Source organism: Rhodococcus sp. 14-2496-1d, from assembly GCF_002259365.1.
Taxonomy (GTDB): domain Bacteria; phylum Actinomycetota; class Actinomycetes; order Mycobacteriales; family Mycobacteriaceae; genus Rhodococcoides.
The window spans coordinates 1-48442 of sequence record NZ_NPFV01000019.1 but is presented as its reverse complement, the minus strand read 5'-3'; the positions used below and the strand labels follow the sequence as shown (position 1 = coordinate 48442).

The 48442-nt window shown below is 65.2% G+C and carries 53 protein-coding genes; 22 read left to right on the top strand and 31 right to left on the bottom strand.

The annotated features are described in order from the left end of the window. Positions 1–16: 16 nt before the first annotated feature. Positions 17–676: a TetR/AcrR family transcriptional regulator gene (locus tag CH296_RS16720; RefSeq protein ID WP_094685263.1), complete on the bottom strand. Its 660-nt coding sequence runs from the start codon at positions 674–676 to the stop codon at positions 17–19. 69 nt (positions 677–745) lie between these two features. Here CH296_RS16720 and CH296_RS16715 point away from each other — a divergent pair, with 69 nt between their 5' ends. From CH296_RS16715 to CH296_RS16705, 3 genes are read left to right on the top strand one after another with little or no spacing between them, the layout of a single operon-like run. Next, positions 746–2317 carry an NAD(P)/FAD-dependent oxidoreductase gene (locus tag CH296_RS16715; RefSeq protein ID WP_045199242.1) on the top strand — a complete coding sequence of 524 codons (1572 nt, stop codon included), beginning with the start codon at positions 746–748 and terminating at the stop codon, positions 2315–2317. Next, positions 2314–3147 (top strand): SDR family oxidoreductase, encoded by an 834-nt coding sequence (locus tag CH296_RS16710; RefSeq protein WP_094685262.1) that lies wholly within the window; start codon positions 2314–2316, stop codon positions 3145–3147. Before CH296_RS16715 ends, CH296_RS16710 begins: the two co-directional genes overlap by 4 nt. Before the next feature lie 12 nt (positions 3148–3159). Beyond that, a complete protein-coding gene (locus CH296_RS16705; protein ID WP_094685261.1) occupies positions 3160–4116 on the top strand; it encodes an alpha/beta hydrolase in 957 nt (318 codons plus the stop codon). Here the strand turns inward: CH296_RS16705 and CH296_RS16700 are convergent. Then, positions 4072–4962 (bottom strand): glycine betaine ABC transporter substrate-binding protein, encoded by an 891-nt coding sequence (locus tag CH296_RS16700; RefSeq protein WP_094685260.1) that lies wholly within the window; start codon positions 4960–4962, stop codon positions 4072–4074. The two genes, CH296_RS16705 and CH296_RS16700, sit on opposite strands and share 45 nt — an antisense overlap. A 204-nt stretch (positions 4963–5166) precedes the next feature. On the opposite strand from CH296_RS16700, the gene CH296_RS16695 reads away from it, so the two are divergent. Genes CH296_RS16695 through CH296_RS16680 form a run of 4 tightly spaced genes read left to right on the top strand, consistent with a single transcriptional unit; the run spans position 5167 to position 8643 of the window. Beyond that, positions 5167–6141 (top strand): ABC transporter substrate-binding protein, encoded by a 975-nt coding sequence (locus CH296_RS16695; protein WP_045199238.1) that lies wholly within the window; start codon positions 5167–5169, stop codon positions 6139–6141. Beyond that, positions 6141–7292 carry an ABC transporter ATP-binding protein gene (locus tag CH296_RS16690; RefSeq protein WP_094685259.1) on the top strand — a complete coding sequence of 384 codons (1152 nt, stop codon included), beginning with the start codon at positions 6141–6143 and terminating at the stop codon, positions 7290–7292. The genes CH296_RS16695 and CH296_RS16690 overlap by 1 nt, the downstream gene beginning before the upstream one ends. Then, positions 7289–7954 (top strand): ABC transporter permease, encoded by a 666-nt coding sequence (locus CH296_RS16685; protein ID WP_032394115.1) that lies wholly within the window; start codon positions 7289–7291, stop codon positions 7952–7954. Before CH296_RS16690 ends, CH296_RS16685 begins: the two co-directional genes overlap by 4 nt. Beyond that, positions 7951–8643 (top strand): ABC transporter permease, encoded by a 693-nt coding sequence (locus CH296_RS16680; RefSeq protein WP_032394114.1) that lies wholly within the window; start codon positions 7951–7953, stop codon positions 8641–8643. The genes CH296_RS16685 and CH296_RS16680 overlap by 4 nt, the downstream gene beginning before the upstream one ends. Positions 8644–8719: 76 nt before the next feature. On the opposite strand, the gene CH296_RS16675 is transcribed toward CH296_RS16680, so the two are convergent. The 4 genes from CH296_RS16675 to CH296_RS16660 all read right to left on the bottom strand — a co-directional run bounded on the left by CH296_RS16675 (position 8720) and on the right by CH296_RS16660 (position 11900). Next, the gene (locus CH296_RS16675) at positions 8720–9925 is read right to left on the bottom strand and encodes an NADP-dependent malic enzyme (protein WP_094685258.1); all 1206 of its coding nucleotides are present in this window, start codon (positions 9923–9925) and stop codon (positions 8720–8722) included. A 243-nt stretch (positions 9926–10168) separates the two neighbouring features. Next, positions 10169–10456, bottom strand: coding sequence for a hypothetical protein (locus tag CH296_RS16670; protein ID WP_094629606.1), 288 nt, complete (start codon positions 10454–10456; stop codon positions 10169–10171). Continuing rightward, on the bottom strand, positions 10453–11067 hold the full coding sequence (locus CH296_RS16665) for a MarC family protein (RefSeq protein ID WP_032394112.1): 615 nt from the start codon (positions 11065–11067) through the stop codon (positions 10453–10455). The genes CH296_RS16670 and CH296_RS16665 overlap by 4 nt, the downstream gene beginning before the upstream one ends. Then, a complete protein-coding gene (locus CH296_RS16660; protein ID WP_094685267.1) occupies positions 11064–11900 on the bottom strand; it encodes a PHP domain-containing protein in 837 nt (278 codons plus the stop codon). Before CH296_RS16660 ends, CH296_RS16665 begins: the two co-directional genes overlap by 4 nt. Before the next feature lie 57 nt (positions 11901–11957). Here CH296_RS16660 and CH296_RS16655 point away from each other — a divergent pair, with 57 nt between their 5' ends. Next, a complete protein-coding gene (locus tag CH296_RS16655) occupies positions 11958–13046 on the top strand; it encodes a magnesium and cobalt transport protein CorA (RefSeq protein ID WP_179277747.1) in 1089 nt (362 codons plus the stop codon). 140 nt (positions 13047–13186) lie between these two features. Further along, a complete protein-coding gene (locus CH296_RS16650; protein WP_094685265.1) occupies positions 13187–14149 on the top strand; it encodes a lipase in 963 nt (320 codons plus the stop codon). Positions 14150–14156: 7 nt separating this feature from the next. Here CH296_RS16650 and CH296_RS16645 read toward each other — a convergent pair whose 3' ends face one another. Beyond that, positions 14157–14750 carry a suppressor of fused domain protein gene (locus CH296_RS16645; protein WP_082073932.1) on the bottom strand — a complete coding sequence of 198 codons (594 nt, stop codon included), beginning with the start codon at positions 14748–14750 and terminating at the stop codon, positions 14157–14159. 70 nt (positions 14751–14820) lie between these two features. On the opposite strand from CH296_RS16645, the gene CH296_RS16640 reads away from it, so the two are divergent. From CH296_RS16640 to CH296_RS16625, 4 genes are all read left to right on the top strand, one after another. After that, entirely contained in the window at positions 14821–15537 is a 717-nt protein-coding gene (locus CH296_RS16640) for a metallophosphoesterase (protein ID WP_032394235.1), read from the top strand. Continuing rightward, on the top strand, positions 15527–16381 hold the full coding sequence (locus tag CH296_RS16635; protein WP_094647009.1) for a chromosome partitioning protein ParB: 855 nt from the start codon (positions 15527–15529) through the stop codon (positions 16379–16381). Before CH296_RS16640 ends, CH296_RS16635 begins: the two co-directional genes overlap by 11 nt. A gap of 141 nt (positions 16382–16522) precedes the next feature. Continuing rightward, positions 16523–17959 (top strand): MFS transporter, encoded by a 1437-nt coding sequence (locus CH296_RS16630; protein ID WP_094685257.1) that lies wholly within the window; start codon positions 16523–16525, stop codon positions 17957–17959. Between the two features lie 191 nt (positions 17960–18150). After that, a complete protein-coding gene (locus tag CH296_RS16625) occupies positions 18151–18438 on the top strand; it encodes a hypothetical protein (RefSeq protein WP_094685256.1) in 288 nt (95 codons plus the stop codon). A 59-nt stretch (positions 18439–18497) separates the two neighbouring features. Here the strand turns inward: CH296_RS16625 and CH296_RS16620 are convergent, their stop codons facing one another. From CH296_RS16620 to CH296_RS16595, 6 genes are all read right to left on the bottom strand, one after another. Next, on the bottom strand, positions 18498–19667 hold the full coding sequence (locus CH296_RS16620) for an ABC transporter ATP-binding protein (RefSeq protein WP_032394108.1): 1170 nt from the start codon (positions 19665–19667) through the stop codon (positions 18498–18500). A gap of 5 nt (positions 19668–19672) precedes the next feature. Beyond that, on the bottom strand, positions 19673–20506 hold the full coding sequence (locus CH296_RS16615) for a carbohydrate ABC transporter permease (RefSeq protein WP_032394107.1): 834 nt from the start codon (positions 20504–20506) through the stop codon (positions 19673–19675). After that, entirely contained in the window at positions 20506–21456 is a 951-nt protein-coding gene (locus CH296_RS16610; protein WP_032394106.1) for a carbohydrate ABC transporter permease, read from the bottom strand. Before CH296_RS16610 ends, CH296_RS16615 begins: the two co-directional genes overlap by 1 nt. Further along, the gene (locus CH296_RS16605) at positions 21453–22775 is read right to left on the bottom strand and encodes an ABC transporter substrate-binding protein (RefSeq protein WP_094629602.1); all 1323 of its coding nucleotides are present in this window, start codon (positions 22773–22775) and stop codon (positions 21453–21455) included. The genes CH296_RS16610 and CH296_RS16605 overlap by 4 nt, the downstream gene beginning before the upstream one ends. A gap of 195 nt (positions 22776–22970) precedes the next feature. Beyond that, the gene (locus CH296_RS16600) at positions 22971–23459 is read right to left on the bottom strand and encodes a general stress protein (RefSeq protein WP_032394104.1); all 489 of its coding nucleotides are present in this window, start codon (positions 23457–23459) and stop codon (positions 22971–22973) included. An 85-nt stretch (positions 23460–23544) separates the two neighbouring features. After that, entirely contained in the window at positions 23545–24486 is a 942-nt protein-coding gene (locus CH296_RS16595; RefSeq protein WP_094685255.1) for a CoA ester lyase, read from the bottom strand. Between the two features lie 74 nt (positions 24487–24560). Between CH296_RS16595 and CH296_RS16590 the strand changes: the two genes are divergently transcribed. From CH296_RS16590 to CH296_RS16565, 6 genes are all read left to right on the top strand, one after another. Then, entirely contained in the window at positions 24561–25835 is a 1275-nt protein-coding gene (locus CH296_RS16590) for a magnesium transporter MgtE N-terminal domain-containing protein (RefSeq protein ID WP_032394102.1), read from the top strand. A gap of 20 nt (positions 25836–25855) precedes the next feature. Next, positions 25856–26398: a DUF1003 domain-containing protein gene (locus CH296_RS16585; RefSeq protein WP_045199222.1), complete on the top strand. Its 543-nt coding sequence runs from the start codon at positions 25856–25858 to the stop codon at positions 26396–26398. A gap of 112 nt (positions 26399–26510) precedes the next feature. Then, on the top strand, positions 26511–27383 hold the full coding sequence (locus CH296_RS16580; protein WP_032394100.1) for a lytic transglycosylase domain-containing protein: 873 nt from the start codon (positions 26511–26513) through the stop codon (positions 27381–27383). Between the two features lie 61 nt (positions 27384–27444). After that, the gene (locus tag CH296_RS16575; protein WP_032394099.1) at positions 27445–28581 is read left to right on the top strand and encodes an Mrp/NBP35 family ATP-binding protein; all 1137 of its coding nucleotides are present in this window, start codon (positions 27445–27447) and stop codon (positions 28579–28581) included. Between the two features lie 90 nt (positions 28582–28671). Next, positions 28672–30129 (top strand): amino acid ABC transporter substrate-binding protein/permease, encoded by a 1458-nt coding sequence (locus CH296_RS16570; RefSeq protein ID WP_032394098.1) that lies wholly within the window; start codon positions 28672–28674, stop codon positions 30127–30129. Further along, on the top strand, positions 30126–30899 hold the full coding sequence (locus tag CH296_RS16565; protein ID WP_045199220.1) for an amino acid ABC transporter ATP-binding protein: 774 nt from the start codon (positions 30126–30128) through the stop codon (positions 30897–30899). The genes CH296_RS16570 and CH296_RS16565 overlap by 4 nt, the downstream gene beginning before the upstream one ends. Before the next feature lie 160 nt (positions 30900–31059). Here CH296_RS16565 and tatB read toward each other — a convergent pair whose 3' ends face one another. The 4 genes from tatB to sigE all read right to left on the bottom strand — a co-directional run bounded on the left by tatB (position 31060) and on the right by sigE (position 34123). Further along, entirely contained in the window at positions 31060–31509 is a 450-nt protein-coding gene (gene tatB, locus CH296_RS16560) for a Sec-independent protein translocase protein TatB (RefSeq protein WP_032394097.1), read from the bottom strand. 18 nt (positions 31510–31527) lie between these two features. Beyond that, entirely contained in the window at positions 31528–33069 is a 1542-nt protein-coding gene (locus CH296_RS16555) for a trypsin-like peptidase domain-containing protein (protein WP_373453973.1), read from the bottom strand. 84 nt (positions 33070–33153) lie between these two features. Then, complete coding sequence (locus CH296_RS16550; RefSeq protein WP_032394231.1) at positions 33154–33480, bottom strand: anti-sigma factor; 327 nt, start codon at positions 33478–33480, stop codon at positions 33154–33156. Between the two features lie 16 nt (positions 33481–33496). Next, positions 33497–34123 (bottom strand): RNA polymerase sigma factor SigE, encoded by a 627-nt coding sequence (sigE, locus tag CH296_RS16545; RefSeq protein ID WP_045201066.1) that lies wholly within the window; start codon positions 34121–34123, stop codon positions 33497–33499. Positions 34124–34362: 239 nt separating this feature from the next. Between sigE and CH296_RS16540 the strand changes: the two genes are divergently transcribed. Next, entirely contained in the window at positions 34363–34974 is a 612-nt protein-coding gene (locus CH296_RS16540; protein WP_032394230.1) for an O-methyltransferase, read from the top strand. Between the two features lie 56 nt (positions 34975–35030). On the opposite strand, the gene glgC is transcribed toward CH296_RS16540, so the two are convergent. Then, on the bottom strand, positions 35031–36245 hold the full coding sequence (gene glgC, locus CH296_RS16535) for a glucose-1-phosphate adenylyltransferase (RefSeq protein WP_032394095.1): 1215 nt from the start codon (positions 36243–36245) through the stop codon (positions 35031–35033). A 76-nt stretch (positions 36246–36321) separates the two neighbouring features. Between glgC and glgA the strand changes: the two genes are divergently transcribed. Beyond that, positions 36322–37485 carry a glycogen synthase gene (gene glgA, locus CH296_RS16530; protein ID WP_032394094.1) on the top strand — a complete coding sequence of 388 codons (1164 nt, stop codon included), beginning with the start codon at positions 36322–36324 and terminating at the stop codon, positions 37483–37485. A 10-nt stretch (positions 37486–37495) separates the two neighbouring features. On the opposite strand, the gene CH296_RS16525 is transcribed toward glgA, so the two are convergent. The 12 genes from CH296_RS16525 to CH296_RS28980 form a co-directional block, all read right to left on the bottom strand. Next, the gene (locus tag CH296_RS16525; protein WP_094685254.1) at positions 37496–38350 is read right to left on the bottom strand and encodes a methyltransferase domain-containing protein; all 855 of its coding nucleotides are present in this window, start codon (positions 38348–38350) and stop codon (positions 37496–37498) included. Positions 38351–38462: 112 nt separating this feature from the next. Further along, on the bottom strand, positions 38463–38630 hold the full coding sequence (locus CH296_RS16520) for a DUF3117 domain-containing protein (RefSeq protein WP_008714277.1): 168 nt from the start codon (positions 38628–38630) through the stop codon (positions 38463–38465). A 95-nt stretch (positions 38631–38725) separates the two neighbouring features. Next, on the bottom strand, positions 38726–39334 hold the full coding sequence (locus CH296_RS16515; RefSeq protein ID WP_094685253.1) for a DNA-3-methyladenine glycosylase I: 609 nt from the start codon (positions 39332–39334) through the stop codon (positions 38726–38728). Then, the gene (locus CH296_RS16510) at positions 39331–39660 is read right to left on the bottom strand and encodes a DivIVA domain-containing protein (RefSeq protein WP_094685252.1); all 330 of its coding nucleotides are present in this window, start codon (positions 39658–39660) and stop codon (positions 39331–39333) included. The genes CH296_RS16515 and CH296_RS16510 overlap by 4 nt, the downstream gene beginning before the upstream one ends. A 30-nt stretch (positions 39661–39690) precedes the next feature. Next, entirely contained in the window at positions 39691–40620 is a 930-nt protein-coding gene (locus CH296_RS16505) for a glucosyl-3-phosphoglycerate synthase (RefSeq protein WP_032394090.1), read from the bottom strand. Continuing rightward, positions 40617–41477 carry a dihydropteroate synthase gene (folP, locus tag CH296_RS16500; protein WP_032394089.1) on the bottom strand — a complete coding sequence of 287 codons (861 nt, stop codon included), beginning with the start codon at positions 41475–41477 and terminating at the stop codon, positions 40617–40619. Before folP ends, CH296_RS16505 begins: the two co-directional genes overlap by 4 nt. A gap of 36 nt (positions 41478–41513) precedes the next feature. Beyond that, positions 41514–43289: a long-chain-acyl-CoA synthetase gene (locus CH296_RS16495; protein ID WP_094682138.1), complete on the bottom strand. Its 1776-nt coding sequence runs from the start codon at positions 43287–43289 to the stop codon at positions 41514–41516. 92 nt (positions 43290–43381) lie between these two features. After that, complete coding sequence (locus CH296_RS16490; protein WP_032394087.1) at positions 43382–43945, bottom strand: TIGR00730 family Rossman fold protein; 564 nt, start codon at positions 43943–43945, stop codon at positions 43382–43384. Next, entirely contained in the window at positions 43942–44748 is an 807-nt protein-coding gene (locus CH296_RS16485; protein WP_032394086.1) for a TIGR00730 family Rossman fold protein, read from the bottom strand. Before CH296_RS16485 ends, CH296_RS16490 begins: the two co-directional genes overlap by 4 nt. 10 nt (positions 44749–44758) lie before the next feature. Then, the gene (gene dapE / locus CH296_RS16480; protein ID WP_179277746.1) at positions 44759–45844 is read right to left on the bottom strand and encodes a succinyl-diaminopimelate desuccinylase; all 1086 of its coding nucleotides are present in this window, start codon (positions 45842–45844) and stop codon (positions 44759–44761) included. Positions 45845–45855: 11 nt separating this feature from the next. After that, entirely contained in the window at positions 45856–46800 is a 945-nt protein-coding gene (locus tag CH296_RS16475; protein WP_094647002.1) for an SMP-30/gluconolactonase/LRE family protein, read from the bottom strand. 46 nt (positions 46801–46846) lie between these two features. Next, complete coding sequence (locus CH296_RS28980) at positions 46847–46990, bottom strand: hypothetical protein (RefSeq protein ID WP_158462611.1); 144 nt, start codon at positions 46988–46990, stop codon at positions 46847–46849. 180 nt (positions 46991–47170) lie between these two features. Between CH296_RS28980 and dapD the strand changes: the two genes are divergently transcribed. Beyond that, a complete protein-coding gene (gene dapD / locus CH296_RS16470) occupies positions 47171–48124 on the top strand; it encodes a 2,3,4,5-tetrahydropyridine-2,6-dicarboxylate N-succinyltransferase (RefSeq protein ID WP_032394083.1) in 954 nt (317 codons plus the stop codon). Between the two features lie 92 nt (positions 48125–48216). On the opposite strand, the gene CH296_RS16465 is transcribed toward dapD, so the two are convergent. Next, a partial coding sequence (locus CH296_RS16465; protein ID WP_143546372.1) for an HNH endonuclease signature motif containing protein occupies positions 48217–48442 on the bottom strand: 226 nt, incomplete at its 5' end.

Here is a 48442-nt window from a genome sequence, read left to right as displayed (position 1 = left end):
ACACGGCGGGGCGGGATCAGGCGTCTGCGGCGGCGTCTCGGTCGGCACCCAGGAGTGCGGAGATCATGTCCGGTGCCAGCGCGACGGCAGGCAGAGCATTGACGTTGAGGTCGATCAGTTCGTCGCGGCCGAGCTCCGGTGCGGTGAGCCAGTTGATGGTCGTTTCCTCGACGAATGCGATCCAGCCGCGAACGGCCAGCACGATGGTGGGGGTCACCTCGATGTCGAGTCCCCCGAGTTGCGCGAGGGTTCGCTCGGCCATGGCGGAGCGAGTCTCCTCGAACACCGCGCGCATCTGCGGATCGCCACTGGGGGTGCCGCGCAGGAGTGAGACGTACATCTGTCGCTTGTCGGTGACGTAATCGACGTAGTTGGCGATGGAGTCGCGCAGAATCTCGTACGGTGGCAGCGACGGATCGGGTGCGGTGCGCTCGAGCATGACGCGCGAGGATTCACGCACGATTTCGAGGTGGAAGTCCTGCTTGGAGGCGAAGTAGTGGAACAGCAGACCTCGGGAGACGCCGGCTTGATCGGCGATGTCCTCGACTGAGATCTGCTCGAGGGGGCGGCCGGCGAGCATTTCGGTACCGAGCTCGATCAGTTGGGCTCGTCGTTGTTGCGGACTGAGTCTCGTCCTCTTCGTGGTCGGTGCGCCGGGACTGTTCACGAACGCCATGCAACCACCCTACTGAATGTTAGTCAATAACTATTGACTCACACTCAATAAGCTTCTACGCTCCCCTACATGAGTCTTCCCGTAACAGATACTTCGGACCGTGCAACGACGCCGCGTCACGTCGATACGCTGATCATCGGCAGCGGGTTCGCCGGCCTCGGTGCCGCGATCAAGCTGACGAAGGCAGGCAAGAAGGACTTCGTCGTCATCGAACGTGGCCACGACGTCGGCGGCACCTGGCGCGACAACACCTACCCCGGTGCTGCCTGCGACGTGCCGTCGCACCTGTACTCGTACTCGTTCGCCCTGAACCCGAACTGGACTCGGTCGTTCTCCACACAGCCCGAGATCCAGAAGTACATCGCCGGGGTGGCGCGCAAGTACGGCGTCATGGACAAGCACGTGTTCGGCACGGATGTGACCTCGGCCCGCTGGAACGCCGAGACCAACCGCTGGGATGTTCAGACCACCTCCGGCAACTACACCGCGAAGATCGTCGTCTCGGCCGTCGGCGCACTGTGTGAGCCGAATCTGCCCGACATCAAGGGCATTCACGACTTCGAGGGCGACGTCTTCCACTCCGCTCAGTGGAACCACGACGTCTCGTTGGCGGGCAAGCGCGTCGCCGTCATCGGCACCGGCGCCTCCGCCATCCAGATCGTGCCCGCCATCGCAGGCCAGGTGGAACATCTGGACGTGTACCAGCGCACCGCGCCGTGGATCCTTCCCCGCGCCGATCGCCCGTACACCAAGCTCGAGCGCTTCGCCTTCAAGCACGTTCCCGGGTTCCAGCGCCTGTCGCGGGCCGGCATCTACGCGATGCGCGAGACCCAGGTCGTCGGTCTGGCCAAGGCTCCGGCCTTCATGAAGCCGCTGCAGTGGGCGTCGGAGAACCACCTGCGCACCCAGATCAAGGACAAGGCACTGCGCGCCAAGGTGACGCCGAACTTCCGCATCGGCTGCAAGCGCATGTTGATCTCCAACGCGTACTACCCGGCTCTCGCACAGAGCAACGTCGACCTCGTGACCGACGGCATCGCCGAGATCCGCAAAGGATCGATCGTCACCAAGGACGGCACCGAGCGGCCGATCGATGCGCTCGTCGTCGCCACCGGCTTCCACGTCACCGACTCCCCCGCCTACCAGGGCATCATCGGCAAGGACGGCCGCACGTTGGCCGAAACCTTCGACGACGGCGGCCAGCAGGGCTACAAGGGGGCAGCGGTCGCGAACTTCCCCAACATGTTCTTCCTGGTGGGACCGAATACGGGCCTCGGCCACACCTCGATGGTCTTCATGATCGAATCGCAGATCAACTACCTCGTCGACGCGTTGGACACCATCGACAAGCACGACATCGGCACCATCGAGGTGCGCAAGGACGTGCAGGACGAGTACAACGTGACGTTGCAGGATCAGCTCGCCAAGAGCGTATGGATGAACGGCGGATGCGCCAGCTGGTACCTCGACAAGCACGGCAACAACACCACGCTGTGGCCGGGCTTCACGTTCGAGTTCCGCAGAATCACCAAGCAGTTCGATCTCGATGCGTACCGTAGCGTCGCTACCGCAGACCTGCCCTCCGGATCGTCGGCGAACAACTCCGCCGGCAACAACACAGACAAGGTGTCCGCACGATGAGCACATTCACAGGCAAGGTGGCCGTCGTCACCGGCGCGGGTTCGGGAATCGGCCGCGCACTGGCCCTCGAGCTGGCCGGCCGTGGAGCGAAACTGGCGCTGTCCGACGTCGACACCGCCGGACTCGACGAGACGGTCCGACGAGTCGAAGCACTCGGCGCGGAGGTGAAGTCGGATTTCCTCGACGTCTCCCAGCGCGAGACCGTCCTGGATTACGCCGACGCCGTCGTCGCGCATTTCGGCAAGGTCAACCAGATCTACAACAACGCAGGCATTGCCTACCACGGTGACGTCGACAAGTCCTCGTTCAAGGACATCGAGCGCATCGTCGACGTCGATTTCTGGGGAGTCGTCAACGGCACCAAGGCTTTTCTGCCGCACATCCAGGCCTCCGGTGACGGCCACATCATCAACATCTCCAGCCTCTTCGGACTGTTGGCGATTCCGTCGCAGTCCGCGTACAACGCGGCCAAGTTCGCCGTACGCGGGTTCAGCGAATCGCTCCGCATCGAGATGTTGATCTCGAAGGCTCCGGTGAAGGTGACAGTGGTTCACCCCGGTGGCATCAAGACCGCCATCGCTCGCAACGCCACCGTGGCCGAGAACTACGACCAGGCCGATTTCGCGAAGTTCTTCGACACCAAGCTCGCCAAGACCACCCCGATCGACGCGGCCAAGACCATCCTGAAGGGTGTCGAGAAGGGCAAGGGACGCGTTCTCATCGGTTCCGACGCCATTGCACTCGACCTGCTCCAGCGCATCACCGGATCGCGTTACCAGGGCCTGATCGCCGCAGTGTCCAAGCGCGCGCTGCCGCGCACGAAGAAGTAGGCGGGTCACGTCGTGGAGTCCTTCTACGTTCCCCTGCCGATCGTCGCGGCTGCGCTGAAGCCGTTCTATCGCCTCGCGCTGAATGCGCGATTCTCGTTTCGGACGCAGCGGCTGATCCTCGAGGCCGCAGCTCCCGTGCAAACGCTTCCGCACGGAACGGTCTCGCAGAAGATGACACTCGCGGGCCGTCGAGCCGAGCGCGTCACCGTCGGGGCAACCGAACGCGACACCGCGATCCTGTACCTGCACGGCGGCGCGTACACGATCGGATCCATCAACACGCACCGGTCACTGGCCGCACATCTGGCCCGGGAATCGGCCAGTGCTGTCTACGTGCTCGATTACCGGTTGGCACCGGAGAACCCGTACCCGGCAGGTCTGGACGACGCCGTGGCGGCGTTCCGCGAGCTGGTTCGTGTCCACGGATTCACTGCGGACCGCATCGCGATTGCCGGCGATTCGGCCGGTGGCGGTCTCTCGGTCGCCGCTGCCCGGCGCCTGGTGGACGACGGCACCAGCCCGGCTGCCCTCGGCCTGATCTCGCCCTGGGTCGATCCCGGAGCTCGCGACGCCGCCAAGGACCGCGACATGGTGGTCAACACCGGGTGGTCCTACAGCTCGGCCGATGCGTATCTGGGTGCGGGCGATCCGCTGGACCAGGGTTTCGCCCCACTGCTGGGCAACCTGGACGGTTTGCCGCCGATCGTCATGCACGTCGGTACCGACGAGGTGCTGTACGCGCAGATCACTGCGTTCGCGGACAAGCTGCGCCTGTCGGGTGTCGAGCTCGAACACGTGGAGTACAAGAAGCTCTGGCACGTGGCCCATCTGCAGGCGTCGATTCTGCGTGAGGCGGCCCAGGCCGTCCAGCACATGGGCTCGTACCTCGGCCGCAAGCTCCGAGCCGCGCAGCCGACCGGACCGTCAGAGGTTGCGCTCGCCGAGCCAACGGCCGGCGACATCGCCTGACGGAACTCCGTTGCGGACCTCGCCGATCATCTCGGCGAGGTCCGCAGTCGTCAGCTCACCCGCCACCACCGAGAACGACCTCACAGCACTCTCGTCGAGCACTCCGTCGGCATAGAGCGGCACCACGTTCTGCGCCGGATACACGTGGTCGTCGTCGGGCAGCGTTGTCAGGTCCTTCGCCAGCGGGCCGAACGACGTGGTGCGAATCGCCAGCACGTCGACTTCTCCGGCGTTCAAGCCGTCGACGGCGGACTGCGCATCGGCATACGGGGTGACATCGGTGAGCGACGCCCCTGTGAACGTGGGACTCCTCGTACCCTGCGCAAGGACGTCCATCGGATCGACCTGGCCGTCGACGATTCCCACCGATCTTTCCTCACGACCCAGGAAATCCGTCACCGTCTCGTCGCCCGATTCACTGCCCGACGCCACCGCGATGGCCAGTCGATCCTCGGCGGTGGCGTAATCCCCCACCGACAACCCGGCCGGCAGTGATCGGTTCAGTTCCGTGTACACGTCCTCGGCCTCGGTTGCCTCGGAAAGACCGTCGAAGGTGCGCAACAGCTCGCCCGTGAGGTCGGGAACCATCGTCACCTCACCGCGGTCCAGCGCCGCGAGGTAGTCGGCCCGATCGCCCAGCTCCTCCTTCACCTCGACCTCCGCTCCTGTCGACCGCAGTCCCCCGGCGTAGATCTGCGCGAGCAGACGCGACAGCTCCGAATTGCCCGCTCCGACGACGACGGGCACCGCAGCAGGGTCGGTCGATGCACTCGCACTGCAACCGCCGACCAGACCGGCGATCGACATCACCAGGGCTGCTGCCAGAACCGACGATCGCACTGTCATTTTCTCCTGTTCACTGCCCATGTGGTTTACCGATCCCGACCGCGGGGCACTAGTGCGAACGAGACGGTAGTCGAACCAACCTTATGGGCACGCCGAATTCGACTACCATCCCGAGCAGCCCGAGTCCTGGTTCTTCCGTTGCCCCCCCCGGGGGCAGATCGGCGGAAATGGGTAGGACTGTGCCCGAACCGATGGAAGGACACCATGACCACCTCCCGCATCACGCGTGCGTTCTCCGCTCCGAGGGCAGTGGCAGCTGTTGCCGCACTCGCTCTCTCGGTCACCGCCCTGACCGCCTGCGGCGGCAATTCGGATCCACTCTCGAGCGGTGGCGGCGAGACCAACAGCGACACGAACTCCATCATCATCGGCTCCGCCAACTTCCCCGAGTCCGAGACCGTGGCGAACATCTACGCCGAGGCGTTGCGCGCCAATGGTTTCGAGGTGAGCACCAAGCTCAACATCGGCAGCCGTGAGGCCTACATTCCCGCAGTGCGAGACGGGTCGATCGACCTGATCCCGGACTACACCGGAAACCTGCTGCAGTACTTGGACGAATCCGCGACCGCCACCTCGTCCGAGGACGTCCTGGCCGCACTTCCTGCCGCCCTGGGCGACGATCTCACCGTGACGGCGCAGGCACCGGGCGAGGACAAGGACGCAGTCGTCGTCACTCGCCAGACCGCCACCGAACGCAACCTCACCACCATCGGCGACCTCGCACCGTTCTCCTCCGAGGTGACCTTCGCCGGTACCCCGGAGTTCCAGGAGCGCGTCGGCGGCCTGCCCGGTCTGCGAGACAAGTACGGCCTGGACATCTCGCCCGGCAACTACATCCCGATCTCCGACGGCGGCGGCCCGGCCACGGTCGAGGCACTCGTCTCCGGGCAGGTCGTCGCGGCGGACATCTTCACCACCGCGCCCTCGATCGCACAGAACGATCTCGTGGTCCTCGAAGACCCGGAGAACAATTTCGCGGCCCAGAACATCATTCCGGTGCTGCGTACGGCCAAGCAGTCCGACAAGCTCACTCAGGTGCTCGACGCCGTGTCGGCGCAGATCACCACCGAAGAGCTGATCGCACTGAACACCTCGGTCTCGGGTGACGAGAAGGTCGAGCCGGCGGCAGCAGCAGCGGCGTGGGTCAAGGACAAGGGCCTGGACCAGCCGGTCAGCTGATGATCACCTTCGAGCACGTCAACAAGACCTATCCGGATGGCACCACAGCGGTCGACTCCTTGGACCTGGTGATCGAGCCACACTCGTTCACCGTGTTCGTGGGGCCGTCCGGCTGCGGCAAGACCACCTCGATGCGAATGATCAATCGCATGATCACTCCCACCTCGGGTGTGATCACGGTCGACGGGCGCAACATCGCCGACATCGACGCGGTGAAGCTGCGCCGCGGCATCGGTTACGTGATTCAGAGTGCCGGCTTGTTGCCGCACCGTACCGTCGTCGACAACGTCGCCACGGTGCCGGTACTGAACGGCGAACCGCGTCGCGCCGCACGCAAGGCTGCACTCGACGTCCTCGAGCGAGTCGGCCTGGACCCGGCGTTCGCCTCGCGCTACCCGGCGCAACTGTCCGGTGGGCAGCAACAGCGGGTGGGCGTGGCCCGGGCGCTGGCCGCCGACCCACCGATCCTGCTGATGGACGAGCCCTTCAGCGCGGTCGACCCGGTGGTGCGTGAAGAACTGCAGATCGAGATGCTGCGCCTGCAGGCCGACCTGAAGAAGACGATCGTCTTCGTCACCCACGACATCGACGAGGCCGTCCGGCTCGGCGATCGCATCGCGGTCTTCGGGCCGCAGGGCCGACTGCAGCAGTACGACAAGCCCGAGACCGTACTCGCCGCACCGGCAACGTCTTTCGTGGCGTCGTTCGTCGGCCGCGATCGCGGCTACCGCGGGCTGTCGTTCAGATCGGCGCAGGCTGTGACCATGCACCCGATCCACACGGCGACGCAGGACGAGATCGAGGGCCTCCGACTGGACCAGGGGCAGTGGGTGCTCGTCGTCGACGAACAGCGCCGACCGCTCGGGTGGATCGACGCGACCGGGGTCGAGAAGGTGCGGGGCGGCAGCAGCATCGACGAGAGCACGGCAGCGGGCGGCTCGCTGTTCCTCGAGGGCGGCGATCTGCGTCAGGCACTCGACGCCGCGATCTCCTCGCCGTCGGGAATCGGCGTCGCGGTCGATGGTGCCGGGGCTGCCGTGGGCAGCGTCGACGGTGCGGAGATCCTCGAACACCTTGCTGCGCAACGTAAGTCGGAGGACTCGGAACGCAACCGGCATCACTTCCTCGCCAGCGGGGACGCCGAACAGTGACCTGGCTGCTGGACAACTTCGGTGTGGTCCTCGGCTACACGAAGACGCACCTCTATCTCTCGCTCGTCCCGCTGTTCGTCGGGTTGCTCATCGCCATCCCGCTGGGCACCGTCATTCGCAACACTCGCTGGGTTCGTCGAATCACGTTGACGGTGGCCAGTATCGCGTTCACCCTGCCCTCGCTCGCCCTGTTCGTCACCATCCCCGCAGTGGTCGGTCTACCGGTACTCGATCCACTGAACGTGGTGATCGCCCTGTCGGTGTACTCGACCGCACTGCTGGTGCGCGCGGTCCCCGAGGCCCTCGACTCGGTGCCGTTCGCCGTGGTCGATTCTGCCGAGGCGATGGGCTACTCGTCGCTGCGGCGAGCGGTGACCGTCGAACTGCCCCTGGCGCTTCCGGTGCTGATCGCGAACATCAGAGTCGTTGCGGTCACCAACATCTCACTGGTCTCGGTGGGCTCGGTGATCGGCATCGGCGGTCTCGGCCAGCTCTTCACCCAGGGCTACCAGCGTGACTATCCCGACCAGATCTTCGCAGGCATCATCTCGATCGTGTTCCTGGCGTTGATCTTCGACGCGGCCCTGTTCCTGCTGGGGCGTCGACTCACTCCGTGGACGCGACTGAACACGGGCTCGTCGAAGAAGAAGGCACGCGCATGAATCTCTTCTCCGAGGCGTTCTCGTACATTCTCGACGGCGGAAACTGGGCCGGGCCGACGGGAATCGGCGCACGACTGATCGAGCACATGTGGTACAGCCTGCTGGCAGTGTTGCTCTCGGCTGCCGTCGCGGTTCCGGTGGGTCTGCTCATCGGTCACCTGCGCCGCGGTGAGGCCGTCGTCGTCGGCCTCGTCAACGCGTTGCGGTCGCTGCCGACCCTCGGCATTCTCGTGTTTCTGGTTCTGGTGATCGGACTCGGACTGGTTCCGCCGATCATCGCGTTGGTGCTGCTCGGTATTCCTCCGCTGTTGGCAGGCACGTACTCCGGCATCGCCAACGTGGACGCCAACGTGGTCGACGCCGCCCGCGCGATGGGGATGACCGAAACGCAAGTGCTGTTTCGGGTCGAGATCCCCAACGCGCTGCCGCTGATCCTCGGTGGATTGCGCAACACCACACTGCAGATCATCGCCACCGCGACCATCGCGGCCTACGTCAACCTCGGTGGGCTCGGCCGCTACATCTTCGACGGGCTCGCGCTCTACGACTACGGCCGCGTTCTCGTCGGCGCGATTCTGGTGGCTCTGCTGACCCTGATCGTCGACGGCCTGCTCGCCCTCGCGGTGTGGACGTCGGTGCCGGGAACCGGTCGCCTGCGGCGGATGCCGACCGGACTCGCGAAAGTCTGACTCGTCCCACCACGAAAGACACCGGCGAACCGCTGGCCCGGGTGGGGCCGGGTTCGCCGGTGTTTCTTCCGTTTTCCTACGCGACGCCCTCGGCTCGCGCTGCTGCCGCAACTGCGTCCGCAACGGCCGGGGCGACACGAGGATCGAGTGGGCTGGGCACGATCTTGTCCGCAGCCAACTCGTCGCCGAGAACCGAGAGGATTGCCTCGGCAGCGGCGAGCTTCATGCCTTCGGTGATACGGCGGGCACCGGCGTCGAGTGCGCCCTTGAACACACCGGGAAAGGCGAGAACGTTGTTGATCTGGTTCGGGAAGTCGCTTCGTCCGGTGGCCACGATGGCGGCGTACTTCCTCGCCACCTCCGGATGGATCTCCGGATCCGGATTGGACAGTGCGAACACGATGGAGTCCGGGGCCATCGACGCGATGTAGTTCTCGTCGACCTTGCCTGCGGACAGACCGAGGAACACGTCGGCTCCGGCGAGGGCGTCGACCGCACCGCCCGACAGTGCACGGGGGTTGGTACGCGCGGCGAGATCGGTCTTGACGCTGTTGAGGTCCGAGCGGTCGGCGGACACGATGCCCTTCGAGTCCAGCACCACCACGTCCCCGATGCCGGCCAGAAGCAGCATGTTCGCGCACGCGACTCCCGCTGCCCCGGCTCCGGATACGACGACCTTCAGTTCGGACGTACTGCGGCCCTGAACCTTCGCAGCCCCGTTGAGAGCAGCGAGTACGACGATGGCGGTGCCGTGTTGGTCGTCGTGCATGACGGGGCATTCGAGCGCCTCGATGACGCGCTTCTCGATCTCGAAACAGCGCGGTGCCGAGATGTCTTCGAGGTTGACGGCACCGAAGCTGTGCCGCATCCGCACGATGGTCTCGACGATCTCGTCGACGTCGTTGGTGTCGAGCACGATCGGAATGGAGTCGAGGCCCGCGAACTTCTTGAACAGCGCGGCCTTGCCCTCCATCACCGGCAACGACGCGCGCGGACCGATGTCGCCCAAGCCGAGCACTGCGGAACCGTCGGAGATGACGGCCACGAGGCGATCGGTCCAGGTGTATCGCTTGGCCAGCGAGGCGTCGGCGGCGATGGCGCGGCTGACCTGCGCCACTCCGGGGGTGTAGGCGATCGAGAGATCGCGCTGCGTGTCGAGCGGCGCTGCCAACTCGACCGACAGCTTGCCGCCGAGATGCCCGGCGAAGATCTCCTCGTCGGTGATCGCCGCCGGTCCTGCCGGTGCGGTGTGTGTTGCTGCGGTGTCTTCGACTGCCGTCACGGTGAAAGCTCCTCGCACTGTCGACCTCGACCAGCAAGGCGACGAAGTGTCAACGAAGTGAGTGGTGGAAATGAGGGCCCGTCGGAGTGCGCCAGTGCTGGCTGCAAACTGCCGAGAGCGTGTCTCGCATGTGAGGCGGGTACGCCTGCACGATCAGCGATGGGCTGTAGCCCTGTCGGTGCCCCAGTGTGCCATATCGCCGCCCCACCTGACCACAGCGTCAGGAACCACCGGCACCGGTTCTCACTGCCACCATTGTGTCCACAGGACGAGGCCTGCGGCGACGAAGACCACGAGAGCGCCGAGAACGGCCGAGAATCCGCGACGGTGATCGGTGATGCGCTGCGCGACCACGGCAACGATCGCGGCGACGATATGGGCGGCAACCGAGAGAGCGCCAGGACCGGGAAAGCCGCGGGAGTGGCCCAGATACTGCGTGACGGCGACGCCGAGGGCCAGCACCACCAGTCCCCCGGTGACGATACCGCTGAGCCCGCGCAGGAATCGGAGCCCGGCACCTGCCCCGGTCATCCGCCTGCCACGAATCCGCGAACCGAGTCCGCGATCAACTGCACCGCGATAGCGGCCAGCAACAGACCGGCGATGCGTGCCAACAGCGAGATACCGCCCTCCCCGAGGAGCCGGATCAGCGCGGTCGAGAATCGAAGCACCAGGAAGAACAGAATGTGAATGGTGATGATGCCCAACGCAATTGCCAAGAACGAACCGGCGTCACCGTCGGCCTGGCTGACGTAGACGATCACCGCGGCAATGGCACCGGGGCCTGCCATGAGCGGAGTCCCGAGCGGCACGAGTGCCACGTTGACGTCCTCCGCGGCGGTGTCCCCGCCCGCACCCTTTCCGGTGAGCAGCGACAACGCGATGAGCAGCAACAGCAACCCGCCCGCACCCTGCAATGCCGGAATGCCGATGTGCAGGTAGCTCAGGATCGCCTGGCCGCCGATCGCGAACACCGAGATGACGGTCAGCGAAACCGCGGGGGCCTGCCATGCGGCCTTGTTGCGGGCTTCTTTGCTCTTGCGCCCGACCAGAGACAGGAACACCGGGATCGCGCCCGGCGGGTCCATGATGACGAACAGGGTGATCAACACCGTCAAGTAGAGCGTCACATCGAAAGTCATGGCCGCGCCGCCGCAACCAGACGGTCGTATTGCTCTGGGGCAGTGGAGTATTCGCCCAGCTTCACCGTCTTGTTGGTGCCGTGGTAATCCGAGGATCCCGTGACGATCAGGTCCAGTTCCGCGGCGAGGTCGGCCATCACCGCGGTGTCCGCCGGCGAGTGATCCATGTGATGAACCTCCACACCACCGAGACCGCGCGCTGCGACTTCGCGAATGTGATCGAGGTCGAGGATGCGGCCGCGGGTACGAGCTCTGGCGTGCGCGAGCACACTGACACCGCCTGCCGCAGCGATCATGTCCACCGCTACTTCGAGGGGAGTGTCGACCTTCTCGACGTAGTACTTGCCGTCGGTCGCCAACGGACCGGCGAACGCGGCGTTCATGTCCGGGACGTACCCGGCGTCGATCAGGGCTCGACCCAGATGGGGTCGCCCGGCCGCCGCACCGGCCGAGGCCAGCACCGCGTCGGGGTCGATGGGCAGACCGTCTGCCGCCATCTTCTCGGCGATGGCACGCAATCTCGTGACCCGCTCGCTGCGCAACCGCGCGCGCTCGGTTGCGAACACCTCGTTCGCGGGGTCGAACAGGTACGCCAGTAGGTGCACGGGAACCGGCCGGCCGTCCTCGCCTCGCCCGGTGCAGGAAAGTTCCATGCCGCGCACGAGCGTGAGACCGGACGGCAGTGCGGAGGCCGCCTCGTCCCATCCCGAGGTGGTGTCGTGGTCGGTCAGAGCCACCACCGACAGTCCCGCCTCGGCTGCGGCCCGGACCAGCTCGGCCGGGCTGTCGGTGCCGTCGGACGCCGTCGAGTGGGTGTGGAGGTCGATGAGCACCTGCACAGTGTTCCAGGCCCACTCTCTCGTCGTTTTGCTGGCGTACGATTGCCCGCCATGCCGTCCCTTCCACCACGCCCGTCGCTGCCGTCCCTGCATCGACGATCGGCCAAGGCCGGTCCGGTGCACACACCGCGAATTCCGGTGCCCACGGCTCGCGCAATCGTCGACTGTGCGGTCTACGTCGAGGGCGCTCGACTGCCCGGCAGATTCACTCACACCTCGGCCATCGCGGAGGTGCGTGCACGCGGCGAAGGATTCGTGTGGGTGGGTCTGCACGCACCCGACGACCAACAGATGAACGCGATCGCCCAGTGTTACGGCCTGCACGAGCTGATGGTCGAAGACACCGTGCACGCCCACCAGAGACCCAAACTCGAGCGCTACGACGACGTCGCGTTCCTGGTACTGCGCACGGTGAAGTACGTCGAGCACGAGTCGGTGACGACCGCCAACGAGATCGTCGAGAGCGGCGAGATCATGGTGATGGTCGGCCGTGACTTCGTCATCACCGTCCGGCACGGGGAGCATTCGGGACTGGCCGGCGTGCGTCAACGCCTCGAGGGCAACCCTGAACAGCTCGCGCTCGGCCCGTCGGCAGTTCTCCATGCGGTGGCCGATCACGTGGTCGACGAGTATCTCGCGGTGACCGACTCGATCGAGCGGGACGTCGACGGTATGGAGGAGGAAGTGTTCTCGCCGCACCACCACGTGCCCATCGAGAACATCTATCTCCTCAAGCGGGAGGTCGTCGAACTTCGGCGGTCGGTGACACCACTGTCGACGCCGTTGGCGCGTCTGGTGCAGGAGCCGAGCGTCCCCAAAGCGGTGAGACGCTACCTGCGCGACGTGCAGGACCATCACACGACGGTCGCCGAACGCATCTCCGAGTACGACGAGGTGCTCAGCTCACTCGTCGACGCTGCGCTGGCGCGAGTGACGATGCAGCAGAACCTGGACATGCGCAAGATCTCGTCGTGGGTGGCGATCGCCGCCGTGCCGACGATGGTCGCGGGGATCTACGGGATGAATTTCGACAACATGCCCGAGTTGCACTGGACGTACGGCTACCACCTGATGGTCGCAGTGGTGTTGTGCGTGTGCATCGGACTGTGGAGGACGTTCCACAAGAACAACTGGCTCTAGGGGCCGACGATTCGATTGGACGATGCCCAACCGAATCGTCCGATCGTTGGTGATTGCCCCGACTGCCGACAGGTGACGAGCCCACCGGTTCGGGCCGGATGAGACTGCAGAAGCCCTGCATTGTCGTCCGGAAGGGATCGATGAGAATCCGCTCACTCGTACTGGCGTCGACCGTCGCGTTGCTGTCCACGGTGGTACCGGGAACCGCAACGGCAGGGTCGAACCTCGATCCGGGTCCCGCACTGACCGTCGATCCGGCCGCCCTCGACCACGCTCTGACGTGCACCCCCGATCTGCACGACGCCACCCGCGATCCGGTCCTGCTCACCCCGGCTTTCGCCACCGACCAGCAGTCGTTCGGGTGGAACTATCTGCAGTCGCTGCCCGCCGCCGGAATACCGGTGTGCAGCCTCTCCCTGCCGGACGAGGGGTACGGCGACCTGCAGATCGCCGCCCAGTACGTGGTGCACGCGGTTCGGACGATGGCCGCCGACAGCGGTCGCCAGGTCGTCATGATGGGCCACCAGCACGGCCCGCTCGACGAGCTGTGGGCGTTGACGTTCTGGCCGGATCTGCCTGCTCTGGTGTCGGATCTCATCTCGCTCGCCACCCCGTACAACGGCACCGACTCGGCGCGTTCGGGATGCGACGACTCGCAGGAGTGCCCGCCTGCGAACTGGCAGATCGCCACCGGATCGAAGTTCCTCACCGCGCTGGCGGCGCGTCCGTTGCCGGAGGGACCCGGTTACACCTCGATCTACACCAATTTCGACGAGCTGATCTATCCGCAACCGCACGCCAGCACTCTTGCCGGAGCCGCGAACATCGCCGTTCAGGACGTCTGCCCGCTGCGGCCCGTCGAACACTTCGACATCATCGGCGACAACGTCGCCTTCCGTATCGTCCTCGATGCACTCGAACACGACGGACCTGCTGTCCGCGAGCGGATTCCGGACGATCTGTGTTTCACCACCAGCATGCCGAACCTGCGCTACGACGCGCATGCCGCGATCACCGGCCTGAAGTACCTGGCCCAGGTACCTCGGCACCTGATCGACGACTCCGTCACCGCAGAACCGGAATTGGCGTCCTACGCTCGGTGACTCCGGGTCAGAGACTGGCCGCGGACCGATTCGGATCGCGCACGTCGATCCCGGCCTCGGCCCAGGCCTCACGCAGGGCCGCGGCACCGCGCAGACGCACCCAGGCGGCCTCGGTACCGGTCAACGGCACGGCAGCGAGAAAGCGAACCGGATCGTAGGGCTCGGGCAGCGTCAGATCGGCGATGTCGCTGTCGCCGAGCAGCACCGCGGTGAACGGCGCGTTGGTCCAGAGCGGCTCGCCCAGATCGAGCAGCGCGTCCTCGACGAGCACGACCCCCTCCACCGCGGGCGAGGCAGCGAGCACAGCCAGTGACTTGTGCACGCCCGACGCCACGCCTGCCCCACCGCGAAGAGTCAGCACCAGTTCTGCTCGGGGGCCGCGCGAGGGATCGGCGACGAGTTCGTTGGGATCGGCCATGGGGTGACGAGAACAGCCGAGACTGACGTACCGGACCACGTCGGAGTCCGCGCCGAATCTCAGCACGTCCAGCGACTCGAGGCCGAGGAACGTCACCGACGCCGACGACGGATTCTCGTCGCCGATCTCGGTCACCAGATGTGCGCGTACCGCTGCAATGACACTGTCGCTCACCTGACCCATCCAACACCACCGATGCCCGAGAAGTCCGTTCGGAGGTATCACCGCACCGGAGGTGGGTACCGTCGTACCCGTGGTCTCCGTTCTCGCAGTTGCCGACGAAACGATCGAATCCCTGTGGAGTCCGCAGGTGAAGTCGCTCGGAGTCGACCTGATTCTCGGCGCGGGCGACCTCCCGTTCGACTACCTCGAGTACCTCACCGACGCGTTGAACGCTCCGTGTGTGTTCGTTCCAGGCAATCACGACGCGGACCTCACCGGATACTCGGCCGGACGCGCAGGGTGGATGCGCGCCGGGTTGCCCGCCACCTGGCCCGGACCGGTCGGTGCCGTCAACGTCGACCGTCGAATAGTCTCCGCCGCAGGCCTACGGATAGCCGGCCTCGGTGGGTCCATCCGCTACAACGGTGGCCCCAATCAGTGGACCCAACGGCAGCAACGACGGCGATCGCGCACCCTGACTCGAACGTTCGCGTGGCATCGCAACGTGCGCAAGGATCTTCGCCCCGTCGACATTCTGCTCACCCACAGTCCCCCGCTCGGCGTCGGTGACGACACCGACCCCGCGCACATCGGCTTCGACTGCCTGGACGAGGTGACGCGTCGACTGTCGCCACAGTTGTTGTTGCACGGGCATATTCATCCACACGGTCACACCCCGGACGATCTGACCCTGCACGGCGCGACGGTGATCAACACCGTCGGATACACCCTTCTCGAGATCGAACCGGGCAGCGAGAGAACGGATTTCGAGACACCGAAGATCGTGAGGCGCAGACATGGCACGTGACACCGGATTCCCGGCCGCCGACGCGGAGAACGACTTCACCCGCCAGCGCCGACGCGCCGACGTCGCACGTCTGGTCGGGTGGCTGCGTCGCCAACCCGACGACGTCAACACCATCCTGCCGTTCGACGAGGTGGTCGCCGCCCTCGGCAAGGTGGGCGAGCGGCACCTGGGTCTGCAGGTCATCCGCGTCGAGACCATCGTCGGAAGCGTCGACCGCACTCGCGATTTCGACCGCTTCTTCCGCCCGACGTCGGCGCGCATCCGCGAACGCTGGCAGCGACTTGCAGCCGCCCAACGCCGCGGCGAGGCGATGCCCCCGATCCAGGTGTACCGCATCGGTGGCATGCACTTCGTCGTCGACGGCCATCATCGAGTGTCGATCGCCTTCGCCATGCACCGAACGACGATCGACGCGGTGGTCACCGAGATCATCACGCGCATCTCCCCCGAGGGCATCACCCGACGCGGCGACCTGCTGATCAAGGATCACCGACGCATCTTCCTCAGTCGAGTTCCGTTGGTGGGCCGGGCCCGCGAGGCCGTCCAGGTCACCGATCCCTTCGACTACGCGCAGCTGAGCGAATCGGTGGAAGCGTGGGGATTCCGGTTGATGCAGGAGGTCGGTGAATTCGTCGACCGCGGTACCGTCGCGCGGCGTTGGTTCGGTGAGGAGTACCTACCGGTGGTGCGCATGGTGCGCGCAGCGGAGATCCTCGAGGACCGCACCGACGCAGAGGCGTACCTCTGGATGAGCCGGGAGCGCTACCGCCTGGTGCGCGAACACGTCTGGAACGACGAGATCGTCAGCGAACTGCGTCAGAAAGCTCTGGGAAAGCATCAGTAGGCCTGCGTCGATGCTGGGCCGTGGTAACAGCCCCGGCTCGCTTCCCTGGTGCACCGATCTCTGATAGTTACTTAGATGCGTTCATCATTCTAATTTTTTCGGTTCCATCGCTTGGTCGATACGTAACGAGGTAGTTCTTTCATGTCCTCCCGCCGCATACTGCTGCCCGGACTCTGTTTCATCGTCATGACTCTCGCCGTTCTGCAAACGATGGTGGTCCCCATCGTCTTGACCATCGGCACCCAACTCGGGGTCAGCGCGACCGCAGCCGGATGGGTGCTGACGGCCAACCTCCTCGCGGCGGTGATCGCCACCCCGGTCATCGGTAGGCTCGCCGACCTGCACGGTAAGCGTCCGGTGCTGATCGGTGTGCTCACCGTCGTCCTCGCCGGATCTCTGCTCGCAGCCCTGACCCACTCGTTGCTGTGGCTGATCGTCGGCCGGGTCCTGCAGGGAGTGTCCTACGCACTGTTCCCCATCGCCCTCGCCGTCCTCCGAGACGAGATGCCTCCTCGTAAGCTCGTCGGCTCGATGGCCGTCCTGTCCGGCACACTGGGCGTCGGCGGCGGATTCGGACTGGTGTTGACCGGGCTACTGACGGCCAACGGTGCCGACTACCACCGCGTGTTCTGGCTCACTGTTGCGTTCGTGGTACTCGCGCTCGCAATCGCCTGGTTCGGCGTACCGGCGCGCCCGAGAACCAGCGGCGGCACCGTCGACTGGTGGGGAGCTGCACTGCTCGCGGTGACTCTGCTGCTGCTGTTCCTCGCCCTGACCCAGGGACGCACCTGGGGGTGGGGTTCGCTTGCCACCATCGGCTGCGCGGTCGGCGGTGTGGTCGCGGGGGCCATCTGGTGGACCTTCGAGAAGCGCGCCGACGAGCCATTGGTCGCACCCCGAATGCTCACCCACGGACCGTTGCTCGCCACCAACGTCGCCACCCTCTTCGTCGGTATCGGGATGTTCGTCAATTTCCTCGCCTGCTCGTACTTCGTGCAGACACCACGAGCTGTGGCCGGCTACGGTTTCACCGCGAACGTTCTCGAGGCGAGTGTCGTCTATCTGCTGCCCGGCGCAGCGGTCGGAGTGGTCGCGGCCGTCGTCAGTGGCCGCCTCATCCGGTCGTTCGGGCCGCGCCGAGTACTGATCGCAGGAGCCGTGATCGGGATGGTCGGATTCGTCTTCGTCGCACTCGCCCACGATCACACCTGGCAGCTGATCACCGCAGGCATCGTCATCAACATGTTCGTCAGTCTTGCGTTCGCTGCCCTGCCGAACCTGCTCATGGCCGAGGTCAGCGCAGCGGACACCGGGGTGGCGAACAGCGTCAATTCGATCGTCCGGACAGTCGGCCCCTCGATCGCCAGTGCCACGCTGTCCACCGTCCTCGCCATGTTCACCATCGACGGGACAGCCGTCGCCCGCGAGAGCGTGTACACCGCAGCGTTCGTCGCAGGTGCGGTGGCCTGCCTCGTCGTCGTACTCGCGGCCCTGGCCATCAGGAGTACCCCCGCCGCGCGGGAATCGGTGCGAGTGGCGGGGTCCGAACCGACCAGCACGTCGAACATGGCGGCGTGACGCCCTGCCGACCGCTACACAGCGACCTGACAGCCGACACCCTCGTCCGACCAGGACGAAGACCGTCCATCCGCTGGTCGGGGCCCCTGGCAGGAAACTCGTAATCTACTGGGAGTCAACGAATCTGCCTTTCGGGCGTACTCACGAATACCTACTGTCGTGGAGGTACGAACCACGACGAAAGGGAACACATGAACACCCGAAAGATCCTCACCCGCGCAGCAGTCACCGGAGCATTGGTGGCCATCCCTCTGGTGGCGGTCACCGGCACAGCGTCGGCCGATCCGCTGTGGTCCGGCAGCGACGATCGTGACCACAGCGCGCCGCAGTATCAGCAGAACCAGCAGCCCGATCAGTTCCGCCTGCCCGAACTGTTCCCACAGGCACCGGCACCGCAGCTGCAGAACCCGGCACCGAATGTGGTGCCCTACGACTTCTTCCAGGGCTACCAGCTGCCGAGCACGGGCTCTGCCTTCTGACCCATGTGCGCGGAACTTCGTAGCCCACTACGAAGTTCCGTGCACATGCGCGCAGCGCTCTACAGCGTCAGGTTGGCACCCGAGGCCTGGTCGAACACCGAGATCTTCGCCGGGTCGAACCACAGTTCCACCTGACCACCCTCGGCGGCCTTGGATTCGGCGGCCAGACGCGCAACCACCTGTGCGCCACCGAGATCGGCGATGCCGGCATCGGCCGCGAGCTCCTGCAGCTCGCTGGACTCGACCTTGGCACCCTTGAGCGTGAAGTAGACGTACTTGTCGCTGCCCATGGACTCGAGCACGTCGACGGTGGCGGTGAAGGTGGCACCGCTCATCTTCTGGTAGCCGTCGATCAGAGCCGCGTCCTCGAAATGCTCGGGACGGATGCCGACGACCACCTCGCGGCCCGGGTTCTTGGCCTTGATCGCATCCATCCGCTCGAGTGGGATGTCGATCTCACCGAGCGCGGTGGACACGCCGTTCGAGGTGAGCTGTCCGGGAACGAAGTTCATCGAGGGCGATCCGATGAAGCCGCCCACGAACAGGTTTCGCGGCTTGTCGTAGAGCTCCTGCGGAGAACCGATCTGCTGCACCAACCCGCCGCGCAGCACCACGACGCGATCGCCGAGGGTCATGGCCTCGGTCTGGTCGTGCGTGACGTACACCGTGGTGGTGCCGAGCCGCTTCTGCAGCCGCGAGATCTCGGCGCGCGTCTGCACGCGCAGCTTGGCGTCGAGATTGGACAGCGGCTCGTCCATCAGGAAGGCCTTGGGGGTACGAACGATGGCACGGCCCATGGCAACTCGCTGTCGCTGACCACCGGACAGGTTCGCCGGCTTGCGGTCGAGGTGCTGACTGAGGTCGAGGATCTTGGCTGCCTCTTCGACCTTGGTGTTGATCTCCGACTTCGACAGCTTCGCGAGCGTCAGCGGGAAGGCGATGTTCTGACGCACCGTCATGTGCGGGTACAGCGCGTACGACTGGAACACCATCGCGATGTCGCGATCCTTGGGTGCCTTCTCGTTGACGCGCTCCCCCGCGATGCGCAGTTCTCCGGACGAGATGTCCTCCAGACCGGCGATCATGTTGAGCGTCGTGGACTTTCCGCAACCGGAGGGCCCGACGAGGATGATGAATTCGCCATCGGCGATGGTGATGTCGACGTCGCTGACCGCGGCGGCGCCGTCGGGGTAGAGCTTGGTGACTTTGTCGAGAACGATTTCGGCCATGACGGTTATCCCTTCACTGCGCCGGACGTCAAGCCCGCCACGATACGTCGTTGGAAGAAGAGCACGAAAATGATGATCGGGATCGTGATGACGACTGCTGCCGCCGCGATCGACCCCGTGGGCTCCTCGAACTGAGAGCTACCGGTGAACTGCGAGATGGCCGCCGGGACGGTGACCGAACGTTCCGTCGCCGTCAACGAGATGGCGAGCAGAAGGTCGTTCCAGGCGAAGATGAACACCAGAATTGCGGCGGTGACGATGCCGGGGGCGGCCAGCGGAGCGATGACCTTGCGGAACGCCTGTGCGGGCGTCGCGCCGTCCATCTTCGCTGCCTTTTCGAGCTCCCACGGAATCTCGCGGAAGAACGCCGAGAGGGTGTAGATCGCCAACGGCAACGCGAAGGTGATGTACGGAATGATCAGTCCCGGCCAGGTGTCGAACAGCCCCAGCGAGCGGGAGATGTCGAACAGCGGTGTCACCAGCGAGATCTGGGGGAACATCGCGATGAGCAGTGCCGCACCCACGAGCGCCTTCTTGCCCGGAAAGTCAAGGCGAGCAACGGCATACGCGGCCATCGTGCCGATCACCACGGCGATCACCGTGGTGATCAGTCCGATGCCGATCGAGTTCACCAGTGCCGAGGTGAACTGGTTCGTCTGGAAGATGCCCTTGTAGTTCTCGAGGGTGAACGACTGCGGAATGAACCTGCCGTCGGCGATGGTCGCCGTCGACTTGAACGAGAGACTGATGATCCACAGCAGCGGAACGAGTGCGTAGAGCAGGACGAGGACGTTGACGACCGTCCAACCGACCTTCTTGCGAGGCGTAACAGTGGTCATTACTTGCGGCCTCCGTCGTCGGATCCCGGTGCCGATGCACCGAACAACTTGATGAACACGAACGCGATGATCGCGACGCAGAAGAAGATCAGGATGCTGATCGCCGACCCGAGTCCGAGGTTGAACGCACCGAAGAGGTTGTTGTAACCCAGAATCGAGACCGATCCGGTTTCGTTGCTGCCTCGGGTCAGGACGTAGATGTTGTCGAAGATGCGGAACGCGTCGAGGGTGCGGAAGAGCACCGCGACGAGGATCGCCGGCTTCATCAACGGAATGGTGATCCGCATCAGCCTGGTCCAGCCACCCGCCCCGTCGACCTCGGCGGCCTTGAGCAGGTCGTCGGGCACCAACGCCAGGCCTGCGAGCAGCAGCAGCGCCATGAACGGCGTCGTCTTCCACACTTCGGCCAATACGACGATCGCCAGTGACGGGAACTGCTCGGTGAGCGGGGCACTGCCGTCGGGCAGCAGATTGGCGAGGTAGCCCGTGCCGGGGGTCCACGCGTAGTACCAGCTGTACGCGGCGGCGACGGTCACGATGCCGTACGGAATGAGCACCACGGTGCGCACCAGTCCACGGCCGAAGATGGTGCGGTGCATGACCAGAGCCACCGCCAGGCCGAGGATGAACTCGATGATCACCGAGATGATCGTGATGCCCGCCGTCACACCGAACGCGGTCCACCAGTAGCCGTCGGAGAGCACGGTCACGTAGTTGGAGATGCCGACGAATTCCCGATCCTCGGGGAATGCGAGGTTGTATTTCTGCAGGCTGAGCCAGAACGCGTAGATGATCGGGTACCCGGTGACCGCGATCATCAGCAGGGCTGCGGGTGCGATGAGCAGCAGACCCAACCGTCGTTCGGCCTTCTTGCCGTCGGAGACGTTCTTCAGAGCCGCCTGCTTGTCGACAGGCTGCGATGCGGGCTGTGACTCGGTGGTGGCGCTCATGGAATCAACCCTTCGGAATTGACGGCCTTGGTGACCAGATCAGCGAGCTTGTCCACGTCGGCCACCGGATCGATGTTCTGCGGCGGGTTGAGCGCATCGGTCAACAGAATCGAGATGCTTTGGTACGCAGGTGAAACGGGCCGGACGGCCGCCGACTCGATGGAACCGAGCACCCCTTCCCACGCGGGATAGACGGCCTGGAACTCCGGATCGTCGTACAGGCGTGCAAGCACCGGCGGCACACCACCGTTGACGGCGTTGTTGCGCTGGTTCTCCTGGTTGGTGAGGCACTCGACGGCTTCCCACGCGAGGTCCTCGTGCTGGGTGGTCTTGGCGACGCCGATGTTGAACCCACCGATGGTGACCTTGGCGGGCTCGCCCGCATCGACCTCCGGATACGGGGCGCTGCGGAAGACCTCGGCGATCCGCGCGTCCTGCTGGTCGGCAGGCACGTTCGACAGGTCGAGGAACGAGACGGCACCGGCGACAGCGTTCTCCTTCAGACCGGGCAGCACGAACGGGTAGTTGACCTGGAAGGCCATCCGTCCCGCTTCCATCCCGAGCCGGGAGGTTCCCTCGTCGCTCTGCGAGACCGACGGGTCGCGGCCATCGGCGGTGGCGACCCGCTTGATGATCTCGAGGGCCTTCTCGGTGGCGGCGCGGTGCTCGGGAGTGTCGTTCAGTGTCACCGTCGTTCCGTCTTCGCCGACGACCGATCCTCCTGCGCTCTCGAGCAGCGAGTTGAACCAGACCATGAAGCCCTCGTACTGCTTGGCCTGGACGCCGATCTCCGAGGGCCTACCGGCGGCCGCATTGGCCTCGGCCACGTCGATCAGCTGATCCCACGTCTGCGGCGGCACCCCGTCCGGCACCTCGTCGGGCCGGTACCAGAGCAACTGGGTGTTGGAGTTGAGCGGAACCGCGTAGAGCTGGTCCTGCCATTCGGCCGTGGCGAGCGGACCTTCGAGGGTGGAGCCGTCGCGCAGCTTTTCGGACAGGTCGTCGGGCACGGGCAATGCCCATCCGGCTTCGGCGAATTCGGCCGTCCACACCACGTCGAGTGTCATCAGATCGAGCGTCCGGTCGTTGCCCGCGAGGCGCCGCGCGAGCTGGAGACGCTGATCATTTGCGCTCTTGGGCAGCGTTCGCTGCTCCACGCGGTAGCGACCGTTCGAGGCATCCGAACACACCTGTGCCGCAGCGGCGTACTGCTCTGCGCCGTCTGCGGCAGTGTAGAAACTCAGAACCGGAACCGAACTGTCGGACGAACCACACGCTGCGAGCAACGGACTCGTCACCAGAGCCGCTGCCGCCAACACCCCTATCCTCGTTGCTTTTCCACGCCTACGACCACGATGTCTCGGCACTTTCCGCCTCCGTACGTTCAGTTACTCGCGCAGCACACTGTGTGGGACTGCCGTGCACGAAAGAAACGTAACCGAACTCACTGGCATTGAGGGGAGATTGGGGCTATTCCGTTACCTGTCGGTTGCCTGGTCGTCCACCAGGTGTGATCAGATCGACAGTTTCGCGAGCAGGTCGCGCGCTTTCTCCGCGGTACGGGGTTCGCAGAGGACGTCGTAACGACCGGCGACCAACTGCATGCTCGACGCGAAATCTCGCTGCCCCTTGGTGGCCGCGTACGGAATGGACGCCGAGATCAGGCCGAAGATGATGCCGCCGCCGACGCCGATGAGCAGAGCTCCGAGGATGTTCTCGCTGAAGATACCGAGGACCAGGCCGAGGAAAACGCCAAGCCATGCACCCGAAACAATGCCTCCACCAATCACTTTGGGCCACGTGAGCCGGCCCAGGACGCGCTCGACCTGCATCAGGTCGACGCCGACGATCGTCACGTCCTGTACCGAGAACTCCTCGTCGGACAGGTAGTCGACGGCGCGCTGCGCCTCGGCGTAGGTGGGGTAGGAACCGATCGGCCAACCGGAAGGCGGCGTCGGCAGTCCCTGCCCTGGGCGGCCCGACTGCGAGAGGGGATTAGTCATGACTCCATTGTGCCCCGAAACGGACACCCGGCACACCCGTTGTAGCGGTTCACAGCAGGTTGACGGTTGGTCAGGACGTGGTCGGTCAGGTTGTGGGCGGCACGAAAGCGGTCGTGCGCGTCATTCCTGCGGCGCGGCCCTTCGCCGAGACGACGAGCGCCATCTTGCGGCTCGCCTCGTCGATCATCTCGTCGCCCAACATCACCGCACCGCGACCGCCACCCGCCGCGGACGTGTGGAACTCGTAGGCGTCGAGAATCATCTCGGCCTTGTCGTAATCGGCCTGACGCGGCGCGAAGATCTCGTTGGCGGCCTCGATCTGCGTCGGATGCAGCACCCACTTGCCGTCGAAACCGAGGCCGGCCGTGCGGCCTGCCGCCCGACGAAAGGCGTCGAGATCTCGAATCTGCAGGTAGGGGCCATCGATCGCCTGCAGACCGTGGGTCCGGGCAGCGAGCAGAATGGTCATCAGAATGTGGTGATAGGCGTCGCCCGTGTCGTATCCGACCGGTTGCTCGCCGACGACCAGAGTGCGCATGTTGACGCTCGCCATCAGATCCGCAGGGCCGAACACCAGGGTCTCCACGCGAGGGCTCGCCGTCGCGATCTCGTCGATGTTGCGCAGACTGCGTGCGCTCTCGATCTGCGGCTCGATCCCGATGGCACCGACCTCGAGACCGTGCTCCTTCTCGAGCTGAGTGAGCAACAGATCCAGCGCCTGCACGTGCGCGGCGCATTCCACCTTCGGCAGCAGGATGGCGTCGAGATTGCGTCCGGCACCCGACACGACGTCGATGACGTCGCCGTACGTCCACTGCGTCGTCCAGTCGTTGACGCGCACGACCTTGATCTGATCGCCCCAACCGTCGGAGTTGAGTGCGTCGACGATGCGCGCTCGGGCCGCCACTTTCGCCAGCGGCGCGACGGCGTCCTCGAGATCGAGAAAGACCGCGTCGGCGGGCAGTCCCTTGGCCTTGTCGATCATCTTGTCCGAACTGCCCGGAACGGCCAGTACCGACCGCCGCATGCCCGAAGCTCTCACGAAAGCACAACCCCTGTCTGATTCACCCTCTGTACTGCCGAGCCTCTAACCTTGCCATCATGGCAGCACTGAGCAAGGTATTCGCGGCCAGGCTCGCCGGCCTGGGTGTCCTGGGCCCCGACGGCGAATCGATCGGCCGGGTTCGTGACGTGGTCGTCTCGATGCGTGTCGGCAGAGCGCAGCCGAGAGTCCTCGGCCTTGTGGTCGAATTGGCAACTCGCCGAAGAATTTTCGTGCCGATGCTACGAGTGACGAGCATCGAGCCCAATTCCGTTCAACTCACGACCGGAAACGTCAGTCTTCGTCGATTCACCCAGCGCGCCAACGAGATCCTGGTCTTCGCGCAGATCCTCGACTCCAAGGTGCGCGTCGACGACCCCGAGCTCGACGAGCTGCACGACGTCGATTCCATCGTCGTCGACCTCGGCATCGAACTCACCCGAACTCGCGACTGGGTGGTCGCGCGGGTGGCGGTCCGCAAGCAACGGCAACGGCTCGCGCGGCGTGGTGCCATCCACGTCGTCGATTGGCAGCACGTGCAGGGGCTGACACAGAACGAGCTGTCCATGCCCGATCAGGGTGTGGCGCAGCTGCTGATGCAGTTCGAGGATCTTCGCGCGGCCGACGTGGCGAACGCGATGCGCGAGCTGCCCGTCAAGCGCCGGATGGAGGTGGCGCGCGCTCTCGACGACGAGCGGCTCGCGGACGTCGTCCAGGAACTGCCCGACGACGATCAGGTGGAGTTGATGCACTACCTCGGTGTCGACCGTGGTGCCGACGTGCTCGAGGCCATGGACCCGGACGACGCCGCCGACCTGCTGGGCGAGCTGCCCGAGACCGAGGCGGAATCGCTTCTGCGCCTGATGGATCCGGAGGACTCCGCGCCTGTCCGTCGTCTGCTCGAACACTCCCCCGATACCGCCGGTGGTCTGATGACCCCCGAGCCGGTAGTTCTCACCGCGTCGACGACGGTGGCCGAGGCGCTCGCCCGGGTACGTAATCCCGACCTGACGCCTGCGCTGGCCTCCCTGGTGTTCGTCGTGCGGCCCCCGACCGCGACACCGACCGGCCCGTATCTCGGCTGCGTGCATCTGCAGCAATTGCTTCGAGAACCCCCGGCGAGCCTGGTCGGCGGTGTGGTGGACAGCGCTCTGCCGCGATTGTCCCCCGAGGACAGTCTCACCGCCGTGACGCGGTACTTCGCGACGTACAACCTCGTCTGCGGCCCGGTGGTCGACGACGAGGACCACCTGGTCGGGGCCGTGACCGTGGACGACGTCCTCGATCACCTGCTGCCCGAGGACTGGCGAGATCAGGAAGTGGCGGGACAGTGAAAGAAACAGCACGCCAGAGAATGGACACGCCGCGCGGGTCGCGGATGTTCAATGTGAACCTCGACTTCGACCTCGGCAAGTCGGGCGAGAAGGCCGCACGATTCCTCGGCACCGGCCGCTACCTGGCCATCCAGACCGGAATCGTGATCGTCTGGATCTTCCTCAACGTCGTGGCGGTCAACCTCCAGTGGGACCCCTACCCCTTCATCCTGCTCAACCTCGCGTTCTCGACCCAGGCCGCGTACGCAGCTCCGTTGATTCTTCTGGCCCAGAATCGGCAGGACGACCGCGACCGCGTCTCCCTCGAGGAGGACCGTTCTCGCGCCCAACAGACCAAGGCCGACACCGAGTTCCTCGCTCGTGAACTCGCTGCGCTGCGCATCGCCGTCGGCGAGGTCGCCACCCGCGACTACCTGCGCCGCGAACTGGACGAGATCAAGGCACTCCTCGAGCAGGCGACGGGTCAACCCACGGTCTCTCCCAAGAAGGCACGAAAGAAGGCGGCCGCGCGGGTGCACGACGACATGGGCATGCCGGACGCATCGGACCCCGATACGCACTAGGTCCGCTCTGTAACAGCCCGATAACGGAACAGTCTCGAATCAGGTACCCTCGATCCCGGTCATCAGGTCGGGCCCCGGTTGTCATCCGGGGAAATCAGGAGGTACAGCACGCGTGGGTCGTCACAGAAAAGCATCGAATTCCAAGGTCAGACGGAATTCGGTGATTGCTCTGGCAGGTCTCGTCCCCGCAGGACTCGTCACCGCCGCCACCAGCGCCGGAGCCACGGAATACATCCCGTTCGTCAGCGCGAAGACGTCCCCTGCCGCGCAGGAATCGAACTCCGTCGTCGAAACTCCGCAGCCGATCGCCCAGGACGGACAGGCGCAGCCGGTCGCGCAGGCCGAGCTTCCCGTGCCCGCTGCAGTCCCCGCACCCGCGCCGGTTCCCGAGATCCCGCCCACACCGGAGCTGCCCACCAACCTCGCGGTCAGTCCCATCGCGATTCCGGTCGTCAACGTCTCGGCGTACAAGAACGCCGAGCGCATCCTCGCCCAGCAGCAACCCGGCTGTGGCATCAGCTGGACCGTCATCGCCGGCATCGGCCGTGTCGAATCCACCCACGCCAACAACGGCAAGGTCGACGACTCGGGCGAGCTGCACGAGCCCATCCTCGGGCCACGACTGAACGGCACCCTCGCGGGCAATCAGGTGATTCGTGACACCGACGGCGGCGCGCTCGACGGTGACACCGAATACGACCGTGCCGTCGGACCCATGCAGTTCCTACCCTCGACGTGGAACCTCTATCACGCCGACGGCAACGGCGACGGAGTCTCCGACCCACAGAATCTGTTCGACGCCGCCCTGGCCACCGGCATGTACCTGTGCGACGACGGCACCAACATGCGTGACCTGGGATCGACCACCAAAGCGATCCTGCGTTACAACAACTCGATGGCCTACGTGGCGAACGTGCTCGCGTGGTCGGCCGGATACGCCACCGGCATCGTCCCGACCTCGGACCAGCTCCCGCGCATTCACTGATCGGCCGTCCGCGCCTGCCCTGCTGTCCATCGGCGCACAGCCCACCGCCTAGCATGAGGCAATGGCTGTACTGACCGAATCCGACGTTCGGACCGCGCTCTCGAAGGTGATCGACCCCGAGATCCGCAAACCCATCACCGATCTGGGGATGGTCAAGAGCATCGACATCTCCGACGACGGAGCCGTCGGCGTCGGCATCTACCTCACCACCTCCGGGTGCCCGATGAAGACCGAGATCAGCGACCGCGTCAAGAACGCAGTCGCCGACGTCGCAGGCGTCGGCACCGTCTCGGTCGAACTCGACGTGATGAACGACGAGCAGCGCACCGAACTCCGCAAGTCACTGCGCGGCGATTCCGCGGAGCCGATCATTCCCTTCGCGCAACCCGGATCCCTGACGCGCGTGTACGCGGTGGCGTCGGGCAAGGGTGGCGTCGGCAAGTCCAGCGTGACGGTCAATCTCGCCGCATCGCTGACCGCTCGCGGACTCTCGGTCGGTGTGCTCGACGCCGACATCTACGGCCACTCGGTACCTCGCATGCTCGGCAACGACGCACGACCGACCCAGGTCGAGAAGATGATCATGCCGCCGCAGGCGCACGGCGTGAAGTTCATCTCGATCGCCCAGTTCACGCAGGGCAACACTCCGGTCGTCTGGCGCGGACCGATGCTGCACCGTGCGCTGCAGCAGTTCCTCGCCGACGTCTTCTGGGGCGACCTGGACGTACTGCTGCTCGACCTTCCTCCCGGTACCGGAGACGTGGCAATCTCTGTCGCTCAGCTCATCCCGAGCGCGGAAATCCTCGTGGTCACCACCCCGCAGCAGGCCGCGGCCGAGGTCGCCGAGCGCGCGGGTGCGATTGCACTACAGACTCGGCAGCGCGTCGCCGGTGTCGTGGAGAACATGTCGTGGCTCGAGCTGCCCGACGGCACCCGTATGGACATCTTCGGATCCGGTGGCGGACAGGACGTATCGGACAGACTCACCAAGGCAGTGGGTGCCAGCGTTCCACTTCTCGGCCAGATTCCGCTCGACACCGCCGTCCGAGAGGGCGGTGACGCAGGCACGCCGATCGTGCTGAGTAACCCGGAATCGCCTGCGGCACAGGCACTCGAGGCCGTCGCAGCGAAACTCGCCGTACGCGAGCGCGGCCTGGTGGGAATGTCACTCGGCATCGATTCCGCGCGCAAACTGTAAGTCGCGCTTATACCCGACAAACGACGCGGGAAACAGGGTTGGGGCCTTAGGATTTGCCTTCGATCCTATTGTCGATAGAGAGTGGCCTTCATGAAGAAGCCGCATCGGGTCAGGCCGGTCGTCGTTCCGGTTCTGATCGCACTGCTGATCACCCTGCTGGGATCGCTGCTCGGTCCCGCTATGGCATCCGCACAACCCGCCCCGCCTGCACAGAACTATTCGATCGCGACGGACACCACGTTCGCACCGTTCGAATTCCAGGACGAGAGCGGCAAACTCGTCGGAATCGACATGGACCTACTCGCCGCGATCTCGGTGGATCAGGGCTTCGACTACACCGTCGAGCAGGTCGGTTTCGATACCGCACTCCAGGGCGTCACCAGCGGCCAGTTCAACGGAATGATCGCCGGCATGTCGATCACCGACGAACGCAAGGCCACCTTCGACTTCTCCGAGCCGTACTTCGATTCCGGTGTCCAGATGGCGATTCTGGATTCCAACGACGAGATCAAGGGCTACGAGGATCTGCGCGGCAAGTCCGTCGCAGTCAAGAACGGCACCGAGGGCGCGACCTTCGCCGCGTCGATCGCAGATCAGTACGGCTTCACCATCCGGAGCTTCGACGACTCGGCAACGATGTTCGAGGAAGTGCGTACCGGTAACTCCGCGGCCGCCTTCGAGGACTACCCGGTGCTCGCCTACGGCATCACCCAGGGCAACGGATTCAAGACCGTCACCGAGAAAGAAGCCGGTGCCAGTTACGGATTCGCCGTCGCCAAGGGCACCAACGCCCAGCTGCTCGAACAGTTCAACACCGGCCTCGAGAACCTGCGCGCCAACGGCCAGTACGACCAGATTCTCGACACCTACCTCAACGCCGATGCCTCCACCGCCGACACGTCCATCCCCGGTCTGATCGCCAGCAGCTGGCAGTTGCTGCTCAAGGGCCTGTGGCTGACCATCGTGCTGACCGTCATCTCCATCGCCATCGCGCTGGTACTCGGCGCGATCTTCGGCCTGTTCCGCGTCTCGACCAACATCGTGCTCCGCGGCATCGGCACCACCTACGTCGACATCTTCCGTGGCACACCGCTTCTGGTGCAGGCATTCTTCATCTACTTCGGTGTCCCCGCGGCGCTGAACTTCCAGATGTCGGCGTTCACCGCGGGCATCATCACGCTCTCGCTCAATGCCGGTGCGTACATGGCCGAGATCGTCCGCGGTGGGATTCTCGCCGTCGACAAGGGCCAGATGGAAGCATCGCGCAGTCTCGGCATCAGTTACCTCAAGTCGATGCGAAAAGTGGTGATGCCACAGGCAATTCGCACGATGATCCCGTCGTACATCAATCAGTTCGTCATCACGCTCAAGGACACGTCACTGCTCTCGGTCATCGGCCTCGCCGAACTGACACAGACCGGTCGTCTGATCATCGCCCGCAACTTCGAGTCGTTCAACATGTGGCTCATCGTCGGCGTTCTGTACTTCATCATCATCATGGCTCTCACCAAGCTGTCGAACCGGCTCGAGAAGAGGATCAACAAATGAGCACCGAACTGACCAAGGACCTGCCGGTCGACAGCGGTTCCGGAACCAAGATCTCCATCAGGGGCCTGCAGAAGGCGTTCGGCGACAACACGGTCCTCAAGGGCATCGACGCCGAGATCGCCAACGGTGAAGTGGTGTGCGTGATCGGGCCATCGGGCTCGGGCAAGAGCACGTTCCTGCGTTGCCTGAACAAGCTCGAAGACATCACTGCCGGATCGGTCGTCGTCGACGGCACCGACCTGACCGCGAAGAACGTCGACCTGGACAAGGTGCGCCAGAACATCGGCATGGTGTTCCAGCACTTCAACCTCTTCCCCCACATGACCGCGCTCGAGAACGTCATGCTCGCGCCCGTCGAGACCAAGAAGATGTCCAAGTCGCAGGCCAAGGACGCGGCCCGGAAGCTGCTCGAACAGGTGGGCCTGTCCGAGCGCGCGGACTACAAACCCGCCAACCTCTCCGGCGGGCAGAAGCAGCGCGTCGCCATCGCCCGAGCGTTGGCCATGAGCCCGTCGATCATGCTGTTCGACGAGGCCACCAGTGCTCTCGACCCAGAAATGGTGGGCGAAGTCCTGCAGGTGTTGCGAGACCTCGCGCAGGGCGGCATGACGATGGTCGTCGTGACCCACGAAATGGGCTTCGCACGCGAGGTCGCGGATCGCGTGATCTTCATGGCCGAGGGCGTCATCGTCGAGGAGGGAACCCCCGACGAATTGTTCGGTAACCCGCAGAACCCTCGCACCCAGGACTTCCTGAACAAGGTCCTCTAGCCCCGCTCCCCGGTTGCGTCAATGGACCACTGCCGCGCTCAGACGTGTGCAATGGTCCATTCACGCAGCAGCGGGGTCGGCATGAATGGACCACTGCCGCGCTCAGACGTATGCAATGGTCCATTCACGCAGCAGCGGGGTCGGCATGCGCAAAGCAGCGTCAGGTGGCGTCCGCGTCGATGGGCGGAGTGTCGCCTGCGGACAGCTTCGGCTCGTTCTTGCTCATCGACACCCCACCCTGTGATGTGTTGATCTGGGGCGTCGGGCCGCCCGAGCTTTTCGGCTTGGCGTCGAAGGGCTTGCCCTTGAAGGTGTCCTCGAGTGGGTTCTTGAAGACCGAGTCGTCTCCGTCGAGCAGATGTTTGGTGATCACTGCCCGAGGGGTCATGCCGCGAAGTTGGTTGAGATCCGCCAGCGGCTTGCGGAGGTCCTCGAAGTCGGTGCCGAGTTCGTCCTTGAGCTGCTGGCTCGCGCCGTTGGCGTAGTCCTTGACCTGGCGGATCGACTTGGACACCCAGCTGATCGCGCCGGGGAGGCGATCGGGGCCGAGGATGACGAGAGCTGCTACGAGGAGAATGACGAGCTCTCCCCAACCGATGTTGCCGAACACGTCTGCCAGCCTACGTCGTCAGTCCGAAACCGGCGTGACGGACAGGTCCACCAGCCGCCCGGACCGAACGAGTTGCACGGGAACGGGCTCCCCGATCGTCGTGGCCTGCACGGCGACGACCAGTTCGTCGGCGTCGCCCACTGCTCGGTCACCGACCTTGGTGATGACATCTCCTTCGACGATTCCGGCCTGCTGGGCAGGACCCCCCGAGCGGACGTTCGCCACTTCCGCGCCGGCCGAGGTGTCGTTGATGACCGAGCGGGCATTGATTCCGATGTCGGGGTGCCGCATCACGCCGTCCCGGATCAGCGCCTGTGTCACCTCGAACACCTCGTCGACCGGAATGGCGAAGCCGAGGCCGACCGATCCGCCGCTCTCGCTGCGGATGGCGGAGTTGATGCCGATCACGCGGCCCTCGAAGTCGATGAGCGGGCCACCGGAGTTGCCGGGGTTGATGGCGGCGTCGGTCTGCACGGCATCGATGACGGCATTGGTGTCGGTGCCTTCACCCGACAGGGCGACGGGTCGGTCGAGCGCGCTGACGATGCCGGAGGTGACGGTCTTGTTCAATCCCAGCGGTGAGCCGACGGCGATCACGTCCTGCCCGACGCGAACGTCGGCGGAACGACCGAGCTCGGCCACGGTGAGGTTGCCGACGTCGGTCTTGAGGACGGCGAGGTCGGTCTTGGTGTCTCGTCCGACGATGTCCGCGGGCACCTTGGTGCCGTCGGAGAAGGTCACTTCGAGGGTCGAGTTCTCCGGGTCGGATGCGGCCAGTGAGATCACGTGATTGTTCGTCACGATGTAGCCCTCACCTGCGATGACGACGCCCGAGCCGGTACCGCCGGTGTCGCCGAGCGTCACCTGGATCGACACCACGGAGGGCAGGACCGCGTCGGCGACCTTGCTGATCTGTCCGCGCGGGATGTCGTCGCCGCTGGATTGGGTCAGAGTCACTTTCTGGCTGGTCAACGCGCCGGTCACCTCGGCGGTGAGGCGACCGAACAACCCGCCGACCAATCCGATGACGAGTGCCAGAACACCGAGCACCACCAGAGCTCGGGCCGATACCGACCGCCCGAACAGCACGTCGCGCACACCGAGTTTGGTTCCCGGCGGCAGCACAGGAGGGGGCGGGGTGTCGAGCGCCGCGCTGCCGAGGGACACCCGAGCGGTGGGGTCGCGCCACGGATCTGCCGGAGCCGACGGAGCGGCGTCGTTGTCGTCCTCGGCGTTCGGGTCGCGCTGCAGCGATTCTGTGGCATCGTCCGGGCGTCCGAACGCCTCGGCGAGGATGGGATCGGGTGGACGCACCGACACACGTGAGGGAAGTTCCTCACCGGGCCTACGAGGAGAGAACGAACCGTCCACGTCGTCGGGACGTCCGAACACCGAAGCCGACACCGGATCGACGGAAGGTCGATACACCGGACGAGGTGGCAACCGCGGACCTTCCGGTCCCGCCGAGCCGATGCCGTCGGGCTCGATCTCCGATGGGTCGGTGCCTGCGGCCTCGGTGCTGGTCGAATTCGATGTCACGCGTCCGGTTACCCCTCGCATACGTCGGTGTGAGAGTTCAGTATCACTCGAGCGGTCGGCGCGGCTCGATGCAGGTGAGAAGTCGTGGGGCAGATGTCGATGCGATCAGCGTCGGCGACGGCGGACGTCGGCGACGGCGGACATGAACGTTCTCTTGGTGTGGGTCGGCCGATCCTCGCCCGCGCAGGACGGTATCTGGCTGAGCAGGCCGAGCAAGGAGTGTGGCATCGACATCTCCCCTGCTCCACGCAGTGCCTTGCGCGCCTGCTGCTGGGCCTCGACCTCGGCGGCGCACTCGGGGCACTCGGACAGGTGGTCTGCTGCGCGGAGATAGGCGGGCATTCGCAATTCGCCATCGACGTACGCCGCGATGGCCTCACTGGCCAGATGTTCGGTGGAGCTGAATCGCTTCGGCTTGCGCGCCTGCGTCATCCAACCCTCCTCGTAGCTAGTGGACACTTGCGTGACCGGAGTCGACCTTCCCGTGCACTCGAAGGTACTCGCGTAGCGCCTGGCGTCCACGGTGAATGCGACTGCGAACAGTTCCGAGCTTGACGCCCAGTGTCGCACCGATCTCCTCGTACGACAGTCCTTCGATGTCGCACAGCACGATTGCGGCACGGAACTCCGGTGCCAGCGAGTCGAGCGCGGACTGCAGATCGGGGTCGAGGCGAGCATCGTGGTAGATCTGCTCGGGGTTGGGTCGGTCCGAGGGAACGCGGTCGTAGTCCTCGGGGAGCGCCTCCATACGGATGCGGCTGCGACGACGAACCATGTCCAGGAACAGGTTGGTGGTGATGCGGTGCAGCCACCCCTCGAAGGTGCCCGGCTGGTAATTCGACAGGGAGCGGAACACGCGAATGAAGGTGTCCTGCGTCAGGTCCTCGGCGTCCTGGGCGTTGCCGGACAGGCGGTAGGCCAGTCGGTAGACGCGGTCGCCGTGTTCGCGAACCAGTTCGTCCCAGGACGGCATGGTGGAGTTCTCGCCGGTCGCATCGAACACTGCGGTGCCGCTGAGATCGTCGGGTGCGGGTACGGACTCGGGTAGACGCGCGCTGTCGCGATCGCCGTTGATCTTGTAAATAGTTGGATCCTCCTGCTCAGGACTGCGTACGTCCTTCTGATTCAACCGACGACTACCCTCGGATGTTCCAGCTCACACTTCGCAATCGAGATGGACCTTCGACTCCTGCACAGCCTGACGGACCCGCGTGTGGGTCCGGTATGAAACAGCTGAGGCGCACCTGAGAATGTGTGCGTGAGAATGTGCCCTGGGCACGATAGCCTCGGGGCGTGCCGACCAACGCCGAGAAGATGCTCGCCTACGCCGAAGACTCCGCTCAGGAGGACGAGGTTCTGATCGCAGCCAGAGAGCGAGCCGTCGACCTGGGTGCCGCACCGGTACCGCCGTCGGTCGGAGCGATTCTGTCCATCTTCACCCAGATGCTCGGTGCGAAGACTGTCGTCGAAATCGGTACCGGCGCTGGAATCAGCGGTCTGTGGTTGCTCGACGGGATGCGCGTGGACGGTGTGCTCACCACCATCGACACCGAGCCGGAGCACCAGCGTGCAGCCCGAGAAGCGTTCCGCGCGGGGGGAATTGCGCCCTCGCGCACCCGGCTGATCAACGGCTGGGCGCTCGATGTGCTCCCCCGGTTGGCCGACGACACCTACGATCTGGTCTTCATCGATGCCAGTCCGGCCGACCATCCGCACTTCGTCGCCGAGAGTGTTCGACTCCTGCGACCCGGTGGAGTTCTGGTGCTGCACAACGCGTTACTGGGTGGGCGAGTCGCCGACCCGACTCAGCGCGACGCCACCGCAGTTGCCGTTCGATCCGCCGCCCGGGCCATCGCCGAGGACGAGCGTCTGACGACGGTGCTGCTGCCTCTGGGCGACGGGTTGATCTGCGCGTCGCGAGCGTAAGCATGTGAGTGGTTCTTCGTAGCAGACTACGAAGAACCACTCACATGCCGCAGGCTCTAGATCCAGACGCCCTTGCCGACGGAGACGACTCCCCCGGCGCTGACGTTGAAGCGTTCGCGGTCGCGTTCGTGATCGACACCGATGATCTCGCCGTCACCGACGACGACGTTCTTGTCCAGGATCGCGTGCCGCACGACGGCACCCTTGCCGATTCGGACGCCGGGCATCAGGACGCTGCCCTCGACGGTCGCACCACTGTCGATCATCACGTTGGAGCTGAGCACCGAGTTGCGGACGGTGGCCGCGGACAGGATGCAGCCGGCACCGACGACCGACTCCTGAGCCAGGCCGCCCTGGACGAACTTGGCGGGCGGCAGGTTCTCGGCCGATCCGCGGATGGGCCAGCGACGGTTGTAGAGGTTGAAGATGGGATGCACCGACACGAGGTCCATGTGGGCGTCGTAGAACGCGTCGATGGTGCCGACGTCTCGCCAGTATCCGCGGTCGCGTTCGGTGGCACCTGGAACGACGTTGTCGTTGAAGTCGTAGACCGAGGCGACGCCCGCTTCGACGAGTGCCGGAATGATGTCGCCACCCATGTCGTGGTCGGAGTCGACGTTCTCGGAGTCGGCCTTGATGGCGTCGACGAGCACCTTGGTGGTGAACACGTAGTTGCCCATCGAGGCGTAGGTGACGTCGGGATCGTCGGGGGTCCCGGGCGGCTGCGCCGGCTTCTCGAGGAACTGGGTGATCTTGCCGTTCTCGTCCGAGTCGATGCATCCGAACGCGAATGCCTCGCTACGCGGAACCCGGATGCCCGCGACGGTGACGCCGGCACCGGAGTCGATGTGCTGCTGCACCATCTGCTCCGGGTCCATCCGGTACACGTGGTCGGCTCCGAAGACCACGATGTACTCGGGGTCCTCGTCGTACACCAGGTTCAGCGACTGGAAGATGGCGTCGGCGCTGCCGGTGTACCACCGGGGCCCGAGACGCTGCTGTGCCGGGACCGGAGTGATGTACTCCCCGGCGAAACCGGACAGTCGCCATGTCTGCGAGATGTGGCGGTCCAGTGAATGGGACTTGTACTGGGTGAGCACGCAGAGCCGGAGGTAGCCGGCGTTGACGAGATTGCTCAGTACGAAGTCGATGAGTCGGTAGGCGCCCCCGAAGGGCACGGCTGGCTTGGCTCGGTCCGCGGTCATCGGGTAAAGGCGCTTACCCTCACCGCCGGCAAGCACAATCCCTAGTACGTGCGGTTGTGTCCTCACCCACTCAACCTATCCGCACCGAGAGAACCTTGCTAGCAGTACACGCACAACTGCTGGGGAATGTAGGTTCGTTCACGTGCGCGTAGCAATGATGACCAAGGAATATCCCCCGGAGATCTACGGTGGCGCAGGAGTCCATGTCACGGAGTTGACCGCGCAGCTGAAATCGCTGTGCGACGTGGACATCCACTGCATGGGCGCGCCGCGCGACACCGCGCAGGTACACGACCCCGATCCCGCACTCGCCGGAGCGAACGCCGCGTTGACGACGCTGTCGGCCGAGCTGCGGATGGCCAACGCCGCCGCCGACGCCGATGTGGTGCACTCACACACCTGGTACACCGGCCTCGCGGGCCATCTCGCCGCCGAGTTGTACGACGTTCCGCACATCCTCACCGCACACTCACTCGAACCACGGCGGCCGTGGAAGGCCGAGCAGCTCGGCGGCGGCTACCGCATCTCGTCGTGGTCCGAGCGCAATGCCGTGGAATACGCAGACGCGGTCATCGCCGTCAGCGAGGGCATGGCCAAAGATGTGCTCGACGCGTACCCGCGGCTCGATCCGAGCCGGGTTCATGTGGTGCGCAACGGAATCGACACGCAGCGGTGGTTCGCCGACCAGGGCACCGCAACTCTGGACGAGATCGGCGTCGATCGAAGCAAGCCGATCGTCGCGTTCGTCGGCCGCATCACCAGGCAGAAGGGTGTGGGCCACCTGATCGCTGCCGCCCACCACTTCGACCCGTCGATCCAACTCGTCCTGTGCGCTGGTGCCCCCGACACTCCGGAGATCGCCGCGGAAACCGAGCGGGCCGTCGCCCTGCTCGCCGAGCAGCGCGGCGGTGTGTTCTGGGTCAAGGACATGCTGCCCACCGACAAGATTCGCGAGATCCTCACTGCAGCAGCCGTCTTCGTCTGCCCCTCGGTGTACGAGCCACTGGGCATCGTCAACCTCGAGGCGATGGCCTGCGAAACTGCGGTGGTGGCATCGGATGTCGGCGGCATTCCCGAGGTCGTCGACGAGGGCCGCACCGGACGCCTGGTGCACTACAACTCCTACGAACCCGATGCCTTCGAGCGGAACCTGGCCGAGACCGTCAACGAGGTCGCCCTCGATCCCGCGCTCGCGGCAGCGATGGGCAAGGCGGGTCGAGAGCGGGCCGTCGCGGAGTTCTCCTGGGCCTCGATCGCGAAGCAGACTCTCGCCGTCTACAACGACGCTCTGGCGCGCCGCCGCTGATCGGGACGACTCAGCGATTCGTCTTGCGATAGGTCGACACCGTCACCGACGCGGTGACCTCGACGGTGTCCGGTAGCTGCGTCAGCGCCGCAGCCCGCGCCTCGGGGTCACCGTGACGCGCCGACGGGCCCATGCCGATCAGAGCCTCGATGTCGTTGTGCGAGAGCATCATCGAGTATTCCAACGGAGATTCCGTGACCGGTTCGAACAGACCGGACAACGATTCGCTCAGGCGGCGGGGCTTGTCCTCGTCGACACCGATGAGTCCCAGCGGCCCCCGCAGCTCGCGCTGATGCCGCGTCGTGGGCGTGACGACCACCAACACGCCGTCGTCGACGAGTACCCGATTCAGTTCTCCGGCGTTGCGCGGAGCGAACACGCACGTCACCGCGGACAGGGCACCCGACCGCACCGGAAGTCCGCTCCAGATGTCGGCGACCACGGACCCCAGCCGGGGATGGGACCGGGCAGCGCGCCTGGCCGCGAACTTCGACACGTCGACGCCCATCCCCCGAGCCTCGGGGTGGTCGTCGAGAACAGCCGCGAGATAGTGACCGGTTCCGACCCCGACGTCGAGCACCACCTCACCGTCCACCGGGACCCCCGCAGACACTGCTCGGGCGATCGGGTCGAAGTGCCCCTTCCCCAGGAACGCGTCGCGCGCGGCGATCATCTCGGCCGAGTCGCCGGTGAACTTGCCGCCGTCACCGGTCAGCAGACTGACGTACCCCTGCCGAGCGACATCGAACGAGTGCCCTCGATCGCACCACAGCGCCCGATCCGTGTCGCCGACGCCGAGCCCGGAGTCGACCTCGCGCGCTCGGCACTGCGGACACAGCAGCACGTCCACGACGTCGGTCAGCATCGGACACCTCCTCCGTCACGACTCTGCCGGACGGCACAGTCGTGAACACAACACAAAGCCCCGCTTGCCGTCACGGCGAGCGGGGCTGAGCGATGATCGATCGACAGAACGGTCAGCCGGTGACACCCTTCAATTCGTCACCGAGCGCCGCGGCCTCGTCGGGGGTCAATTCGACGACCAATCGGCCGCCCCCCTCGAGTGGGACGCGCATGACGATTCCTCGTCCCTCTTTGGTTGCTTCGAGGGGACCGTCCCCGGTCCGGGGCTTCATCGCCGCCATCCTCTGCTCCCTCCAGATCTGCGCCCACCAGCTCGGCGCCTAGGCCAAAAAGACAATTCCGTCGCGGGGCGACGGGTGTTGTCCCCTATTCTTCCCTATCGTCGTCGATACCGGGAACCGGAGTCGGTATTGACGACCTGCACCCAACACCCCGACAGGTGATCGTCGACCATTCCGGTGGCCTGCATCAAGGCGTAGGCAGTTGTCGGACCGACGAACCGTAGGCCCCGCCGCTTGAGCTCCTTGGCCAGAGCGGTGGACTCCGGAGTCGAGGCGGGCACATCGGAGAACTCGCTCAGTCGCGCCGGCCTAGGTTTCGGAGCGAACGACCAGAGCAGGGTGTCGAGGTCGGTATCTTCGAAATCGACGATGGCACGCGCATTGCTCATCGCAGCGTCGATCTTGAGCCTGTTGCGCACGATGGACGCGTCGTTCATCAACCGTTCGACATCGGCGTCGCCGAACCGGGCCACCAGCTCGGGATCGAATCCGGCGAATGCCGTCCGGAAGCTGTCGCGTTTGCGCAGGATCGTGATCCACGACAGGCCCGATTGGAAGGCTTCGAGACAGAGCCGCTCGTAGAGCTCGTTGCGGCCGTGGAGCGGCTGTCCCCATTCGAGATCGTGGTAGTTCCGGTACAGGTCGTCGTCGGTGGAACCCCAGGGGCAGCGCAGTCGGCCGTCCGGTCCGGCGACAGCGCTCATCGCTCGTCCGGCTCATCCGGGGACGGGGCGACCGTCTCCTGTTCCTGCTGCGCAGCCGACAGCCGCGAACGGAGCATGTCGATCTCGCCGCCCAGTCGCTCCAACGCCCAGTCGACCTCGCTGGGCTTGTAGCCGCGCAGGCTCTGCTGAAACTTCAGCGCGTGCACGTCGGCACCGGTGACGCCTTCCGCCGGCAGAACGGTCGCGGTGGTTCCCTCGGCCAGCGGGCCCAGTTCCTCACCGCGACCGAACACCGCTGACGCCACGAAGAACAATGCAGCGGCGACGACGGCAATGACGACGACGTAGATCAGCAGCGTCAACATGCCACGATCTTGTCACGACCGCCCGACACGCTACTTCAGCGAGTTCATCGCCGGTCGGTCCAGCAACGACACCTCGGTGGAGAACGGCTCGAACGAGTCGCCGTCGACCCGGAACTGCATCAGACCGGCACCGGAATCGACCATCCCGCACCGATTGAGCATCGTCCCGACGATCTGTCTGCTCATGGCCCCGAGCTCGACCAGCGGGCGGTTGCGGTGCTTGCGCACACCCAGATTCACCTGGCCGATCGCCCGCAGTCCGAGCCTGTCGTAGGTATCGAGCAGCAGCCCGATCTCCACTCCGTAGCCGGGTGCGAACGGCACCGCGGACAGAAGCTCACGCGTACCGGCATACTCACCGCCGAGGGGCTGAATGACCCCGGTCAGCTCGGGCCGAAGGGCAGCGAGCAGCGGCCTTGCCACGAGCTCGGTGACGCGTCCACCGCCGTTGGCGTCCTCGGTTCCACTGGTCCGCAACGGACGGCGGTAGTAGCCCTTGACGAGGTGGATGCCGTCGCCCATCAGCAGGGGGCCGAGCAACTTGGGCACGAACGCCGGATCGGGGTTGATCAGGTCGGAGTCGACGAACGCGATGAGATCACCGGTCGACGCGGCGACCGATCGCCACAGCACCTCGCCCTTGCCCGGTACCGGGTCCACGCCGGGTACCGCTTCTTCTCGGCTGATGACGCGTGCGCCGGCCGCTGTCGCGCGCACGGCCGTCTCGTCGGTGGAACCGGAGTCCAACACGATCAGCTCGTCGACGAGGCCACCGAGCAACGGGTGGATGGTGTCGATGACAGCGGCGACCGTCTGTTCCTCGTTCAGTGCCGGCAGTACCACCGACACCGTTCGGCCCGCTTTGGCGGCCTCGAGCTCGGCAATGGTCCACTCCGGGGTGTCCCAGCTGTTGGTCTCGGACCACGCCCTGGTGACGTCCGTTCGATCTGCAAGCGTCATGCCAGACCCCTGACCGTCCGCGCCGGGGTTCTCAGTCCCTGGATCGCTGCCACCATGTCGACGACTCTTCTGGTCGACGCAACTTCGTGCACCCGGAACATTCGGGCTCCGCCTGCTGCGGCCAATGCTGTCGCTGCCAATGTTCCCTCCAACCGGTCGGCGAGCTCTACCCCTAGAGTCTCGCCTACGAAGTCCTTGTTGCTCAGCGCCATGAGCACAGGCCACCCGGTGTTTACAAGATCGTCCACGCGACGCAACAACTCGAGCCCGTGATAGGTGTTTTTCCCGAAATCGTGCGTCGGATCGATCAGAATCGAATCTTTTTTCACCCCCTCCGCGACGGCGTTCTCCGCGGCGGCGGTGACTTCGGTGATCACGTCGGCCACCACATCGGCGTACCGAACCCGATGCGGGCGAGTGCGGGGCACCGCACCGCCGGTGTGCGAGCAGACGATGCCGACTCCTTCGGCGGCAGCGACGCGCACCAGCTCGGGGTCGGCCCCGGCCCACGTGTCGTTGATCAGATCCGCTCCGACACCGCAGGCCAGTCGAGCTACCTCGCTGCGCCAGGTGTCCACACTGATCAGCAGCTCCGGATACGCGTCCCGGATGGCCTCGACGAACGGGACGACACGGCGGATCTCCTCCTCGGCGTCGACGATGTCGCCGGGACCTGCCTTCACACCACCGATGTCGATCATGTCGGCACCCTCTGCGACAGCCCGGTGCACCGACGCCATCGCAGCGTCGTCGCTGAAATTCGCACCCCCGTCGTAGAACGAATCGGGGGTGCGATTGACGATGGCCATGACCAATGCGCGATCGTCGGCGACCGGTTTGCCGCAGAGGGTGCTCATGAAATCAATAGTGGCACGAGCGCATCTTTCGGGTGCTCAGCCCTTGGGAGCCTTGCCTGCGGCGACCTCGGCGACGTAGCCGTCGTACGCCTTCTCGTAGCCACCGGACTTGCCGCGCAGCACGTACAGGTCGCTGTCGCCGTCTTCCTCGTAGCCGAGCTTGCGCAGGGCCACCTTCTGACTCTTGAACGTCGACGTCTGCTCGAGGCTGTCGACGACCCTGACGAAGAGGGGCACCGCGTACGTGGGGAGCTTGTCGTAGAGGTGCGCGGCCGTGGACTTGCCGTCGAAGGTCTCGCCCTCGCGCAGCGTCACCGCAGCCATGCCTGCCTTGCCGTCGGTTCCCTCGATGTCGACGCCGTACACGACGGCACCGTCGATCGACGGATGCCCACCGAGCGCACCTTCGACCTGAGTGGTGGCTACGTTCTCACCCTTCCAACGGAAGGTGTCGCCGAGACGGTCGACGAATGCGACGTGCATCCAGCCCTGCTTACGAACCAGATCGCCGGTGTCGAACCACGCGTCGCCGTCCTTGAAGCCGTCGCGCACCAACTTCTTCTCGGTGGCCTTGTCGTCGGAGTAGCCGTCGAACGGTGCCCGGTCGGTCACCTTGGACAACAGCAGTCCGACCTCGCCGTTTCCGACCTTGCGGAGCTTGCCGTCCTGACCGCGCTTGGCCTTGCCGGACTCCTCGTCGTACTGGACGACGGCGTACGGGAGCGGGCAGATCCCGGCGGTCTTCTTCATGTTGAGGGCGTTGATGAACGCGATGTTGCACTCGCTTGCACCGTAGAACTCGGCGACGCGGGAGATGCCGAATCGTTCGGTGAACTCCTCCCAGATCTCCGGGCGCAGTCCGTTGCCGACGATCAGTTTCACCGAGTTGTCGCGGTCGGAGCTCTTCTTCGGCTGTGTCAGCAGGTAGCGGCACAGCTCGCCGATGTAGGTGAACGCGGTGGCCTTGTTGACCCGGATGTCGTCCCAGAAATTGCTCACCGAGAACTGCTTGCCGATGGCCATCGTCGCGCCGCCCGCGAGCACCGAGGACAGCGTCACCGTCAGCGCGTTGTTGTGGTAGAGCGGCAGGCAGCAGTAGATGACGTCGTTGCTGCGCAGCCGGACACCCATGTTGCCGAGACCGGACATGGACTTGAGCCAGCGGAAGTGGCTCATCAGGCTCGCCTTCGGCATGCCGGTGGTGCCCGAGGTGAAGATGTAGAACGCCTTCTCCTTGGCCTGGATCTCGGCGGTCACCTTCGGGTTGGCTGTCGACGCCGTCGCGGCGAGTTCGGCGAGTTTCTTCAGCGGCAGTACGGCACCGACCTTCGGCTCCCCGTCGAGCGAATCGAGCGCCTCCTGCGCGTTCTCGTCCAGTACGAGGACCTTCGCCTCGAGAATGCCCAGGCTGTGTTCGAGTACATCGCCGCGCTGGTTGTAGTTCAGCATTCCCGCGGTGGCGCCGAGTTTGACGGCGGCAAGTGCGGCGAACAGCGCCTCCGGACGGTTCTTGCTGAGGATGCCGACGACGTCGCCGCGCGTCACTCCGTGGTCTGCGAACACCGCGGCGTACTGGTTGACGAGCTCGTTCGCGTCCCGGTAGGTGATCGACTCACCCTCGAACCGCACGAACGGACGGTCGCTGTTCTTCGCGGCAGCATCCTGGAAGACCTGACCGATCGACGCCTTGTGGTCGGGTTTGCGGGTGAATCCCGCCAGGCCCTTGAGGAGACTGGGCACCTCCGTCACCATTTTCGGCAACGCGACCGCGAGGTCGGTCACTCCGATTTTCTGACGGGCATCGACAGCCATGTACTCCCCTTTGAAGACGATGTGAGATTTCTTACCCTACTTGAGAGTAACAACTTTGAGGAGCGCACTCGTCGGCCACGGTTGGTGACCTGTCACAACGTTGCACAGGCGTCCAGGGCAGCCTCGACCGACGCGGTTCTGATCAGGGCATCCACGGCGCGCTGCTGGACGAAGCCCGTGGCCAGCAGCCCGTCGATCCACTGCATCATGCCGTCGAAATGTCCGAATGGGTCGAGCATCACCATCGGCTTGCTGTGCATCCCGAGATAGCCCGCGGTCCACGTCTCGAACAGCTCCTCCAACGTCCCGATGCCACCCGGCAAGGTGATGAACGCGTCGGCGCGGTCCTCCATGATCTTCTTCCGCTCGCGCATGGTGTCGGTGACGATCAACTCGTCGGCATCGACATCGGCGACCTCGCGATGCACGAGTGCTTTGGGGATCACACCGACCGTGTTGCCGCCCGCAGCTCGCGTCGCCGCAGCAACGGCGCCCATCATCGACACGTTGCCGCCGCCCGAGACGAGCTGCCAGCCTCGTCGGCCGATCTCGGTGCCGACCTCGGCGGCGAGGTCGATGAAGGAGGAGTCGACGGGACCGGACGCGCAGTAGACGCAGACACTGATCGCGCGTTCGGTCGTGCCACGATCGCTCACTGCTGGGCCTCGCGGACGATCCGGACAGCCTCGTCGACGCTGTCGGTGCAGTGGATCAGTTCGAGGTCCTTCTCGGACACCTTGCCTTCTTTCACGAGAGTCGTCTTGATCCAATCGAGCAGTCCCGACCAGAAGTCCTTGCCCAGCAACACGATCGGGAACCTGGTGACCTTGGCCGTCTGCACCAGGGTCAGCGCCTCGAAGAGTTCGTCGAGAGTACCGAAGCCGCCGGGAAGGCACACGAACGCCTGCGAGTACTTCACGAACATGGTCTTGCGGACGAAGAAGTAGCGAAAGTTGACGCCCAGATCGACCCATTCGTTGAGGCCCTGCTCGAACGGCAGCTCGATCCCGAGCCCGATCGAGTAGCCGTCGGCCTCGCTCGCACCTCGGTTCGCCCCCTCCATCGCGCCCGGCCCACCACCGGTGATGACGGCGAAGCCCTCCTTCGCGAGAGCGGCTCCGAGTTGCCGGGCTCGGGCGTACTCGGGATGGTCGACGGGGGTGCGCGCCGAACCGAACACCGTCACGGCCTTGGGGACCTCGGCGAGTGCACCGAATCCCTCGACGAATTCGCTCTGGATACGCAGCACTCGCCAGGTGTCGGAGTGAATCCAGTTCCCCGGTCCTCGCTCGTCGAGCAGGCGCTGATCCGAGGTGGAGGTCTCGGTGTTCCGGCCACGCCGAAGTACGACGGATCCCTTGTGCTTGGCCGGCTTCTCGCTGCTGTGCCACTCGAAACTGCTGTGTTCTTCGGAACTGCCGTGTTCCTCGGAACTACCTGGGTCCTGGTCGCTGTTCATGGCGTTCAGGCTATCCGGCAGTGAGGTAGCTCCGGAGAACCTGCGTGACGTGGGTGATCTGCTCGACGGGGACGCGTTCGTCGCGCTTGTGGGCGAGATTGGGGTCGCCGGGTCCGTAGTTGACCGCCGGAATACCGAGCGCCGAGAACCGGGAGACGTCCGTCCAGCCGTACTTGGCGCGGAATTGTCCGCCCGCGGCTTCGATGAGCGCAGCCGCCGCAGGCTGGTTCAGTCCGGGAAGGGCACCCGGCGATGAGTCGGTGACCTCGAAGCCGAGATCCAGTCCCTCGACCACCTCACGAACGTGTTCGACGGCGTCGTCGACGCTGCGATCGGGTGCGAAGCGAAAGTTGACATCGAGCTCGGCGGCGTCGGGAACGACGTTGCCCGCGACCCCACCGGAGATCCGGACAGCTTGCAGCCCTTCCCGATACACGCAGCCGTCGATGTCGACGGTGCGTGCGCGATACGCCGCGAGCCGGTTCAGAACCGCGCCGAATTTGTGAATTGCATTGTCGCCCAACCAGGACCGGGCACTGTGAGCCCGTGTTCCCGACGCCGTCAACCGAACCCGCAGTGTCCCTTGGCAACCGGCCTCGATGAACCCGCCGGACGGTTCGCCGAGGATCGCGACGTCGGCGACCAGCCATTCGGGAAGTTCGCGTTCGATGCGGCCCAGCCCGTTGCGGGCAGCCGCGATCTCCTCGCAGTCGTAGAACACCAGAGTGAGATCGTGCGCAGGATTGTCGATCGTCGCGGCGAGATGCAGGAACACTGCGTCGCCCGACTTCATGTCGACGGTTCCGCAGCCGTGCAGAATGTCACCTTCGGCGCTGTCGTGTTCCCGCCTCGACGGCACGTTGTCTGCGATGGGAACCGTGTCGAGGTGCCCGGCGAGCATCACGCGCGACCCGAGCCCGAGGTTGGTCCGGGCCAGCACGGCGTTGCCACTGCGGATGATCTCGAAGCCGGTGGCCTGGTCGCGGAGCGCCCGTTCCACCTCGTCCGCAATGCGCGATTCGTCCTCGCTGACACTGGGGATGTCCACCAGCGCCGCGGTGAGGTCGATCGGGTCTGCATTCAGTTCGAGCGTCACGGGTGAAAACTCTAGGCCGTGGATCCCGGAATCTCGCGGACCACGCCGTCGAAGCCTGCCCCGAACAATCTTCCGTTCGAGAACCCCTGGTCGGAGCGACCGTAGGCGACGACGCTGGTCAACCGAGTTCCGGTGCCGATGACGCACGTCGCCCCCGGCGCATCGATGCGGACGACGGAGCCGCCTGCATTCAGGGGTACCACCGGACGTCCGGCGTCGTCGAGGGTGAGCCCGTCCGGAGCTGCGAACGAGTCGAGTCCCGTCAGGTCGAGCACGCTTTCCGGTGCCGAGGGGTCGGCGAGCGGAATACGGCTGACGCCCGGGTTCACGAAGGTGCGCGAGACGTAGAGGTACCGATCGGCGGCGTCGAGCACTGCGCCGTTGGCACTGGGGAAGCTCGCCCACGCCGGGTCGACCGAACCATCGGGGCCGATCCGGCCGATGAGCGAGCCGAAGTCGTTGGTGGCGTACACCGTTCCGTCAGCGGCGACGGCGAGTCCGTTGGCTGCGCTCAGACCGGTGGCGAACGGGGTCACGGTCAGGGTGTTCACGTCGAGCCGCACGATCCCGGCGGCCTTGACGATGTCTCCGACGAAGACGCGAGGGTCGGCCCCGTAGCCGACCAGCAGGGTGCCGTCGGGCATCCAGGCCAGGGCACCACCGCCGCCGCTGGGAACCGTCGCGATGGGGTAGGCGGCCCGCCCCGGCGCGTCGATGCGAAACACCCGGCCGGAGACGATGTCGGTGACGTAGGCCCGGCCCGACGCGTCGACCGCCAGGCCTTCCAGAGCTGCACCCGGGATCCGTGCGACCACTGCCGACGGACCGCCTGCGGCGGCGCAGGAGGGATCAGCGACTGCGGTGCCGGACCCGACGACGACGCTCCCGGCTACCACCGTCGCAGCAGCGATCGCCGTGACGACCGAACGCATACGCGCGGACTTGCTCGAACCCATGACACTCCCCCAACCTCGGCGACCCCCTGTCAGCCGATGACGATGTCTACCACGCGCCTGCGACATGCAAACCCAGGGCGACCCCGAGCACGATCGTCGTCGCCAGGGTCGTCACCAACCCTGTGAAGGACACACCGTCCGCCATCACCGAGGTCACTCCACGGATGCGGGAGTCGGGACGTGTGGTCACCGGGAAACTCTGTCAGCTTCCCCGCCGTCGATGCGTCCGCCGGCATTCCGATGCGATCACGCTCGACGGTCGAACCGATAACGAACCGACGCCGCGTCGGGAACGACGTCCAGGAACAGTCGACGTTCCCGCAATGACGGGCCAACCCGCCCTCCGGGTCCACCGCGTATTCTTCGAGCCGTGAGCGCACAGGGAGCATCAGCAGTAGGTATTGCCAACATCACGACGTCGGGCGTCGTTCTCGACACCTGGTTTCCGAACCCGGAGCTCGGGTCGGGCTTCGAGACCGGCACCGTCCGGCTCGAGGGTTCGGACGTCCCCGAGGAGCTGGCCGCTCTCGTCGGACCGGACGAGGCGCGCGGCGTCGAGGTAGTCGCAGTGCGCACCAGCATCGCCTCTCTCGACGACGCTCCGATCGACGCCCACGACGCGTATCTGCGACTGCACCTGCTTTCGCACCGGTTGATTCAGCCGCACGGGCAGAACCTCGACGGCGTGTTCGGTCTGCTGTCCAATGTGGTGTGGACCAACTTCGGGCCCGCAGCGGTGGACGGTTTCGAGACGGTGCGCGCGAAACTTCGTGCCCGCGGTCCGGTGACCGTGTACGGAGTCGACAAGTTCCCGCGCCTGGTCGACTACGTCGTTCCCACCGGTGTTCGGATCGCCGACGCCGACCGCGTTCGTCTCGGCGCGCACCTGGCCAGCGGAACGACGGTCATGCACGAGGGCTTCGTCAACTTCAACGCCGGCACGCTCGGCAACTCGATGGTCGAGGGTCGCATCTCCGCGGGCGTCGTCGTGGGCGACGGTTCCGACGTGGGCGGCGGCGCATCGATCATGGGCACGCTCTCCGGCGGCGGCAAGAATGTCATTTCCGTCGGAAAGAGCTGCCTGCTGGGCGCGAACTCCGGGCTCGGCATCTCACTCGGTGACGACTGCGTCGTCGAGGCCGGGCTCTACATCACCGCAGGAACCAAGGTGAGTGGCCCGGATGGAACAGTGGTGAAGGCGGCGACACTGTCCGGCAAGTCCAACCTACTGTTCCGTCGCAACTCGCTGTCGGGCGCTGTCGAGGTGGTGCCGTGGAAGGGCACCGGCGTCGAACTGAACGCGGCACTGCACGCCAACGACTGAGAGTCCACATCACTCGAATCAGTCTGTCCGACAATTTCTTCCAGCCCCGCACCGTGTTCTCGGTGCGGGGCTGGAGTGGTCTTTGGGCGGGTTCAGGCGATGTGTGGGCCTGCTCGGGCGTGGGATGGTCGGGGTTGTCGGTACGGGTCGACGGTTGCCGGTGGCACGAACCACGGGTGGTTGTCGGTGCCGATGAACACTTCCCAGTCACTGTGGTGGAGGAGTCGGTGGTGGAATCCGCACAGGAGGACGAGGTTGTTCATGTCGGTGGGGCCACCATCGGCCCAGTGCCGGATGTGATGCGCCTCTGTCCAGGCG

Bases quoted from the DNA above. Each gene is read 5' to 3' on its own strand.
- CH296_RS16695 (WP_045199238.1), top strand. From the start codon at position 5,167: ATGACCACCTCCCGCATCACGCGTGCGTTCTCCGCTCCGAGGGCAGTG.
- CH296_RS16515 (WP_094685253.1), bottom strand. From the start codon at position 39,334: ATGAGCGCTGTCGCCGGACCGGACGGCCGACTGCGCTGCCCCTGGGGT.
- CH296_RS16625 (WP_094685256.1), top strand. From the start codon at position 18,151: ATGAACACCCGAAAGATCCTCACCCGCGCAGCAGTCACCGGAGCATTG.
- CH296_RS16700 (WP_094685260.1), bottom strand. From the start codon at position 4,962: ATGACAGTGCGATCGTCGGTTCTGGCAGCAGCCCTGGTGATGTCGATC.
- CH296_RS16650 (WP_094685265.1), top strand. From the start codon at position 13,187: ATGAGAATCCGCTCACTCGTACTGGCGTCGACCGTCGCGTTGCTGTCC.
- CH296_RS16645 (WP_082073932.1), bottom strand. From the start codon at position 14,750: ATGGGTCAGGTGAGCGACAGTGTCATTGCAGCGGTACGCGCACATCTG.
- CH296_RS16475 (WP_094647002.1), bottom strand. From the start codon at position 46,800: ATGGGTTCGAGCAAGTCCGCGCGTATGCGTTCGGTCGTCACGGCGATC.
- CH296_RS16525 (WP_094685254.1), bottom strand. From the start codon at position 38,350: ATGCTGACCGACGTCGTGGACGTGCTGCTGTGTCCGCAGTGCCGAGCG.
- CH296_RS16510 (WP_094685252.1), bottom strand. From the start codon at position 39,660: ATGTTGACGCTGCTGATCTACGTCGTCGTCATTGCCGTCGTCGCCGCT.
- CH296_RS16590 (WP_032394102.1), top strand. From the start codon at position 24,561: ATGGCAGCACTGAGCAAGGTATTCGCGGCCAGGCTCGCCGGCCTGGGT.
- CH296_RS16570 (WP_032394098.1), top strand. From the start codon at position 28,672: ATGAAGAAGCCGCATCGGGTCAGGCCGGTCGTCGTTCCGGTTCTGATC.
- CH296_RS16595 (WP_094685255.1), bottom strand. From the start codon at position 24,486: ATGCGGCGGTCGGTACTGGCCGTTCCGGGCAGTTCGGACAAGATGATC.
- CH296_RS16710 (WP_094685262.1), top strand. From the start codon at position 2,314: ATGAGCACATTCACAGGCAAGGTGGCCGTCGTCACCGGCGCGGGTTCG.
- CH296_RS16690 (WP_094685259.1), top strand. From the start codon at position 6,141: ATGATCACCTTCGAGCACGTCAACAAGACCTATCCGGATGGCACCACA.
- CH296_RS16635 (WP_094647009.1), top strand. From the start codon at position 15,527: ATGGCACGTGACACCGGATTCCCGGCCGCCGACGCGGAGAACGACTTC.
- CH296_RS16505 (WP_032394090.1), bottom strand. From the start codon at position 40,620: ATGACGCTTGCAGATCGAACGGACGTCACCAGGGCGTGGTCCGAGACC.
- CH296_RS16655 (WP_179277747.1), top strand. From the start codon at position 11,958: ATGCCGTCCCTTCCACCACGCCCGTCGCTGCCGTCCCTGCATCGACGA.
- CH296_RS16715 (WP_045199242.1), top strand. From the start codon at position 746: ATGAGTCTTCCCGTAACAGATACTTCGGACCGTGCAACGACGCCGCGT.
- CH296_RS16630 (WP_094685257.1), top strand. From the start codon at position 16,523: ATGTCCTCCCGCCGCATACTGCTGCCCGGACTCTGTTTCATCGTCATG.
- CH296_RS16540 (WP_032394230.1), top strand. From the start codon at position 34,363: ATGCTCGCCTACGCCGAAGACTCCGCTCAGGAGGACGAGGTTCTGATC.
- CH296_RS16670 (WP_094629606.1), bottom strand. From the start codon at position 10,456: ATGACCGGGGCAGGTGCCGGGCTCCGATTCCTGCGCGGGCTCAGCGGT.
- CH296_RS16495 (WP_094682138.1), bottom strand. From the start codon at position 43,289: ATGGCTGTCGATGCCCGTCAGAAAATCGGAGTGACCGACCTCGCGGTC.
- CH296_RS16565 (WP_045199220.1), top strand. From the start codon at position 30,126: ATGAGCACCGAACTGACCAAGGACCTGCCGGTCGACAGCGGTTCCGGA.
- CH296_RS16720 (WP_094685263.1), bottom strand. From the start codon at position 676: ATGGCGTTCGTGAACAGTCCCGGCGCACCGACCACGAAGAGGACGAGA.
- CH296_RS16680 (WP_032394114.1), top strand. From the start codon at position 7,951: ATGAATCTCTTCTCCGAGGCGTTCTCGTACATTCTCGACGGCGGAAAC.
- folP (WP_032394089.1), bottom strand. From the start codon at position 41,477: ATGAGCACCCTCTGCGGCAAACCGGTCGCCGACGATCGCGCATTGGTC.
- CH296_RS16520 (WP_008714277.1), bottom strand. From the start codon at position 38,630: ATGGCGGCGATGAAGCCCCGGACCGGGGACGGTCCCCTCGAAGCAACC.
- CH296_RS16550 (WP_032394231.1), bottom strand. From the start codon at position 33,480: ATGACGCAGGCGCGCAAGCCGAAGCGATTCAGCTCCACCGAACATCTG.
- CH296_RS16615 (WP_032394107.1), bottom strand. From the start codon at position 20,506: ATGACCACTGTTACGCCTCGCAAGAAGGTCGGTTGGACGGTCGTCAAC.
- CH296_RS16555 (WP_373453973.1), bottom strand. From the start codon at position 33,069: ATGCGAGGGGTAACCGGACGCGTGACATCGAATTCGACCAGCACCGAG.
- CH296_RS16665 (WP_032394112.1), bottom strand. From the start codon at position 11,067: ATGACTTTCGATGTGACGCTCTACTTGACGGTGTTGATCACCCTGTTC.
- CH296_RS16575 (WP_032394099.1), top strand. From the start codon at position 27,445: ATGGCTGTACTGACCGAATCCGACGTTCGGACCGCGCTCTCGAAGGTG.
- CH296_RS16600 (WP_032394104.1), bottom strand. From the start codon at position 23,459: ATGACTAATCCCCTCTCGCAGTCGGGCCGCCCAGGGCAGGGACTGCCG.
- CH296_RS16610 (WP_032394106.1), bottom strand. From the start codon at position 21,456: ATGAGCGCCACCACCGAGTCACAGCCCGCATCGCAGCCTGTCGACAAG.
- CH296_RS16485 (WP_032394086.1), bottom strand. From the start codon at position 44,748: ATGAACAGCGACCAGGACCCAGGTAGTTCCGAGGAACACGGCAGTTCC.
- CH296_RS16620 (WP_032394108.1), bottom strand. From the start codon at position 19,667: ATGGCCGAAATCGTTCTCGACAAAGTCACCAAGCTCTACCCCGACGGC.
- CH296_RS16585 (WP_045199222.1), top strand. From the start codon at position 25,856: ATGGACACGCCGCGCGGGTCGCGGATGTTCAATGTGAACCTCGACTTC.